The sequence below is a fragment of the Bifidobacterium aerophilum genome, from assembly GCF_010667685.1.
Taxonomy (GTDB): Bacteria; Actinomycetota; Actinomycetes; order Actinomycetales; family Bifidobacteriaceae; genus Bifidobacterium; species Bifidobacterium aerophilum.
This window is the reverse complement of the sequence record NZ_WHZW01000021.1, coordinates 1-56614: the sequence shown is the minus strand read 5'-3', so window position 1 is coordinate 56614 and position 56614 is coordinate 1. Positions and strand designations below refer to the sequence as shown.

Annotated in this window: 53 protein-coding genes (1 of these 53 cut by a window edge); 24 read left to right on the top strand and 29 right to left on the bottom strand. The window is 63.0% G+C overall.

Annotated features, from left to right (window positions below; translation table 11 throughout):
• The 4 genes from GFD25_RS09920 to GFD25_RS09905 all read left to right on the top strand — a co-directional run.
• On the top strand, positions 1–85 hold the 3' portion of the coding sequence (locus GFD25_RS09920) for a hypothetical protein (RefSeq protein WP_163232391.1). 299 nt of this gene lie to the left of the window's left edge; the window shows 85 of its 384 coding nt (coding positions 300–384); its start codon lies off the left edge, out of view; the stop codon is at positions 83–85.
• A gap of 71 nt (positions 86–156) precedes the next feature.
• Positions 157–528, top strand: a complete 372-nt coding sequence (locus tag GFD25_RS09915; protein ID WP_163232389.1) for a hypothetical protein — start codon at positions 157–159, stop codon at positions 526–528.
• Positions 525–1403 carry an FtsK/SpoIIIE domain-containing protein gene (locus tag GFD25_RS09910; RefSeq protein WP_163232387.1) on the top strand — a complete coding sequence of 293 codons (879 nt, stop codon included), beginning with the start codon at positions 525–527 and terminating at the stop codon, positions 1401–1403. The genes GFD25_RS09915 and GFD25_RS09910 overlap by 4 nt, the downstream gene beginning before the upstream one ends.
• Positions 1336–2484, top strand: a complete 1149-nt coding sequence (locus tag GFD25_RS09905) for a protein rep (RefSeq protein WP_163232385.1) — start codon at positions 1336–1338, stop codon at positions 2482–2484. Before GFD25_RS09910 ends, GFD25_RS09905 begins: the two co-directional genes overlap by 68 nt.
• Positions 2485–2743: 259 nt before the next feature.
• On the opposite strand, the gene GFD25_RS09900 is transcribed toward GFD25_RS09905, so the two are convergent.
• The 5 genes from GFD25_RS09900 to gltB form a co-directional block, all read right to left on the bottom strand.
• Complete coding sequence (locus tag GFD25_RS09900) at positions 2744–3208, bottom strand: tripartite tricarboxylate transporter TctB family protein (protein WP_163232383.1); 465 nt, start codon at positions 3206–3208, stop codon at positions 2744–2746.
• Between the two features lie 100 nt (positions 3209–3308).
• Positions 3309–3692, bottom strand: coding sequence for a hypothetical protein (locus GFD25_RS09895; protein ID WP_163232381.1), 384 nt, complete (start codon positions 3690–3692; stop codon positions 3309–3311).
• 92 nt (positions 3693–3784) lie between these two features.
• Complete coding sequence (locus tag GFD25_RS09890; protein WP_163232379.1) at positions 3785–4720, bottom strand: C39 family peptidase; 936 nt, start codon at positions 4718–4720, stop codon at positions 3785–3787.
• A 158-nt stretch (positions 4721–4878) separates the two neighbouring features.
• A complete protein-coding gene (locus GFD25_RS09885; RefSeq protein WP_163232377.1) occupies positions 4879–6411 on the bottom strand; it encodes a glutamate synthase subunit beta in 1533 nt (510 codons plus the stop codon).
• 1 nt (position 6412) lies between these two features.
• Positions 6413–10984: a glutamate synthase large subunit gene (gene gltB, locus GFD25_RS09880; protein ID WP_163232375.1), complete on the bottom strand. Its 4572-nt coding sequence runs from the start codon at positions 10982–10984 to the stop codon at positions 6413–6415.
• 237 nt (positions 10985–11221) lie between these two features.
• Here gltB and lepB point away from each other — a divergent pair, with 237 nt between their 5' ends.
• A complete protein-coding gene (gene lepB, locus GFD25_RS09875) occupies positions 11222–11866 on the top strand; it encodes a signal peptidase I (protein ID WP_163232373.1) in 645 nt (214 codons plus the stop codon).
• Between the two features lie 99 nt (positions 11867–11965).
• Here the strand turns inward: lepB and GFD25_RS09870 are convergent, their stop codons facing one another.
• Together GFD25_RS09870 and GFD25_RS09865 are read right to left on the bottom strand one after the other, a co-directional pair.
• Positions 11966–13504, bottom strand: coding sequence for an aminotransferase class I/II-fold pyridoxal phosphate-dependent enzyme (locus GFD25_RS09870; RefSeq protein ID WP_204314868.1), 1539 nt, complete (start codon positions 13502–13504; stop codon positions 11966–11968).
• Positions 13505–13612: 108 nt separating this feature from the next.
• Positions 13613–14560 carry a LysR family transcriptional regulator gene (locus GFD25_RS09865; RefSeq protein WP_163232371.1) on the bottom strand — a complete coding sequence of 316 codons (948 nt, stop codon included), beginning with the start codon at positions 14558–14560 and terminating at the stop codon, positions 13613–13615.
• Positions 14561–14652: 92 nt separating this feature from the next.
• Between GFD25_RS09865 and GFD25_RS09860 the strand changes: the two genes are divergently transcribed.
• From GFD25_RS09860 to GFD25_RS09850, 3 genes are all read left to right on the top strand, one after another.
• A complete protein-coding gene (locus tag GFD25_RS09860; RefSeq protein ID WP_163232369.1) occupies positions 14653–15306 on the top strand; it encodes a sugar O-acetyltransferase in 654 nt (217 codons plus the stop codon).
• Between the two features lie 218 nt (positions 15307–15524).
• Positions 15525–16376 carry an aldo/keto reductase gene (locus GFD25_RS09855; RefSeq protein WP_163232367.1) on the top strand — a complete coding sequence of 284 codons (852 nt, stop codon included), beginning with the start codon at positions 15525–15527 and terminating at the stop codon, positions 16374–16376.
• A gap of 133 nt (positions 16377–16509) precedes the next feature.
• The gene (locus GFD25_RS09850) at positions 16510–17568 is read left to right on the top strand and encodes an aldo/keto reductase (RefSeq protein ID WP_163232365.1); all 1059 of its coding nucleotides are present in this window, start codon (positions 16510–16512) and stop codon (positions 17566–17568) included.
• A 114-nt stretch (positions 17569–17682) separates the two neighbouring features.
• Here GFD25_RS09850 and GFD25_RS09845 read toward each other — a convergent pair whose 3' ends face one another.
• Entirely contained in the window at positions 17683–18018 is a 336-nt protein-coding gene (locus tag GFD25_RS09845) for a DMT family transporter (protein ID WP_163232363.1), read from the bottom strand.
• 253 nt (positions 18019–18271) lie between these two features.
• The gene (locus GFD25_RS09840; RefSeq protein ID WP_163232361.1) at positions 18272–18751 is read right to left on the bottom strand and encodes a flavodoxin; all 480 of its coding nucleotides are present in this window, start codon (positions 18749–18751) and stop codon (positions 18272–18274) included.
• A gap of 224 nt (positions 18752–18975) precedes the next feature.
• Here GFD25_RS09840 and GFD25_RS09835 point away from each other — a divergent pair, with 224 nt between their 5' ends.
• The gene (locus GFD25_RS09835) at positions 18976–19416 is read left to right on the top strand and encodes a GNAT family N-acetyltransferase (RefSeq protein WP_163232359.1); all 441 of its coding nucleotides are present in this window, start codon (positions 18976–18978) and stop codon (positions 19414–19416) included.
• 32 nt (positions 19417–19448) lie between these two features.
• On the opposite strand, the gene GFD25_RS09830 is transcribed toward GFD25_RS09835, so the two are convergent.
• On the bottom strand, positions 19449–20366 hold the full coding sequence (locus GFD25_RS09830) for an AraC family transcriptional regulator (RefSeq protein ID WP_163232357.1): 918 nt from the start codon (positions 20364–20366) through the stop codon (positions 19449–19451).
• 246 nt (positions 20367–20612) lie between these two features.
• Here GFD25_RS09830 and GFD25_RS09825 point away from each other — a divergent pair, with 246 nt between their 5' ends.
• The 3 genes from GFD25_RS09825 to GFD25_RS09815 all read left to right on the top strand — a co-directional run bounded on the left by GFD25_RS09825 (position 20613) and on the right by GFD25_RS09815 (position 23647).
• Positions 20613–21182: a DUF1349 domain-containing protein gene (locus GFD25_RS09825; protein ID WP_163232355.1), complete on the top strand. Its 570-nt coding sequence runs from the start codon at positions 20613–20615 to the stop codon at positions 21180–21182.
• 109 nt (positions 21183–21291) lie between these two features.
• Complete coding sequence (locus GFD25_RS09820; RefSeq protein ID WP_204314867.1) at positions 21292–21948, top strand: sugar O-acetyltransferase; 657 nt, start codon at positions 21292–21294, stop codon at positions 21946–21948.
• A gap of 619 nt (positions 21949–22567) precedes the next feature.
• Positions 22568–23647: a CTP synthase gene (locus GFD25_RS09815; RefSeq protein ID WP_239512533.1), complete on the top strand. Its 1080-nt coding sequence runs from the start codon at positions 22568–22570 to the stop codon at positions 23645–23647.
• Between the two features lie 484 nt (positions 23648–24131).
• On the opposite strand, the gene GFD25_RS09810 is transcribed toward GFD25_RS09815, so the two are convergent.
• A complete protein-coding gene (locus tag GFD25_RS09810) occupies positions 24132–24536 on the bottom strand; it encodes a winged helix-turn-helix transcriptional regulator (protein WP_163232353.1) in 405 nt (134 codons plus the stop codon).
• A 163-nt stretch (positions 24537–24699) separates the two neighbouring features.
• Between GFD25_RS09810 and GFD25_RS09805 the strand changes: the two genes are divergently transcribed.
• The 3 genes from GFD25_RS09805 (at position 24700) to GFD25_RS09795 (ending at position 26598) form a co-directional block, all read left to right on the top strand.
• Positions 24700–25215 carry a flavodoxin family protein gene (locus tag GFD25_RS09805; RefSeq protein ID WP_163232351.1) on the top strand — a complete coding sequence of 172 codons (516 nt, stop codon included), beginning with the start codon at positions 24700–24702 and terminating at the stop codon, positions 25213–25215.
• A gap of 31 nt (positions 25216–25246) precedes the next feature.
• Complete coding sequence (locus tag GFD25_RS09800; RefSeq protein WP_163232349.1) at positions 25247–25969, top strand: SDR family NAD(P)-dependent oxidoreductase; 723 nt, start codon at positions 25247–25249, stop codon at positions 25967–25969.
• Positions 25970–26073: 104 nt separating this feature from the next.
• Complete coding sequence (locus tag GFD25_RS09795; protein ID WP_163232347.1) at positions 26074–26598, top strand: NAD(P)H-dependent oxidoreductase; 525 nt, start codon at positions 26074–26076, stop codon at positions 26596–26598.
• A 70-nt stretch (positions 26599–26668) separates the two neighbouring features.
• Here GFD25_RS09795 and GFD25_RS09790 read toward each other — a convergent pair whose 3' ends face one another.
• Entirely contained in the window at positions 26669–27571 is a 903-nt protein-coding gene (locus tag GFD25_RS09790) for a LysR family transcriptional regulator (protein ID WP_163232345.1), read from the bottom strand.
• Between the two features lie 248 nt (positions 27572–27819).
• On the opposite strand from GFD25_RS09790, the gene GFD25_RS09785 reads away from it, so the two are divergent.
• On the top strand, positions 27820–29001 hold the full coding sequence (locus GFD25_RS09785; protein ID WP_163232343.1) for an MFS transporter: 1182 nt from the start codon (positions 27820–27822) through the stop codon (positions 28999–29001).
• Here GFD25_RS09785 and GFD25_RS09780 read toward each other — a convergent pair.
• The 4 genes from GFD25_RS09780 to GFD25_RS09765 form a co-directional block, all read right to left on the bottom strand.
• Entirely contained in the window at positions 28958–29770 is an 813-nt protein-coding gene (locus tag GFD25_RS09780) for a methyltransferase domain-containing protein (protein WP_163232341.1), read from the bottom strand. The two genes, GFD25_RS09785 and GFD25_RS09780, sit on opposite strands and share 44 nt — an antisense overlap.
• 196 nt (positions 29771–29966) lie before the next feature.
• The gene (locus tag GFD25_RS09775) at positions 29967–30275 is read right to left on the bottom strand and encodes a cupin domain-containing protein (RefSeq protein ID WP_420837556.1); all 309 of its coding nucleotides are present in this window, start codon (positions 30273–30275) and stop codon (positions 29967–29969) included.
• Positions 30276–30469: 194 nt separating this feature from the next.
• Positions 30470–31279 carry a class I SAM-dependent methyltransferase gene (locus GFD25_RS09770; RefSeq protein ID WP_338024650.1) on the bottom strand — a complete coding sequence of 270 codons (810 nt, stop codon included), beginning with the start codon at positions 31277–31279 and terminating at the stop codon, positions 30470–30472.
• 111 nt (positions 31280–31390) lie between these two features.
• Positions 31391–32299, bottom strand: a complete 909-nt coding sequence (locus tag GFD25_RS09765; protein ID WP_163232335.1) for an SDR family NAD(P)-dependent oxidoreductase — start codon at positions 32297–32299, stop codon at positions 31391–31393.
• Between the two features lie 120 nt (positions 32300–32419).
• On the opposite strand from GFD25_RS09765, the gene GFD25_RS09760 reads away from it, so the two are divergent.
• Positions 32420–33100 carry a TetR/AcrR family transcriptional regulator gene (locus GFD25_RS09760; RefSeq protein ID WP_163232333.1) on the top strand — a complete coding sequence of 227 codons (681 nt, stop codon included), beginning with the start codon at positions 32420–32422 and terminating at the stop codon, positions 33098–33100.
• A gap of 228 nt (positions 33101–33328) precedes the next feature.
• On the opposite strand, the gene GFD25_RS09755 is transcribed toward GFD25_RS09760, so the two are convergent.
• Positions 33329–34624: an NADH:flavin oxidoreductase/NADH oxidase family protein gene (locus tag GFD25_RS09755; RefSeq protein WP_239512532.1), complete on the bottom strand. Its 1296-nt coding sequence runs from the start codon at positions 34622–34624 to the stop codon at positions 33329–33331.
• Positions 34625–34773: 149 nt separating this feature from the next.
• On the opposite strand from GFD25_RS09755, the gene GFD25_RS09750 reads away from it, so the two are divergent.
• Positions 34774–35346, top strand: a complete 573-nt coding sequence (locus GFD25_RS09750; RefSeq protein ID WP_163232332.1) for a TetR/AcrR family transcriptional regulator — start codon at positions 34774–34776, stop codon at positions 35344–35346.
• A 13-nt stretch (positions 35347–35359) separates the two neighbouring features.
• On the opposite strand, the gene GFD25_RS09745 is transcribed toward GFD25_RS09750, so the two are convergent.
• From GFD25_RS09745 to GFD25_RS09720, 6 genes are all read right to left on the bottom strand, one after another.
• On the bottom strand, positions 35360–36016 hold the full coding sequence (locus GFD25_RS09745) for an NUDIX hydrolase N-terminal domain-containing protein (protein WP_163232330.1): 657 nt from the start codon (positions 36014–36016) through the stop codon (positions 35360–35362).
• Positions 36017–36076: 60 nt separating this feature from the next.
• Positions 36077–36859, bottom strand: coding sequence for a class I SAM-dependent methyltransferase (locus tag GFD25_RS09740; RefSeq protein WP_163232328.1), 783 nt, complete (start codon positions 36857–36859; stop codon positions 36077–36079).
• Positions 36860–36985: 126 nt separating this feature from the next.
• Complete coding sequence (locus GFD25_RS09735; protein WP_204314865.1) at positions 36986–38392, bottom strand: DHA2 family efflux MFS transporter permease subunit; 1407 nt, start codon at positions 38390–38392, stop codon at positions 36986–36988.
• Between the two features lie 49 nt (positions 38393–38441).
• Positions 38442–38885: a MarR family winged helix-turn-helix transcriptional regulator gene (locus GFD25_RS09730; RefSeq protein WP_239512531.1), complete on the bottom strand. Its 444-nt coding sequence runs from the start codon at positions 38883–38885 to the stop codon at positions 38442–38444.
• Between the two features lie 295 nt (positions 38886–39180).
• A complete protein-coding gene (locus tag GFD25_RS09725; protein WP_239512530.1) occupies positions 39181–42597 on the bottom strand; it encodes an FtsX-like permease family protein in 3417 nt (1138 codons plus the stop codon).
• A 2-nt stretch (positions 42598–42599) separates the two neighbouring features.
• Positions 42600–43301, bottom strand: coding sequence for an ABC transporter ATP-binding protein (locus GFD25_RS09720; protein WP_163232326.1), 702 nt, complete (start codon positions 43299–43301; stop codon positions 42600–42602).
• A 313-nt stretch (positions 43302–43614) separates the two neighbouring features.
• Between GFD25_RS09720 and GFD25_RS09715 the strand changes: the two genes are divergently transcribed.
• Positions 43615–44256, top strand: a complete 642-nt coding sequence (locus GFD25_RS09715; protein WP_163232323.1) for a TetR/AcrR family transcriptional regulator — start codon at positions 43615–43617, stop codon at positions 44254–44256.
• A 63-nt stretch (positions 44257–44319) separates the two neighbouring features.
• Here GFD25_RS09715 and GFD25_RS09710 read toward each other — a convergent pair whose 3' ends face one another.
• The 3 genes from GFD25_RS09710 to lepA form a co-directional block, all read right to left on the bottom strand.
• Complete coding sequence (locus tag GFD25_RS09710) at positions 44320–44706, bottom strand: hypothetical protein (RefSeq protein WP_163232321.1); 387 nt, start codon at positions 44704–44706, stop codon at positions 44320–44322.
• 140 nt (positions 44707–44846) lie between these two features.
• Positions 44847–46118, bottom strand: a complete 1272-nt coding sequence (gene hemW, locus GFD25_RS09705) for a radical SAM family heme chaperone HemW (protein WP_163232319.1) — start codon at positions 46116–46118, stop codon at positions 44847–44849.
• Complete coding sequence (gene lepA / locus GFD25_RS09700; protein ID WP_163232393.1) at positions 46118–47998, bottom strand: translation elongation factor 4; 1881 nt, start codon at positions 47996–47998, stop codon at positions 46118–46120. Before lepA ends, hemW begins: the two co-directional genes overlap by 1 nt.
• 173 nt (positions 47999–48171) lie before the next feature.
• Between lepA and rpsT the strand changes: the two genes are divergently transcribed.
• Entirely contained in the window at positions 48172–48432 is a 261-nt protein-coding gene (gene rpsT, locus GFD25_RS09695) for a 30S ribosomal protein S20 (protein ID WP_163232317.1), read from the top strand.
• A gap of 111 nt (positions 48433–48543) precedes the next feature.
• Here rpsT and GFD25_RS09690 read toward each other — a convergent pair whose 3' ends face one another.
• The gene (locus tag GFD25_RS09690) at positions 48544–49302 is read right to left on the bottom strand and encodes a trimeric intracellular cation channel family protein (RefSeq protein ID WP_163232315.1); all 759 of its coding nucleotides are present in this window, start codon (positions 49300–49302) and stop codon (positions 48544–48546) included.
• 163 nt (positions 49303–49465) lie between these two features.
• On the opposite strand from GFD25_RS09690, the gene GFD25_RS09685 reads away from it, so the two are divergent.
• Positions 49466–50419: an SDR family NAD(P)-dependent oxidoreductase gene (locus GFD25_RS09685; protein ID WP_163232313.1), complete on the top strand. Its 954-nt coding sequence runs from the start codon at positions 49466–49468 to the stop codon at positions 50417–50419.
• Between the two features lie 483 nt (positions 50420–50902).
• On the opposite strand, the gene GFD25_RS09675 is transcribed toward GFD25_RS09685, so the two are convergent.
• Together GFD25_RS09675 and GFD25_RS09670 are read right to left on the bottom strand one after the other, a co-directional pair.
• Positions 50903–51922 (bottom strand): carotenoid 1,2-hydratase, encoded by a 1020-nt coding sequence (locus GFD25_RS09675; protein ID WP_163232311.1) that lies wholly within the window; start codon positions 51920–51922, stop codon positions 50903–50905.
• 48 nt (positions 51923–51970) lie between these two features.
• Complete coding sequence (locus GFD25_RS09670) at positions 51971–53383, bottom strand: DHA2 family efflux MFS transporter permease subunit (protein WP_163232309.1); 1413 nt, start codon at positions 53381–53383, stop codon at positions 51971–51973.
• A gap of 184 nt (positions 53384–53567) precedes the next feature.
• Between GFD25_RS09670 and GFD25_RS09665 the strand changes: the two genes are divergently transcribed.
• The 3 genes from GFD25_RS09665 (at position 53568) to GFD25_RS09655 (ending at position 56310) form a co-directional block, all read left to right on the top strand.
• Positions 53568–54113 (top strand): hypothetical protein, encoded by a 546-nt coding sequence (locus tag GFD25_RS09665; protein WP_163232306.1) that lies wholly within the window; start codon positions 53568–53570, stop codon positions 54111–54113.
• A gap of 65 nt (positions 54114–54178) precedes the next feature.
• On the top strand, positions 54179–55426 hold the full coding sequence (locus GFD25_RS09660) for a CynX/NimT family MFS transporter (protein WP_163232304.1): 1248 nt from the start codon (positions 54179–54181) through the stop codon (positions 55424–55426).
• Positions 55423–56310, top strand: a complete 888-nt coding sequence (locus GFD25_RS09655; protein WP_163232302.1) for an ABC transporter ATP-binding protein — start codon at positions 55423–55425, stop codon at positions 56308–56310. Before GFD25_RS09660 ends, GFD25_RS09655 begins: the two co-directional genes overlap by 4 nt.
• Positions 56311–56614 lie beyond the last annotated feature (304 nt).

Here is a 56614-nt window from a genome sequence, read left to right as displayed (position 1 = left end):
CGGCAAGACCGACACGAAACCCGGAGAACCGGCCAAGGACAAGCCCATTGACAACGGCCTGAACAAGCCGTTCGGTCTCAAGTAGCCCAAATAAAGGGCGGCCTCTGCTCAGCCATGATCAGACCGCCCCTTCCATCCATTTTTGAAAGGAACATCATGCCCGACTGGCTACTCACACCACCGACCGTCACGCTGCTCGCCGCATTCGTGACACTGGCCGCACTGGCTGCGATCATAGGGTATCTCGCCGTAACGGCCGACGGGATGCGCTGCACGGTTCAGGCGGTTCTGCGCTCGTACGGCGACCACCTGCCCGAACACGTAAGGGTCCGCTACCTGTGGCACATGCCGTTCACATGGGGTTATCCCCGTATCATGCACATCCGTGTGCCGGTAAGCGAAGTGCCGCGCATCCGCGACGAGGAACAAGCCAACCGGATCGGCCAACAGATCCGTGATACTTACGAGATGGGCGGCGCCAGGACATGGCTGCGCCGTGGATACCGGTACTGGACGATCACGCGATGAACGGATGGCTGCAACGGCTACTGCATAGGGGTGACCCCGAATCACCCCTATGCTTTTACGACACCATCAGCCACGACTGGATCCGACTGACTCCCGGACAACACATCGCCCTGATCGGGGTCAGCGGCAGCGGCAAATCGAACCTGATCGCCGACCTGCTCGTCAACCTCAGCCCCCATATCGACGACGGCACCGCGCTCGTCTACGGCATCGACCTCAAAGGAGGAATCGAACTCGACCGTTTCGGCGGCTGCCTGGCCGATCTCGCCACTACGTTGGATGAGACGGTCACGCTGCTCGAACGTCTCAATCAACAGCTCGACCAACGCATGCGGATATTACGCGCGGCACACAAGACCAGCATCCGGGTAAGCCGCGACACGCCGATGATCCTGGTCGTCGTGGACGAGGCCGCCGAACTCACCGGAGGCATCGACAAACAGACCAAGCAGCAACAGGAACGAATACGCGTCCTGCTCGACCGTCTCCTCCGTCTCGGCCGGGCCTGCAAATTCACGATACAGCTCGCTAGTCAGGACCCACGCAAGGAAAGCATGCCACTACGCGACCGGTGCCCGACCCGCATCGCCCTACGACTCAACAGCATCGAGGAAACCAAAATGCTGCTCGGAGACAGCGCCGTACAGGCCGGAGCCGCACCCTGGCTCATCGGACCCCGACAGCCCGGTACCGGCTACATCTACGACGCGGAACGCAACAGGGCGATCCGATTCCACGGACAACAAGTGCCCGACGACGTGATCAAGAACCTGCGCGACACGCATCCCACGCGCATAGGCACCACGCATGACGGACAATGCGGCACCACAGACGACACCGACGACAAGGACAAGAACGCCACTTCAACGGCTTGAGGACAGGCGAGACTGGCGGCAACGCCAGTGGGAACGCCGTAACCGGTCATCCGCATGGCTCATCGACGAAGCTGTCAAACAAGCCGACGACGCCCTAGGCTTCGTCAAACCCAGCAGGATTGCCCGCTGCGGATGGCCGATCGGCAAACCCACCATACAACTCATCGGTCACACGGCCTCGATTACCGGACTCGAACACTGTGCCTCGCCGTGGGCGTGCCCGATCTGTTCGACGATCATCCGCGCCGCACGAGCCAAAGACCTCCAGCAAGCCGCGGACGCATGGACGCAGGCGGGTCACGGGCTAGTGTTCGCGACGCTCACCCGGCCGCACACGAAGGCCGAGCCGCTTGTCACCGGCATGGACATGATCGGCGGCGCATGGATGGCCATCACCGCCAGCCACCAATGGCGCACCATCAAACAGGCATATGGCATCCGGCACTGGGCGCGCAGTCTCGAGATCACATGGAATCCCCGGTCCGGCTGGCACGTCCACATCCACATGCTCGTATTCACCGACAACCCCCATACGGACTGCAAGGCCATGCAAGTCGATATGCTCGACCTGTGGAACCGGCAACTCGAACGGCAAGGCAGCCGACAGGCCGGCAAACGACATGGAGTGATCGTCCTACCCGTCACCACCACGCCCGCACAGGTCGGCGGATACATGAGCAAGCCACCGGACTCCATCGGCAGCGAGATCACCCGCATGGACAACAAAACCAGCCGCAAACAGTCATTCGCACCGTTCCAGCTCCTCGATCCCGACGCTATCGACGAACTGGGAGCCGGCACGGCGCGACGGCTCTGGCTCGAGTACGTGAACGCGACGCGCGGTCAACGATCAATCACATGGAGCCGCAAACTCCGATCCGAACTCATCGGTATGCCAGAACGGACCGACCAGCAGATCATCGACGACACCACGCACGGCACCGACGTCATCGACATCCCCACCGGCCAATACCGGCAGCTCAAACGATCCCCCAGCCTCATGGCCTACATCATGAGCCGCATCGAAACCGGGGAAATCCCACTCGCCGAAGACATCATCAACGACATTGACAACAAGTGACGAGCAGCAATGTCCCCCAATGTCCCACGAGACTCGCCTACCGGGAAGGTCCTCACCCTGTGATTGGCTATATTTCAACGAAGAGCGGGATCGATTCTTTAACGGGTGAGAATATCGACCTTCATTGGTACACCTCTCCAATCTGTTGATAACTGATTGCTACCACTGCTAACTCTAGGCCATCGGACACGAAAAAACGCACAATCTCCGCGTTCGTGTTGCGTCTGATCGTGCGTTTTGTCGAAAGTTCGGCCATCGGTCAGATGGCGGTGCCGTTCTGGTCGAGGTTCGGATTGTTCTTGGAGTTGCCGGCCGTGAAGAACAGGCTGAGCACTCCGACGATGAACACGCCGGCCACGACGGCGATCAGCCACACCGGATGGCTCGGCAGCCACATGACCACGCAGAACGCGACGGCGGCGAGCACGATCAGCACCCAGCTGACCACGCGGAACCACTGGTGCACGGAATGCGGCGCCTTGAACGCCTTCGGATCACGGTAGTTCGGATCGGATTCGAACGTGGAGTCGATTTCGTCGGAGTCGAAGTGCGCGGTCGGCTTCCACGGGCCGTCGGTGCCTTCCTGGATACGGCGGGACTTCTCCTGCAACGCGTATTCGTCGATCATGTGCGCACGGCCACGGCCCCGCGTCTGATCATACTGCTGCGGGATTCCCCTGCGCTGGTCCTTCGCGGCCTTGCGACGTTCTGCACGGTTCGGCATTCCACTACTCCTCTACTGCGAGACGGATAACACTGTGTGCCAGTGTACCGCGCTCCCCCGCCGTACGTCGTGCATGTCCCATCGGAACGTCCGCGTCATATCACCATCCCAAAACGAGCATGACGGTAAGGACCATGACGCCGACGACCGGCAGCGTGACGACCGGCATGCCGATGGTGACAAGAACGACGACGATGCGCAGGAGCAACGGCTTTGCCGTATCACCTTGCATATCTTGCGCACCCGACCAGACGATGCGCAGCACGGCGACGGCGATCCAGACCGCGTATCCGACGACGGTGAGCAGCAACAGTCGCCAAATACCGGACATGGTGTCGCAATTGGGCTGGGTGAGATCGCATGACAACGGCAGTCCGGAGAACACGTTCGAAACGGTCCGGTCGTCGATCCAGCACCATGCGGTCGGCAGCTGACAAATAAGACCGATCCACCACAGTATGCGCAGGATCGTTCGTTTCGTCATCGCCATTTCCGATCACCCTCGTTCCGTTCATTTCCAATATAGGTCAGTATCCCTCGGGAATAAGCGCCGGAAGCCGGAAATGCGGGCAAGGTTCACCAGATATAGGCCGGTTCCTCGTTGGATCTGATCGCATCGATCATCTCGCTCGCGGCGACGATCTTCAGGCCGCCGTAGGTCTCGTCCTGCACGCGGTACCACGGGTCGCGGTATGTCCAGTGCGTGACGGTACCGTCGGCGTCCGCGTCGTATCCGGTGATGACGATCATGTGGTTGAACCGACCGAACGACGGGTACATCGATTGGACGTCGATGGCGGCGAACACCGGGTATCCGTCGTCGAGATCCGTTTTCGCGCGTTCCATGAACGTGCGCGCGACGGCCGGATCCGTGTCCCCTATCGCGATGGTCTGCACGCGATAGCCGGCTCCGTTCGGGTTCGGGTCCTCGACGCCGAACAGGTACCGGTTGGCGACGCGGGCTAGGTCGACGTATTCGGTGCCAGTGTCGGGCTTTGTGCTCATGGCCGCGGCGAGCGTGGCCTGGTCAACGTCAATGCCTTTGTACCGCAACGCCATTTGCAGCGTGGCCGGCACGCACCAGTATCCGGTTTCCTGCACGCTCTGGGGAACGTCGAGACGGACGCGCGTCGCCGTCGGAACATTCGGCCGATCGTCCGGTTCCGATGGCTGATCGTTCCGGTCCACCGTTTCCGTGGTCTTGCCGCCTCCGGCTTCGCGGAACCATGCGTCGCCGGGATAGGAATCGTCCACGCCCATGTTCAGTCCGGCGAGCACGCTCGGATCGATCAGTTCCGATTCGTTCGGAATGGGTCGGCCCGTGGACCGCGGTACGATGCCTCTGTCAAGATCGTCATGATCGGGTTCGATCATGTTATGCGAAGACGAACCCGGCTGAGACTGATGACGGACCGATTCTCCCGTCCGCGCATGCCATGCCACGCCGCACACCGTCAGCATCGCGATTGCGGATATCGTGCCGACCGTCGCGGCAATACTGCGTCGCCTCATCGCGCACCGCCTTCCCTATGGTTCCATGGTATCCGCAGTGCGCATGCGCCACACGAATCAACCCGTGTCCGATACGTGAAAAGCCCTTCCGCCGTGACAACGGAAGGGCTTTTACGGGCATATGATCGGCCCCTGCGGGACCGGTCACGACACGATCGTCAGCGAGGCAGCATCATCGGACGCTGGGAGGCGACGATCGGCGCGGGCAGCTCGGTGGAGCCGGTCAGGTATTCGTCCACGGCGGCGGCGCAGGAGCGTCCCTCGGAGATCGCCCACACGACGAGGCTCTGACCGCGGCCGGCGTCGCCGGCGACGAACACGCCGTCCTGCGAGGTAGCGAACTTGTCGTTGCGAGCCACGTTGCCGCGCTTGTCGAGCTCGACCGGCAGCTGGTCGACCAGCGTGGTGGTGTCCGGATGCAGGAAGCCGACGGAGATGAGCACGAGGTCGGCGGGCAGCACACGTTCGGTGCCGGGCTGGCGGGTGAACGGACCGTTCTCGCCCGGAGCCACGTCGACGACCTTCAGACCGGTCACGTGACCGGTCTCATCGGCCACGAAACCTTCGGTGGCGGTCGAGTTCTCGACGTGCACCTTGGCCTGTTCCTCTTCGGAGCCGACGAAGTTGACCGAATCGGTGCTGTACACGTAGGTGCCGCCTTCCTCCATCGAGGAGGTCTTCTGGTACAGGCGGGCGAAGGTCGGCCACGGCTGGCTGTCGGGACGCTGGCTCGGTTCCTTCGGCATGATCTGCAGCACGGTCACGTCCTTCGCGCCCTGGCGGATGGACGTGCCGAGGCAGTCGGAACCGGTGTCGCCGCCGCCGATGATGACGACGTGCTTGTCCTTCGCGGTGATGTCGTGCACCGGCTTGACACCGTACACGCGGCGGGTCGCGTCGGGCAGGAACTCCATCGCGAAGTGGATGCCCTTGAGCTCGCGGCCGGGGATCTTCATGTCACGCGGCACGGTCGAACCGATGGCGACGACGACCGCGTCGTAGCGGGAGCGCAGGTCGTCCCAGCTGATGTCCTTGCCGATCTCCACGCCGGTGCGGAAGCGCGTGCCTTCGGCTTCCATCTGCTTGACGCGGCGGTCGAGCAGTCGCTTGTCGAGCTTGAAGTTCGGGATGCCGTAACGCATCAGGCCGCCGATCGCGTCGTCGCGCTCGTACACGACGACCGTGTGGCCCGCGCGCGTCAGCTGCTGGGCGCAGGCGAGGCCGGCGGGGCCGGAGCCGACGACCGCGACGGTCTGATCGGTCAGGCGCTGCGGAGGCAGGGGCTTGACGTAGTCGAGATCCCACGCCTGATCGATGATCGTGCACTCGTCGTTCTTGATCATCGTCGGCGGCTGGTGGATGCCGAGCACGCACGCGGCCTCGCACAGGGCCGGGCAGATGCGGCCGGTGACTTCGGGGAAGTTGTTGGTGGTGGACAGGCGGTTGTACGCGTCCTCCCACTTCTCCTGGCGCACAAGGTCGTTGAACTCGGGAATGATGTTGCCGAGCGGGCAGCCGGTCATACAGAACGGGGTGCCGCAGTCCATGCAACGGGCCGCCTGTTCGGTGGTCCACGGCTGCAGGCCGGATTCGGCGTGCACGTCGAGCCAGTCCTTGATGCGCTCGGCGACCGGGCGTTCGGCGAGCTCTCGGCGGGTACGGACCTTCAGGAATCCACGAGGATCTCCCATGTCAGCGCGCTCCTTCCATCACATGCTCGTACACCTGTTCCCAGGCGCCGGGCGCATTGAAATCGATGTTGTCCTCTTCGGCCTGCTTCATGGCCGCGGTCATGGCGAGGAAGTGTTCGGGCACCACGCGGGTGAAGCGCAGCACGTTCTCGTCCCAGTTGGCAAGCAGTTCCTTGGCGAACGCGGAGCCGGTCTCCTTGGCGTGCTGCTCGACCAGGTCGCGCACGATCGGCGCGGTCGTCTCGTCGAGCGGTTCGAACAGCAGCGAGCCGTTCTTGCGGCCTTCGGGGTTGACCTGGTTCATGTCGAGGTCGAGCACGTACGCATTGCCGCCCGAGAAGCCGGCGCCGAAGTTGCGGCCGGTGGAGCCGAGCACGACGACGGTGCCGCCGGTCATGTACTCGCAGCCGTGGTCGCCCACGCCCTCGACGACGAACGTCGCGCCGGAGTTGCGCACGGCGAAGCGCTCGCCCGCGCGGCCCGCGACGAACATCTGGCCGGAGGTCGCGCCGAAGCCGGTCACGTTGCCCGCGATGACGTTCTCGTGCGGGTCGAAGGTCACGTCATCGTTCGGACGCACGATCAGGCGGCCGCCCGACAGGCCCTTGCCGGCGTAGTCGTTGACCTCGCCGATCACGCGGATCGTCTCGCCGCTCGGGATGAACGCGCCGATGGACTGGCCGCCGGCGCCGTGGAACGTCATGTCGATCGTGTTGTCCGGCAGACCGGCCGCGCCGTAACGGCGGGTGATCTCGTAGCCGACCATCGTGCCGAGCGTACGGTTCACGTTGCGGATCGGCAGGTCGATCGTCACCGGCTCCTTGTTCTCGAGCGCCGGCTGGGCGAGCTCGATGAGCTTGTTGTCGAGCGCCTTGTCGAGCTCGTGGTTCTGCGGCTCGGTGTTGTGCAGGATGGTGCCGGGGACCGGGCCGGGCTGCATGAGCACGTTGGTCAGGTCGATGCCGTCGGCCTTCCAGCGCTTGATGGCCTCGTTCTGGTCGAGGCATTCGACGTGGCCGACGGCCTCCTTGAGCGTGCGGAAGCCAAGCTCGGCGAGGATCTCGCGCACCTCCTCGGCGATGTACATGAAGAAGTTGATGACCGACTCGGGCTTGCCGCGGAAGCGGGCGCGAAGCTCCGGATCCTGGGTGGCGATGCCCTGCGGGCAGGTGTTCTTCTGGCAGGCGCGCATCATGACGCAGCCTTCGACGATCAGCGCGGCGGTCGCGAAGCCGAATTCCTCGGCGCCGAGCAGCGCGGCGATGACCACGTCGCGGCCGGTCTTCAGCTCGCCGTCGCACTGCACGACGATGCGGGAGCGCAGACCGTTCAGGATCAGCGTCTGCTGGGTCTCGGACAGGCCGATCTCCCACGGGGTGCCCGCGTGTCGGATCGCGTTGAGCGGGGCCGCGCCGGTGCCGCCGTCGTAGCCGGAGATCAGCACCACGTCGGCATGGCACTTGGCCACGCCGGCCGCGATGGTGCCGACGCCGAACTCGGAGACGAGCTTGACGTGGATGCGCGCCTTCGGGTTCGCCATCTTCGCGTCGTTGATGAGCTGCTTCAGATCCTCGATCGAGTAGATGTCGTGGTGCGGCGGCGGGGAGATGAGCTCCACGCCCGGGGTCGCGTGACGGACCTTGGCGATCCACGGCGGGACCTTCGCGCCGGGCAGGTGGCCGCCCTCGCCGGGCTTGGCGCCCTGCGCGAGCTTGATCTGCAGGTCGGTGGCGTGCACGAGGTAGTCGGAGGTCACGCCGAAGCGGGCGGACGCGATCTGCTTGATGCGGCTGTAGCGCAGCGGGTCCTCGATGCGATCGTCGGATTCGCCGCCCTCGCCGGAGTTGGAGCGCGCGCCGAGCGTGTTCATGGCGATGGCGAGCGTCTCGTGCGCCTCCTGCGAGATGGAGCCGTAGCTCATCGCGCCGGTGGAGAAGCGCTTGACGATCTCGCTGGCCGGCTCGACCTCGGAGATGTCGATCGGCTTGCGGTCGTGCTTGAACTTCATCAGGCCGCGCAGGGTCATGATGCGGTTCGACGTGTCGTTGATGTGGTGCGAGTACTTCTTGAACATCTGGTAGTCGCCGCGCGCGGTGGACTGCTGGAGCAGGAAGATCGCCTCGGGGTCGTTGAGGTGGCCCTCGCCGGTGCGACGCCACTTGTATTCGCCGCCGGTCTCGAGGTTCATGTGCGGGGTGGCCGTCCACTGGTTCGGGTAGGCGACGCGGTGGCGGATGGCGACCTCCTCGGCGATCTCGTCGAGGCCGACGCCGCCGACCTGGGAGACGGTGCCGGTGAAGTACTTGTCGACCGTTTCCTTGCTCAGGCCAACGGCCTCGAACAGCTGCGCGCCACGGTAGCTCATGATCGTGGAGACGCCCATCTTGGCCATGATCTTGAGCACGCCGATGGACAGCGCCTTGGTGAGGTTCTTCACGGCGGTGGGCGCATCGACCTTGAGGTAGCCGGTGCGGGCGAGGTTCTCGACGGATTCGAACGCGAGGTACGGGTTCACGCAGGCCGCGCCGTAGGCGATGAGCAGGGCGACATGGTGAATCTCGCGCACGTCGCCGGCCTCGACGGCCATCGAGATCTGCGTGCGGGTGTGGCGGCGCAGCAGGTGGTGCTGCACGGCCGCGGTGAGCAGCAGCGACGGGATCGGGCCCCACGTGTGGTTCGATTCGCGGTCGGACAGCACGATGAAGTTGCAGCCGTTCGCGATCGCGTCGTCGACTTCGGAGAAGATCTCCTCGAGCCGCTCCTCGAGCGCCTTGCCGCCGCCGGCGACCTGGTAGAGGCCCTTGACGACGAACGGACGGTAGTAGCCGCCGAGCACCTTGGCCTTGTCGAGGCGCTTGAGCTGGGCCATTTCGTCGGAGTTGATGACCGGCAGCGGAATGAGGATCTTCTTGGCGTGCAGTTCGGAATCCTCAAGCAGGTTCGGCTCCGGGCCGATAGCGGACTCGAGCGAGGTGACGATCTCCTCGCGCTCCCAGTCCAGCGGCGGGTTGGTGACCTGCGCGAACTTCTGATGGAAGTAGTCGAACAGCATGCGGCTGCGCTTGGAGAGCACCGGCAGCGGGTTGTCGTTGCCCATCGAGCCGAGCGGCTCCTTGCCGGTGTTGGCCATCGGGGCGAGCAGGAGCTTCAGGTCCTCCTCGGTGTAGCCGAACGCGCGCTGGCGGCGCTGCACGGACTGGCCGGAGTGGCTCACGTGCTCGCGCTGCGGCAGGTCGCTCATCTCGACCGAGTTGCCTTCGACCCACTGGCGGTACGGATGCTGCGAGGCGAGGCTCTTCTTGATCTCCTCGTCTGGGATGATGCGGCCTTCGTCGGTATCGACGAGGAACATCTTGCCCGGCTCCAGACGGCCCTTCTCGACCACGTGCGCGTCGTCGATCTCGGGCAGCACGCCCGCCTCGGAGGCGAGCACGAGGTAGCCGTCGTCGGTGAGCTGCCAACGGCCGGGGCGGAAGCCGTTGCGGTCAAGCAGCGCGCCGACCTGCGTGCCGTCGGTGAAGATGATGTCGGCCGGTCCGTCCCACGGCTCGATCAGCGTGTTGTTGTACTCGTAGAACGCCTTGACGTCCGGGTCGAGCTGGTCGTTGTTCTCCCAGGCCGGCGGCAGCATCATCGAGATCGCGTGCGGCAGGGAGCGGCCGGCGAGGTGCAGCAGCTCAAGGCATTCGTCGAACGTGCCGGAATCCGAGTAGCCGGGCGTGGTGATCGGCAGCAGCGGCTTGAACTCGCCGAGCAGTTCGGAGCTCAGGCGGCCTTCGCGCGCGGACAGCCAGTTGCGGTTGCCCTGGATGGTGTTGATCTCGCCGTTGTGGGCGAGCAGACGGAACGGCTGGGCGAGCGGCCAGCTCGGGAACGTGTTCGTGGAGAAGCGCGAGTGCACGATCGCGATCTTCGCCTTCATGAGCGGGCTGCTCAGGTCGGGGAAGAACGGGGTGAGCTGCATCGTGGTGAGCATGCCCTTGTACGTGATGGTGCGGGCGGACAGCGACGCGAAGTAGATGCCCACCTCATGCTCGACGCGCTTGCGGATGCGGAACGTCTTGCGGTCGAGGTCGATGCCGGCGAGCTTGCCGTCCGGGTCGGCCACGACGAGCGTCTTGAAGCTCGGCATGGAGGCGAGGGCCTGCAGGCCGAGGCCGTCCGGGTTGGTCGGCACGACGCGCCATGCGAGCACGTCGAGGCCCTCCTCGCGCACGATGGCGGCGATGGCCTGCTCCTGCTGGCCGGAAGTGGCGATGTCGCGGTCGAGGAACGCGATACCGGCCGCGTAATGGCCTTCCTCGGGCAGTTCGACTCCGACGGTGGCGCGCATGAACTCGTCGGGCATGCTCATAAGGATGCCCGCGCCGTCGCCTGTGTTCTCCTCGGCGCCTACCGCGCCGCGGTGGTTGAGGTTGACGAGCACCTCGATGGCGTCGTCGACGATCTTGCGTTCGGGTCGCTTGTTGAGGGTGGTGACCATACCCACGCCGCATGCGTCATGCTCGGCGCCGGGGTCGTACAGACCTTGTGATTTATGTATGCTCAGATCGAGCGGGGCGTGGAAAGTCACCGAAACCACCTTCATATCGTTTTGGCAGAGCCACCGGGATTCTGCGGTTCTTTGGTCAATGCGTAGACAGAGTACCGCTCAGTCATGTCAAACAGGTTTCACCGTCCATATACCGAGTCGGGAAATTTGTCAATACCCAATTTTAACGGAAAACCTTCCTCCGGCGAAAACCGGTCGGGGGCAGACCGGTGTTATATGATGTGCCAGTCATCGCCGAATCAGGAACAGGGGCATCACATGGCAACAGGCAAGCACGTGGCACCGCGCCGGACGAATCCGGCCGACGAATCCGGCACGGACACGGTGGGTGAACTGCTGAGCTGGGTGCCGTGGATCGTGGTGCCGGTCGTCGTGGTGGCGCTGGTGCGCGTGTTCCTGCTCGGCACGTATGTGATTCCGTCCGGCAGCATGCTCGACACAATCCAGTTGGAGGACCGCGTGGCGGCGATCAAGGTGATGAAGCCCGAGCGCGGCGACATCGTCGTGTTCAGGGATCCGGACAACTGGCTGACCGCCGGCAAGGGCGAGTATCTGATCAAACGCGTGATCGGCATGCCCGGGGACACGGTCAGCTGCGACGGGGGCGGCGCTCCTCTCAAGATCAACGGCGTGGCGATCGACGAATCGTCGTATCTGCGCTCGGGGGTGAATCCGTCCGACCAGGCGTTCAGCGTCACGGTCGGCGAGGGCATGATGTGGGTGATGGGCGACAACCGTTCGGGCAGCGCCGACAGCCGCGCCCACCAGAACGACGCGAACGGAGGCCAGGTGCCGTTGGACAACGTGGTGGGCGTGGCGGTGTTCACGTTCTGGCCGCTGACCCGCATGCATGTGCTCGACTCGCATCATGACGTGTTCGCGTCGGTGCCGGAAGCGCAGTGATTCTTCGTGCGGCCGATGCCGCGACAACGAACGGGCGGGGGCGATCCTATCCGAGAAGGATCGCCCCCGCCCGCATTGTCGGCCGATAACGGCGTCGGCTTACTGGCGGTAGTACGACAGGAAGTCGGTGAGCTTGTCGACCGCGTCCTTGAGCACTTCGATGCGCGGCAGGTAGACGATGCGGAAGTGGTCCGGCTCCTGCCAGTTGAAGCCGCCGCCACGCGTGATGAGGATGCGCTTGTCGTGCAGCAGGTCGAGCGCGAACTCTTCGTCGTCGGTAATGTTGAACTTCTTCACGTCGAGTTTCGGGAAGATGTAGAACGCGGCTTTCGGCTTGACCGCGGTGACGCCGTCGATCGAGTTGAGCGCGTTGTAGATGTAGTCGCGCTGGTCGTGGATGCGGCCGCCGGGCACGATGTAGTCGTTGACGGACTGGTGGCCGCCGAGCGCGGTCTGCACGATCGACTGGGCGGGCACGTTCGAGCAGATGCGCATGTTGGCGAGCATGTTGAGGCCTTCGATGTAGTCCTTGGCGATGCGCTTGTTGCCGGAGAGCACCATCCAGCCGACGCGGTAGCCGGCGATCATGTGCGACTTCGACAGGCCGGAGAACGTGACGCAAAACAGGTCTGGCGCCATCGAGGCGATCGAGACGTGCTTCAGACCGTCCATGACGAGTCGGTCGTAGATCTCGTCGGAGAAGATCATGAGCTGGTGTTCGCGGGCGAGGTCGACGATCTGCTGGAGTACTTCGGGCGGGTAGAGCGCGCCGGTCGGGTTGTTCGGGTTGATCAGGACGATCGCGACGGTGCGGTCGGTGATCTTGGATCGCATATCGTCGATGTCCGGATACCATTCGGACTGCTCGTCGCACACGTAGTGCACGGCGGTGCCGCCGGCGAGGTTCACGCAGGCGGTCCACAACGGGTAATCGGGGCTGGGCACGAGCACCTCGTCGCCGTCGTCGAGCAGCGCGGACATCGACAGGTTGATGAGCTCGCTCACGCCGTTGCCGGTGTAGATGTCCTCGATGCCGACATTGGGGATGTTCTTGAGCTGCGCGTACTGCATGATGGCCTTGCGGGCGGAGAACAGTCCCTTGGACGCGGAGTAGCCTTCGGTGTCGGTCAGCTGGCGGGACATGTCGTAGACGACCTCGTCGGGCGTGCGGAAGCCGAACGGCGCTGGGTTGCCGATGTTGAGCTTGAGCACGTGCATGCCCGCCTCCTCCATGCGGGCGGCCTCGTCGACGACCGGGCCGCGCACGTCGTAGAGGACATTGTCGAGTTTGGTGGATTTGTGGAACTGACGCATGGGGATTCCTTCTTCCGACAGGATGATTGGGTGGTCTGACGTTGCGTGTTGTTGTGATGATGCCGGCGAGATGGAGGCTGCGACCGGCTGCGACCGGCTCGCCGGCGGCGTATCATGGCCGAGCAGCCACTCCTCGTCGACGCCGAGCGTGTCGGCGAGGAACCGCAGCGTTTCCGTGCGCGGTATGGTCTTGCCGCCGACATACTGGCTGATGTGGCTTTTGCCGAGTTTGACCCCGGCCCGTTCGGCGGCATGTACGATGTCGACCTGTTTGAGATGGCGTGCGCCCATCGCCGTCTTCAGCCGCGTCGCAAAACTTTCCATGCCGCTCCCCCAATCCCGGAAAGTTCAAAGTTCAAAATCATTGGTTCAAACCATAGCACCGCATCATGTAACAAAACGCCGCAAGTTCAATTCTTGGCTTATCGATAGCTAAATTGAACCTCCAGATCTCAGGAACTCGACGAACGCCGCAGCCGAGGGATTGAGCGTACGGTTCCGCTTCCACACGACAACGGACGGCACGTCAAGATGCGGCGTCAATGGCACGAACCGCAGGCCTTCGCCGACCTGTCCAACGTCGATGCACAGCGCGACGCCGAGACCGTGCCGCACCGCGATCGCCGCATTCAACGGCAGGTTGTACGTGCCGGAAACCGTGATCTCGTCACGTACGCCACCAAACCAGTTGTCCAACATGCCGCGCACCTGCGGGCGGTACTGCATCAGCACCTCCCGTCCCCCGAGATCGTCAGGAGTGATCCCGTCGAGACCGGACAGCGGATCGTCGTCGCGCATCATCACGCCCCATCGGTCCGCCTGCGGCAAATTCAGGAAGCCGAACCGTTCCGCGTCGATCGCCCCGCCCATCACGGCGACATCGGACAGACCCTGTTCCAGTCGTTCCTGCATCACATCGGCCGTCGCGGAGAACAACGCGAACCGCACACGCGGATGCCGAGCGCGGAACACGGCCATGCGTTCGGCGATCCAGTCGACGCCGCGCAGTTCGCCGCAACATATCGCGATCTCGCCATCCAGTTCCCCGGCCGAACGGTTCGACACATCGCTTATCGTCTTGTCGGCGAGTTCGACGAGCGCCCGCGCCCGGTCACGCAGCAGCATGCCTTCCGGGGTCAGCGTAATGGATCGTTGGCCTCGTTCGAACAGCGTCACGCCCAACTCGCGTTCGAGCTGCTGTAGCTGCCGCGACATCGTGGGCTGGGATATCCGCAGCAGTTCGGCGCCGCCGGTGACGCTGCCTTCCTCGGCAGCCGCCAGAAAATACCGTAACACACGCAGCTCCATGCCTCGCTCCGTTCCGCCGTCGCCCGCATCGCCATGGCGCATCCGACCGGATGCCGCTACGACATTAGCCATACATTTTAAGCATAGACGACCATATGCTCATGCTATTGGACAATGCGTGATCGAGGCGGTTCAATGATGGCGATCGTCGAAAGGAACGCATCATGACCTCCACCGCAACCCTTTCCGTCGCAAACGACACATCCGCAGTCCGCGACGGCATTCCCGATACGGAATCGCCGGAGTCGTCCTTCCGGGCGACGGACCTGCTCGCCCGAGACCGCGGCGGCAAACCCGTCGACCCGCACGAGCCCGGCTACGACGCCGTCATCGGCACCATCATCCGCGCCACGAAACGGCTGTGCGCCGAACTGAACACCGGCTTGCATGAACCCAAGGAAATCCATGAGATTTTCGAGCAAATCGTCGGCCACAGCGTGGACCCGTCGTTCCGACTCAACCCACCGTTCTACACGGATTTCGGGCGCAACATCACGCTCGGACGCAACGTGTTCATCAACTGGGGATGCACGCTCATGGACCGCGGCGGCATCAGCATCGGCGACGACTCGTTTCTGGGGCCAAACGTACAGCTCATCACCATCAACCACATGAAGGACCCGGCGCATCGCGCGACCACCGTGAGCCAGCCGATCACGATCGGCAGACGCGTGTGGATCGGCGCGGGCGCGATCATCCTGCAGCACGTGACGGTCGGCGACGGCGCGATCGTCGGCGCGGGCGCGATCGTCACGCACGACGTGCCGGCCGGCGCGATCGTCGCCGGCAATCCCGCTCACGTCATCGGCCACGTCTGATCGCGACGCCACGCGACATCCGGTCTGGCAGACGCGTGTTCGGCCGCGATCGCACCGATCGGACTCGCATAAACATATGGTTCACGCGACGGCAACCAGAAGCAATCGCTGAAGTCATGTGTGCCGAAGCCGAACGCCATACCATAATCATGGACACGCCGCCCAGTCATGAACCTGGACGACACGCAACCATCCATTCGACGATATAAGGACAACCCATGGAAACCATCACGCTGAACAACGGGGTCACGATGCCGATGCTGGGATTCGGCGTCTACCAGATCACCGACGCCGCTCAATGCGAACAGGCCGTATCCGATGCGATCGACGTCGGATACCGGCTCATCGACACGGCCGCCGCCTACACCAACGAGGAGGCGGTCGGCCGCGCGATCGCACGATCCGGCGTTGCGCGCAGTGAACTGTTCGTCACCACAAAACTGTGGGTGCAGGATCAGGGCTACGATGCGGCACGCCGCGCGTTCGACCGGTCGATGGCGAGACTGGGACTCGACTATCTCGACCTGTACCTGATCCACCAGCCATTTGGCGACTACTACGGCTCATGGCGCGCAATGGAGGAGCTGCTGCGCGAAGGACGCGTCCGGGCGATCGGCGTATGCAACTTCCCCAATGACCGTCTGGTGGATCTGTGCCTGCACGTCGAAGTGACGCCGGCGTTGAACCAGATCGAAACGCATCCGCTGTGCCAGCGCATCACGGAGCACAAGGTCATGGAGGAGTACGGCGTCGCGCATGAATCGTGGGGATCGTTCGCGGAGGGACGCGGAGGCATGTTCCACAACGAGACGATCGCCGGCATCGGCGCGCGATATGGCAAGTCGGTGGCGCAGGTGATCCTGCGCTGGCTGCTCCAGCGCGGCATCGTGTGCATCCCGAAGTCCGTGCATCGCAACCGCATCGAAGAGAACTTCGACGTGTTCGACTTCACGCTCTCCGACGACGACATGACCCGCATCGCCGCGCTCGACACCGGCAGGAGCCTGTTCCGCGGCGATGACGACGCCGAGACGGCGCGCTTCCTCAGCACCATCCGGTTCCCCATCTGATTTTCGGAACCGCGCGTGGTGCGCCAATGGCAGTCAGGCATGTCAGGCGGGGCATTCCCGTCGGCCGTTGGCGCACGCGACCGGCGTCACATCATCGTTGGCATTGGACGACATATCAGGCAAGGAGTTGATTATGGCACAGGATGGTCAGTTGCCGACTCGCACACTGGGCACAGGGAAGGCCGCGCTGAAGGTGTCGGCGACCGGTTTGGGCTGCATGGGGTTCACGATGAGCTGGCCGCCGTTCCTGCCGCACGACGAGTCGATCCGCGTGATCCGCGCGGCGTACGAGATGGGCGAACGGTTCTTCGACACGGCCGAAGTGTACGGGCCGTTCACGAACGAGGAGCTGGTCGGCGAGGCGTTGGAACCGTTCCGCGACGACGTGGTGATCGCCACCAAGTTCGGGTTCGCCCTGCACGGCGGCCCGAACGGCGACGGCTCGGACAGCGACGCCACGTTGGACGCGTCCGGCCGCGTGCAGCAGACCGATTCGCGCCCCGCGACGATCCGCAAGGCGGTCGAGGGGTCGCTCAAACGGCTGCGCACCGATCACATCGACCTGTACTACCAGCATCGCGTGGACACGGCCGTGCCGATCGAGGATGTGGCCGGAGTCATGGGCGAACTCATGGCCGAAGGCAAGATCCTGCACTGGGGGCTGTCGGAGGCCGCGCCCGCCACCGTGCGCCGCGCGCATGCGGTCACGCCGGTCACGGCCGTGCAGAACGAGTATTCGATGTGGTGGCGCAAACCCGAACAGGAGCTGATGCCGATGCTCGAGGAATTCGGCATCGGGCTCGTGCCGTTCAGCCCGCTCGGCAAGGCGATGCTGGCAGGCCGGTTCACCGCGGCCACACGCTTCGCCACCGACGACTATCGCAGCAGGATCCCGCGCTTCTCCCCCGACAACATGGCACACAACATCCGCATGAGCGAATACGTGCAGTCGCTGGCGGACGAGCGCGGCGTCGCGCCCACACAGATCGCGCTCGGCTGGCTGCTCGCGCAGCGCCCGTGGATCGTACCGATCCCCGGCACCAAGCACGTCGACCGCCTGCGGCAGAACCTCGGCGGCACAGCCGTCACGTTCACGCCGGACGAACTGGCCGAGATCAACCGCACGCTCGACTCGATCACCATCGAAGGCGCCCGCTACGCGCCCACGCAGGAGGCGCTCACCAACCGGTGACGGACGCACCGTGGTCAACTCGGACGACTCGACCACGCAACGCATAAGGGCGGGGCGCATACGGACCATATCCGTATGCGCCCCGCCCCGCATTCGTCATGCGTGCCCATGCCGTCATGCCACGGCGTGCGTGCCCCACTGCATGACGGCAATGCCGACGATCATGATGGCCATGCCCGCGAGCATCTTCCAGTTCAGCGGGTCATGGAACAGCACGCGTGCGGCGAATGCGGTCAGGATGATGCCCACGCACGACCACACGCCGTAGGCGAGCGCGGTCGGCATGCCGCGTTCCAGCACCACGGACAGCAGGTAGAAGCACGTCACGTAGCCGATAATGACCGGGATCGCCCACATGGGTTTGGAGAACCCTTCGGACGCGCGCAACGACAATGTCGCCACCACTTCGCAGCAGATGGTCACGAACAGCAGCAGCCAGGTGACCGCCATATTCCCTCCTCCATGTTGCTTTGTGCTCATGACGCCCCATCGTAGCCGCGCGCCCGGAGCGGTGTTCTTTCGTCATACGGTTCACGCATGGTTGGGTGTCTATGCAGTCGCGCATCGCAGATGCCGGCTTCGCCGTGCGCGACTGATCCGATCGGTTCATCAGCCCGCGCAACAATCATTGACGCAACGCGGAGACGGCCATTATCGGCCTGTGCGCGAATCTGCCGGACACAGGCGTCACCACGATGCCGAACTATAGGTTCAGACCGTCGACCCACTGGGCGAGCTTGGCCTCGCTTTCGGAGGCGGCGACGCGGCGGCCCGGCACCCACCGGGCGGCGGGTGCGGAGTCGTGCAGCTGCACGCCGTCGGCGCCGCGCGTGCTGGAACCGGACGTGGCGAACGTCACGACGGTCTTGCCGGCCCAGTCCGCGCTTTCGAGGAAGGTGCGCACCACGCGCGGCGCGGTCTCCCACCACAGCGGGTAGCCGACGAACACCACGTCGTAAGGCTCCACATCGATCGGTTCGGCGAGCGCCGGGCGCATGTCGCGGTGCGCGTGCTCCACGCTGGAACGGCTGGCGGTGTCGCGCCAGTTGATGTCGGCGGCCGTGTAGGGCTGCGCCGGCACGATTTCCTTCAGGTCCGCGCCGATGGCGTGCGCGAGGCGTTCGGCCACGCCGCGCGTGGTGCCGGTGGCGGAGAAATACGTGACGAGCGTGCGTTTGTTCATGATGGTTCCTTTCCATGAGGGTCATGGCTGCATGCCACGGGTCTTGAACCGCATGCAGCTTCCGTTCCGTATTACACCGCATCCACATAGTATCGACCAATAGTGTCGTCCGATGCCCGCTCATGCCTTGAAGACATACGTCATTCCGTCTTTCTCGCGTCGTCGTTCGATGGTGGATCATACGGTTCGGGCATGGAATCGTCGGCATTCTTTACAATGACCTCATGCAGTTGACGGTGAAACGATTTGAAGAGCTGAGCGCGGCGGAACTGTACGAGATTTATCGCGTGCGTGTGGCGGTGTTCGTGGTGGAGCAGCGGTGCGCCTATCAGGAGGTCGACGATGCGGACCGGCATTGCTGGCATGCGTTCCTGCACGACGAGAACGGCATCGCCGCCTATTGCCGCGTGATCGATCCGGGCGTCACGTTCCCGGAAGTTTCGATCGGCCGCGTGCTGGCGACCCGCCGCCGACAGGGGCTCGGCACGCGGATCGTACGCGAGGGACTGCGTGTGGCACAGGAACATGCGCACGCCGACGTCGTGCACATCGAGGCGCAGACCTACGCGCGGGGCCTGTACGAGCAGCTCGGCTTCACACAGGTCTCCGACGAGTTCCTCGAAGACGGCATCCCGCACATCGGCATGATCTGGAGGGCGCAATAGTACGTGCAAGTTTCGCAATCACGCTCCAATCTTCACTCCGGCAACACAGGACGCCGCGAAACCCGTCCGGCAATGGCACGATATTCTCTTGGCGTACATCCGTAGCGCTGCCGGAACCGTTTGGCGAAATAGCTGGCGTCATTGAACCCGCAGACACGGGCGACGTGCGCGACGGAATCGTCGTCGGAGCCGAGCATCGCCGCGGCCCGACGCAGACGGTAGGAGATCAGGTACTCCCCCGGGCTGACTGCGGCGAGGCGCGTGAACAGTCGGAAACATTCGGTGCGGCCGATGCCGGCGCTGGCCGCGATGTCGGCCACATCGATGCCGTCGCCGAAATGTCGTTGAACGAACGTCATCATGGTGCGCAGGCGCCGTTCACGAAGCAGTTCCGTCTCGTCAGGCCGCTCGTCCGGCACCTTGTCGAGCGCCGACAACGTCAGTCGCCACAGTTTCGCCACGTGTTCGACGTATTCCAGCGGCGCAGTTGTCCCGCGTTTGCCGATTGACGTAACCGTCAGTATTTCCGCAAGTATGTCACGGTCGCGGATCGCACTGAGATGCAGTCCGGCGAGCGGCCGATTCGTGACCGGCAGGACGTGCCGGCTGTAGATCGTGCCGGATGGCTGCCCGGTGAAGAACAGCGGCGAGAACGTGACGCAGCTCATGATCGCGCCCGAGGTGGGATTGTCGGCCGAGTGCAGCGCTTCGGAGTTGATGAAGATGCCGTCGCCCTGTTCGAGTCGTATCGCGTCGCCGCCGGCGAGATGATAGTCGCAGGCGCCACGCAGCATGATCGCGAATTCGAAGTCGCGATGCCAGTGCACGTTGATCTCGTGACCGGCGAGCGTGTCGAAGTAGTCCATGCAGAAGTGGATCGGCAGGGTGGGGTCGTCGTACCGCACGTCCTCCAGATAGTCGGAGTTCACCTGGACCGCGATGTTTGCCATATCATCTCATCTCCATGCATCTTCGCGTATCGAATCCACCGGTATGGAACGATTCTCCTATATTCAGGAATCATCATACCAATATTTCGCCACAATAAACGCTCTTTGGAAGAGTTTACGGAATTATCATCATAATCAATCACCTCGGTCAAACCGGGATACGCAGCGCCGGGCACCGATCCCGAATACGCCGGCACAAGCCGGAGCAAGACCCGCCCCGGACCACCGATCGAAAGGAATTCCATCATGCTGTGCGCGAACTCGGACAACGTCACATTCAACATCAGCGGCAACGTACTGACCATCGAATCCATACCGGGCAAGGACTTCTTCGTCAATCCCGTGGACGACAGCGTGGTAGCCGACGCGGCATTCGTCTATCGGCCGGTCGTGGGCGACTTTGTCTGCCGCGCCAAGATCTCGCTCGAGCACAAGGCGAAGTTTGACGGCGGCGCGCTGTTCGCCTATCAGGACGACACGCATTGGGTGAAGGCATGCTTCGAGCAGGGCGACTACGGGTTCAAGTCGGTCGTCACCGTGGCGACCGACGGCGTTTCGGACGACTGCTATGGCGTCACCGTCCATGGCGATTTCGTCTGGCTGCAGCTCGCCCGCACCGACGACGTGTTCTCGATCCACTACTCCTTCGACGGCATGCAGTGGTTCATGTCACGCCTGTGCTCCTCCATACCGTTCGACCGGCTGCTCAAGGTCGGGTTCGAGGCCCAGTCCCCCACCGGCGAAGGCGGCACGCGCACCTTCACCGACTTTGAGATCCTCGACCATCGCCTGTCCGATCCGCGTGCCGGACAGTGACCGCGCAACTCCCGGGTCATGTTCGGCTTATCCGATTCGATCCGGGTACATCGAGCATGTCACCTATAATGTACGACCGTACACAACTTCGGCGAAGGAGCGAACAATCATGACCACGAACACCTACGACGTCACCGCGGATCTCACGCCCGAGGGACGCGTCGAATGGGATCTTATGGTGGCCGGCGAGGTCTATCAGGACTCGCATCCGGAGATCGAACGCAAGCGCGTGGAGGCCAAGAAGCTGTTCCGTGCCTACAACGTGCTCGACTATGATCAGGAGGCAGAACGGCGCGCGATCATGGAACAGCTGTTCGCCGCGGTGGGCGACGACGTGTTCATCGAACCGAACTTCCGCTGCGAGATGGGCCGCAACATCTCGATCGGCTCGCACGCGTACATCAACTTCGATTGCGTGATGCTCGACAACGCGCCGATCACGATCGGCGACTACGTGTGGATCGCGCCGATGGTCGGTCTGTTCGCCACCAACCATGCGCTCGACTTCGAGGAGCGCAAGGCAGGCGCATGCCAAGCCAAGCCGATCGTGATCGAGGACGGCGTGTGGCTGGGCGGCCATGTGACCGTGCTCGGCGGCGTGACCATCGGCCGTGGCTCGGTGATCGGTGCGGGTTCGGTCGTCACGCACGACATCCCGGCCGGCGTGGTCGCCGTGGGCAATCCGGCCCGCGTGCTGCGCCCGATCACCGAAGCGGACAAGACCGGTTTCTGCGAGCGCATCGCAGCCCGCGACGCGGCCCGCTGACAGCGAGGATGGACGACCGATTATCAGCGAACGATTACTTCCTGTCTCCGCCGTCGATCCGATCATCATGTCGGCGGCGGAGACGGCCACCAGCCCGTTCACGCCGACGTTCGTGATTCACATCGCCACGACCGTCATCGCCGCAACGTTCGTTCGGCCCACTGACACCGGGTCTTCCCACGTTTCGCCACGACAATCAATCCAGAACCATTCCGCACCCCGTCCATCGGTGGAGCCGTGCGGAATGGTCTTGTTCCGTTCGCGGCAAGCATGCCGGCGAGGCCGTTCGCATTCCCGGACACCATTCCGCATATCCGGATCGCACACGATCTAGTCATAACGGCATAGTTCAAGTCCGACGCCGATCCCGCCGCACCGAGTCGGCACCATAATCCGTTCTCGCAAAGTCCGCATGATTTCACAGGTCGCGCGAACTTTATGAAGTTTGGGCGGTCTTTTTCTTCGCAAAGTCCGCAAGGTCGTCACAATCATGCGAACCTTGCGAAGTCGGAGCCGAGCCGAACGCTACGACACGCCGAAGCATACCTTTCGACCACATACCCCTGTTTTCATTGCACGGGTAACCGCATGCGCCCATCATATCCGTATGCGCAAGAATATGGACATCGACAACCTATGCGACGAAGCCGAAACCTTCCGCCGCTGCTTCTCCCCTGTGACCAGTGCCCAACGCCACGCCGTGATTACACGGCTGCGATCGGGACTGCTGGCCCGCCCCCATCGCGGCATCTACGCGCGAACCGAGTACTGGAACGGCCTGAATGCCAGCGAACAGGCACGTCATGTCATCCGCTCACTGGCGTACCGGCAGCCATCCCGCATATTCGCCGGGCTCAGCGCCGCCGCCATACTGCAACTCGAATACAGTTGGCGGCTCCACGATGACGATACGGTGTTCATCGCATCGTCCACCGGCGGCAATTCCCGCTGTCACGCGAATATCCGCCGCATCTTCATGCGGCATATGCCGGTGGTCCGGGTAGCGCATAGTCCATGCCCCGGAGGCCTCGTGATCTCCGTTGCGCCGGAGCATGCGTTGTCCGCCGCGACGCCCGATCCGGGGACGGAGATTGTACGAATCACTTCGCCGGCAAGGACGCTGGTCGATTGCGGTTTGCGATATCCGTTTGCGCAGGCGATGCCTATGTTCAATTCGGCGTTGCGCAAGGGGCTCGTCACATTGGACGAGGTAATGGAGACGTGCGACGGATTGCAGGCGAACCACGGTCCCGTGCTGCGCCTGCTGCATTATGCGAACCCGTTGTGCGAGAACGGCGGCGAATCGTGGTGTTACGCGACGATCCTCGATCTGGGGTTCGCGGTGCCGCAATTGCAGCATGTGTTCGTCGACCCCGACGCCCCGTGGAAACGATACCGTGTCGATTTCGTATGGCATACGCAGGATGGGCGCATCATCGTGCTGGAATATGACGGCACCGGCAAGTATGTCGATCCGAAGATGACGGGACGACGCGGCGTACAGTCCGTGGTACATGACGAACGCGAACGCGAGGACGCATTGCGCCGCGCCAAGGTGACCACGATTATCCGGACGACGTTCGACGAGGTTGCGCAACGCTCGCCGCTGATGCATAAATTGTTGGACGCCGACGTGCCTATGACCGGCATGCATCCGTTCTACGAACGGCGGACAGACATCAGGGGACGTGAATATTGATCTGGAAGACCGGTAGGTACGGGCTCGAGCACGCCGCTCCTCGCAAAGTTCGCATGATTTCGTGAGGTGTACGAACCTTGCGAAGTTTGAACCACTTGTTTCCTCGTATAGTTCGCACGGTCGACGAAATCATGCGAACTTTGCGAGGAGAAGCTACGGAGATTACTACGAAAGCGGACTTCGGACAAAATCAGGACCAGGAACCGCACAACAAATCATTCCGAACGAGCGCCGATGTTTAGCTCCGCAGGTCATCAATGAGCTCCATCACATCGGACGGACGGCTGCGGAACATTCGCCCGTTCGCCCCTCATCGGACTCTCTATTCATCGCCGCAACGGCGCTCCGAACGACCGGCCAACTCTACGATCACGCATCACACGACGACCGATCCGTCGCCGGACGCATCTTCCAAGCGTATTCGCCCCCGGCAGGGCATTATTTAGGCACGCCATGAACGCCGATTCGGTATCGCTTTGGTTCGTTATTCCACCGGACCGTCGGCCGGCGCGTCGAGCAGGCGTTGGCCCCATTTCTCGAATTCCTTGAGGGCGGGGATGATGGCGTAGCCGTTGTCGGTGAGCGCGTATTCGACGCGCGGCGGCACCTCGTTGTATTGGGTGCGGCTGACGAGTCCGTATTCCTCAAGGTCGCGCAGCGTGTTGGTGAGCATCATGTTGGTGATGCCGAGCTCGCGTTTGATCTCGTTGTACCGGGCGGCGCCGCGCACGGACAGCACATACATGACCGGCAGCTTCCACTTGCCCTCAATGGCCTTGAACGCGTAGCCGATGGCGCAGGTCGGCGCGGTGAGACTTACGTCGGCTTCCGCGGCGACATATACGCCAGGCAGCGCGGCCGTTTCGTTTGATTCGACTTGCTCGTTCATGGTTTCCCATCCTAACATCGTTGCCATATTCCAAAGATCAGTTTTTTATTCTAAGAACGAAAAGTATATGTACTCATGCATACTGTCCTTATCGGAACACCGCGGAACACGCATGTGCATCGCATCCGCGGCAAGACAACCAAACCGACCGAAAGGACCGATCATGGCCAAGCACATTCTCGTCATCCAGGGCAGCCCGACCAAGGGCGGCAACGCCGACATGCTCGCCGACGCGTTCATCGAAGGCGTCGAGTCCGCCGGCAACACCGCGACCAAACTCACGCTCGCCGACATGAACATCGCGCCGTTCACCGGCTACGACCAGCCGGCCGACGACATGACGACCGTGATGGAGCAGATGAAGGCAGCGGACGGCATCGTGATCGCCACGCCGACCTATTGGATGCAGTTCTCCGCGCAGATCAAGGCGATGATGGACCGTCTGCCGTTCGACGCGCATGACGATCTCGCCGGCAAGGAGTCGGCGCTGCTGGTCGCCGGAGCCAGCCCCGAGGATGTGCTCGCCAAAAACGTGCTCGGCTACTACGAGATGTGCTTCGGCGAAAGCCTCGGCTGGAGGATCAAGGGTTCCGTGCTTGCGGCCGGCGTGTTCGCACCCGGCCAGGTCGCCGGAACCCCGTATCTCGACAAGGCACGCGAGCTCGGCCGCGAGTTCTAAGTCGCGCAGCCCGCGAAGGAAGGAGATCGCCATGCAGCAGATCGCACTCATCACCGGCTCGGGCCGCAAGGGCGGCCTCGGCTACGAGACCGCCCGTCAGCTCGGCGAGGCCGGCTATCACGTCATCCTCGCCGCGCGCAGGCCGGAACTCGCGCAGCTCACGCAGGAACTCATCGGCCAGGGCATTTCCGCAAGTTATGTGCGTCTCGACACCACCGACGAGGCAAGCGTCGCCGCGGCAGCAGCGGAAGTCGACCGCCGCTTCGGCCGGCTCGACGTGCTCGTCAACAACGCGGCGTCCATGCGCGCCGGCGCATCCGTCGAGCAACAGGACATCGCCGAGATGCGCGCCGTGCTCGACACGAACGTAATCGGCACGTGGATCGTCACGCAGAAGTTCATTCCGCTGCTGCGCAGGTCGGAGCACGGCCGCATCGTCAACGTGTCCAGCGGCGCCGGCTCGTACGGCGACCCGCAGTACGGGTTCCTGCACGGCGCGATGGGCATCCCCGCGTCCGGATACGGCATCTCCAAGCTCGCGATCAACGGCCTGACGATAAAGACCGCGAAGGAGCTCGCCGCCGACCATATCCTCGTCAACGCGGTCTGCCCGGACATCACCGACACGTTCGGCTCGGGCATGTTCGGCCGTCCGGTCGAGGTGAGCGCGAAAAGCGTGACCTGGGCGGCGACGCTGCCCGACGACGGTCCGACCGGCGGCTTCTTCCGCGACGGCAAGCCGCTGCCGTGGTGACGGCCCACCGAGCGTCAGTCTCCCGAATCGATCGTCCCATACGGTACAGTAGTGGCAATACGCACAAATCGTATGATCGCCACAACGCAGTCGAAGGAGACATCATGAAAACGCTGGTCCTCGTCTTTCACCCCGATCTGAGCCGCTCCCGCGCGAACGCCGCGCTCATGGCCGCCGCGCAACAGGACACCGATGGCAACGTCACCGTGCGTGACGAATACGCGCTCTACCCGAACGGCAAGATCGACGTGGCCGCCGAACAGCAGCTCGTCGAGCAGCATGATCGCATCGTGCTGCAGTTCCCGCTCTACTGGTATTCCGCGCCCGCGCTGCTCAAGGAGTGGGAGGACAAGGTGCTCGAATACGGCTGGGCGTACGGCACGGACGGCGAGGCGCTTACGGCCAAGCAGATCATGGTCGCCACGACCGCCGGCGGGCCGGAATCCGAATACCAGCCGGTCGACGACGGTGCGACGATCGACGAAGTGCTCTCGCCGTACCGCATGATGGCCCGATACACGCACGCCATGTGGTTGAAGCCGTTCGTCGTGTTCGAGTCGATGGAACTGGACGACGCGGCGCTCGCCGACGCCGGACGGCGGTATCGCGAGGCGCTGCTGGCCGAATAGCACAGCCGGCGATACCTTCGTCACATATGATTCCGCGCGCCCAGTGCCCTCATACGCATTGGGCGCGTTTCTATTGCAGCACGGCGCCGATCGCGTCCACGAACGCCTGGACGGCGGCAGACGGTTCCTTGGGATAGAACAGCCCATAGGCGATGGTCAGATCCCAGTCCACCGGCATCGGGCGAATCATGGGATGGATGCCGGTGCCGAAGGTGCGGGCGAGGATCAGATCGCCGCTGGCCGCGCACGCGTTGAAATCGTCGAACGTATACGACCGCATGTCGATCAGCGTGACGCCCGGCACCGCGGACAGCACGGCCCGCGCCCGATCCATGGCATCGTTGACGCCGGGCGCGGGGATATGGATGCGCTGGCCTTCCAGATCGCTCAAGTGCAGCGTCGAGCCGGAGCGGACCGACAGCTGATTCGACAGGGGCACGCCCATGCGCAGCGGATACTCGCCCAGTTTGAGCACGTTGCAGTCATGTTCCCGACGTCCCGGAGAGAAGCCGTTGGCCGTCATGTCCACGTCCTCGCCGAGATGGTCGAGCGCGGTCATGAATCCGTCGGGGCCGTCCGCCAGTGAGACCAGCTCCAGACTCACGTGACGTCCTTGGTTCGCAAGCCAGACCGATGCGCGCGGCCACAGTTCGAGCAGCGGGGTCGCCGGACGCAGCATGGATACGGCGAGCCGGACCGTCTCCCCTGCCGTTCGTCCCAGTTGCCGCGCATGCTGCAGCGACCGTTCGCTTTGCCGGATCAGGCCGCGCGCGTCCTCGATCAACGCGCGTCCGGACGCCGTGGGGGTCACGCCGTTGTTGGTCCGGGCGAACAACGTCAATCCGTATTCGTGTTCGAACCCGGCGATCTGTTTGATCACCGCGGTCGCCGACAGATGCAGCCGTTGCGCCGCCCGGCTGAAACTGCCGCATTCCTCCGCCGCGATGATGGCGTCCAATCGCCTGTCGTACATGCCGCCTCCGTCCCGCGCGCGCCTGTCACATTATTCCCAACATCAGTTATAACCAAAAGAACGCACTCGAGCACCACAAGGCGTCACGATACAGACCGGACGCATAACCGGCGACCATACAATGCGATATCGGAAGCATCCGTCGATCATCGCGTCCGACGCGACGGACGATATCGTGAAGGGAAGTCGTTATGCCGGCAATGGCAAGGAGACAGCGCATAACCGAACGTGCGAACGAACGCGGATTCATGACCGTCGACATCGCGCTCATCATGGCCGCGGCATTCTTCTACATGGCCGGCACCATGATGGGCACCACATTGATCGTCGGATACTCGCACTCTCTGGGTGCGAGCGCAACGTTGGCGGGCACGATAGCCGGCACGATGAACATCGTCTCGCTGCTGTGCCGGCCGTGGGCGGGGCGGCTCAGCGACCACGCCCCGCTGCGCCGGTTCGCGATGGTCGCGATCATGCTGCTGATCGTCGCCAACGCCGGCTACGCGGCTTCGCCCGATGCGACGTCGATCCTGGTGGCCCGCATCGTCAACGGCATCGGTTTCTCCGGCCTGTCCGTATGCCTTGCGGCCTGGCTGACCGCATTGATCCCGTTGGATCACATCGGCAAGGGCATGGGGTACTACGGCATGGTCAACGCTCTGGCCATGGCGCTCGGCCCCGCCGCCGGCATCCGTCTGCGTTCGCAGTTCGGATATCATGTGACGTTCGCTGTCGTCGTCGCCGCGATGATCGTCGCTCTTGTGCTGGTGTCGTTCGCGCACGACGACATGGCGCGGCGCAACGCGGCAACGGCATCGACGGCGGGGGCTGCGATGCCGCAGGCCGATACCGGTCTTCGGGGATTTGTCGAACGGACGATTTCGGTGCGCGTGATCCCGGTGGCGTTCGTGTTCATGCTGTTCGCCATCCCCTACTGCGCCACGCAGTCGTACATCGTCACCTATGTGGAGGCACGGCGGCTGCCGGTGGACGTCGGCCTGTTCTTCCCGCTGTACGCGGTCGCGTTGCTGGCGTTGCGCGTGGCCATGCGCAACCTGTTCGACCGGCGTTCGTTCCGATGGTTCCTATGGTTGTGCGCGGCGTGCATGATGGTTTCGCTCGGTGCGCTCACGGTCATGCGCGGCAACGGGGTCATGCTGGTCGCCGCCGTGTTCATGGCGGCGTCCTACGGCATCATGAGTTCGGTCAGCCAGTCCGCCGCCGTACGTCTGGCCGGGGCCGGTCATGGCGGGCGCGGCAACGGCACGTACTACATCGGGCTGGATCTGGGCATGGCGTTGGGGCCGATCATCGGCGGCGTCCTGTATGAGCGAGTCGATCCGGCGTGGTTCTATCCGATGCTGATGATCGCCGTGCCGGCGGCGGTCATCGTGTATCTTGTTGCGGGGCGTGCCTGCGGACGGCGGTGAAGAAGAACCTCGGGAACGGGAAGATGATGCTGCCGTCCGACTGCGTCGGATAGGCGTCGCGGACCAGGTCGAACACCGCGCGCTCGAATGCCTTACGCTCGCCGTCGTCCGCCAGCGCCTGCAGGTACGGGCGCAGTCCGGTGCCTCGATACCAGTCCATGATGGCTTCGTGCGAGGGCAGCGTGTGCATGTACGTGATCTTCCAGATGCGGAAGGACGCGGCGTTCGCGTGCAGCAGCTCCCAGTATTCGGGTGGCGTGAGGTTGTAGAACTCGCGGCTCTGCGGCAGCCGTTCCGCGTATGCCGGAGAATGCACGAGTTCGGCGATGATGCGGTGGATCGGCTCCTCGTAGTTCATCGGCGTCTGCACGGCCAGCGCGCCGCCTTCGCGCAGGAGGCCGAGCATCGCGGGGATGAGACGCGCATGGTCGGGCACCCATTGGATGCATGCGTTGGAGAACACCACGTCGAAGTCGTGCGGCAGCGCGGCCAGTTCGTCCGGTTTCGACACGTCGCACAGCGCGAAGTCGACGTCGGGATGGGCGGCGCGCGCCGCGGCGATCATGTCCGGCGAATTGTCAATGCCGAGGATCGTCGCGTGCGGGTAGCGTTCGCGCAGCACGGCGGTGCTGTTGCCTGGCCCGCAGCCGATGTCGAGCACGCGCACGACCGTCCCGTCGTCCGGCGGCAGCTGCGCGGCGAGATCGCGCGACGGTTGCGTGCGTTCCTTCTTGAATCGCAGATACTGTTCGGAATCCCATACGACCATGCGATTCACGCTAGTCCCGCACGCAGCTCGCGTCCATCATGCCGTCCGCATGTCGGTCATCGATCGTCGAACCGCTCCACGTCACGCTCCGAAAGTGTGTTGCAACACGTTGCGGAACGGATTAATCCGATCGGATGATCACCCGACGACAGTCGTTGTCCCGTCTGACGCAACGATGATTCCGACATGCGGACATTCAGTGTCGCATCATGATCAGCATCATCTTGGACGCCTCAGCGGCGTATACCGCGTGCGGCAGGCGGGTCGGGAAGTGCAGGATGCCGCCCGGCACGAGGTCCACGGTCCTTCCGCCGCCGGTGACCTTGAGATGGCCTTCGAGGCATTGCACCAGCACCGGCATGGCGGCGGTGTGCTCGCTCAGTTCCTGGCCCTTGTCGAAGGAGAAGAGCACCACGTTGGCGCCTTCCACCTGCATCACGGTGCGCGAGACGGTCGCTTCGGGCTGCACCTCGACCAGCGGCTTCAGGTCGTCGATGAACTCCATCACCTGGGACTGCTGCGTTTCGTTCTCATTGTTCGTCTGTTCGCTCATCATCGAACTCCTTCATGTTCGTTGTCTGTCTGCCGGTGCCGGCTCCGCGAAAAAGCCGGCATCGGCACGGTCATACGGTCAATCTTCGTGAGGCGACCGACCCGTCGCCGCGTGCGTTCTTCCAGCGTATCCTGTCGCGCGGAACGCTACCGTCGGCGCGCCACGAACGCGACGCCGGTCAGCTTGTCGCCGTACGTGTTGAATACGTGACGCATCTGCATGACGCGCGCCCGCAGATCGCGGTGGGTCAGCACGTTGCGCATGATGCGCAGTACTCCGGCCACGCCCTCGTCCGCCAGATTGCGGCGCATCTTGAGCAATGCCATCGGCTCGCTGCCGCTCCACAGCACGTCGAAGCCGGCGGATTCGAGCAGTTCGCGCCATTCGGCCTCGGTCAGCGGACGGGCGTTGACCTTGATCGCCCTGGCGAGATCCTTGCGGATCGCATCCTTGACGGATTCGTCGAGCCCGTCCGGCGCGAGGCCCATTTCGTGGATCGCGTATAGTCCGCCCGGGGCGAGTAGACGATGCGCCTCACCGATGATCGCCCGCTTGCCGCGTTCGGACTGCATGGTGAGCATCGCCTCGCCGATTACCACATCCGCGGACGCGTCGGGCAATCCGGTCTGCGCCGCGTCGGCCAGCACGCAGATGCCGTTCACCGGGGCCGCCAGCGGTCTGATGATGTCCACCACCTGCGCGTCCCGGTCGACGCCGGTGTATGCCGACGGTCCGGCTTCCATGATCAGCCGCGTGGTGCGGCCCAGTCCCGGCGCGAATTCCACCACACGACGGCCGGCGATCGCCACCTGCGCGAGCATGCGCTTGGTGAGCCGCTCACCGCCCGGCCTGAGCACTCGTTTGCCCAGTTGGGCCAGCACCCAGTGTCCCTGCATGTGCTCCGCATCGCGGTCGGCTTGGGGCAGACTCGCGGATGGGATATCTGAAGTTCCCACGGCGCGTTCGGTCTTCGTATGTTCATTCATTCGTCCCAGCTTACGGGATCGATTCGTTGCGCAACAGACTGGTGTCCCGCGCCGAATTGTGGTATATGGCGACCGCCGGCGTTATTGCGTCACGTCGGTCAGATACGAGGCACAGACCCGTTCGCAATAGTCCCAGATGCGGCGCTCGCCGTCGGCCGAGATCCATTTGCCATTGATGTGCTTGCGGCGCATGTTGCCCCAGAATTCGCCGCTGACGCCCTCGACGGTCGGCGACGAAGCCATGAGCACGCTCGTGCGCGCTCCGTGTCGGGCGGTGCGGATGAACGGCAGCCATAGGATGATCAGCGGCAGCATCCACGGCGACTTGCGGATCGACTCGCGTTGCAGCGCAGTCGCCGCCGATCCCGGTTCGACCGTGTTCACGGTGACGTTGCGCACGCCGGCCGCCTTGAGTCGCGCATCAAGCTGCCGCATGAGCCACCAGACGTACAGTTTGGAGAATCCGTAGGCGCGTGCCATTGAATAGTGGCCTTCCAGTTCGATGTCGTCGAGGATCGGTTGGCCGGCCTGACGGTAGGATTCGCTGGCGACGGTGACGATGCGCGCCGACGGGCTGCGTTGGAGTTTTGGCAGCAGCAGGTTGGTCAACAGGAACGGTGCGAGCGTGTTGATGGCGAATGTTTTCTCGTGGCCTTCGGCGGTGACCTCGCGGGTGGAGCCGAACTGTCCGCCGGCGTTGTTGACAAGTACGTCGAGATGGTCGTAGGCCGCATTGATGTCGGCAGCAAACCGCGCGACTTCGTTCATCAGCGACAGGTCGGCGACATGTGCGTGCACGTCGCGGTTGCCGGTGCGTTCGACGATCCAGTCGCGCACTTCCTGCGTTTTGCGCGTGTTGCGGCCGTGCATGATGATCGTATGACCCTGTGCGGCGAGCGCGAGTGCGGTCTGTTTGCCGATGCCGCTGGATGCGCCGGTGACGAGGATGGTTTTCTTGGGATGAGTTGCGTTGGATGATGCGCGGTGCATTACTGTCGGATGCCTTCCGGTTATGATGGTACAAGTGTGACACCACTGACGGTAATCGTCGCTCGACGACGAGCGCAAGCAACTCAGGCACGGCGATGACAGAACGGAAGGAAATGTGACATGGCATATGACCGACAAGCCGGCGACCGATTGACCGTCGCCGATCAGACCGCCGACAACCAGCCTGCGAATCATCGCACCATTGGAGATCAAACCGGCGACCGCCGACTGGCCACACTGCATCGCAACAACGAGGAGTCGAACGCATTCGTGCGCGACTGCATCGAGGGCGCGCTCATCCAGCTCATGAAGACGAAACCGTTCGAGTCGATCACCGTCACCGACATCGCACGCCGCGCCGGCGTCTCCCGCAACGCCTACTACCGCAACTACGCGTCGAAGGAGGCGATTCTCGACGGGTTCCTCAGTACCATCTTCGAGGAGATCAACCGCAGTCTCCTGCAGTACGATCCGATGACGCAGACCCGCGAGGCATGGCTGGCCATGCTCGCCGGCGTGCGCGCCATCGCGCCGCAGTATCGGTTGATCCTGCAGGCCGGCCAGGGCGATCGCATTCACGAGCACATGCGTGCGAGCATGAACCGCAGCGTCGACCGGCATGAGATCGGCCCGCGTTATGCCGCAGCCTTTTGGGCGGGCGCGATCTGCGAGACGGTCGACCAGTGGGTGCTGGCCGGCATGGACGCGCCCGACGAGGAGCTGGCCGACGTCATGACCGATCTCATGCTGCACGGCGTCGCCACCGCCGCCCGCTACCGCACCGGCTGCCGGGCCGGCTGAATCGACGGCGCCGCGATTACCTCACCATCATGACTCAGTTCTGGTCGCTTGCCGCCCAATTGCCGACCGCAATCGAATCACCATGCCGACACGGGGACTCAATTTCGGTCGTTTCGCACGCCCATACCGGCCGAGACCGAATCGCAACGCGCATCATGGACTCAGTCTCGGTCGCCGCTGTTTGCGCAACGGCCGACACTGAGTCCATATTCGACCGCGCACCATGGCTCACTGCCGGCCTTTGCGGCGGCGCGGGACAAGCGCGGCCGGTCCGTGCTGCTTGATGGCGAACAGGAGCGCGCGCATGCCGCCGATATGCGGGTTCGGCGTGCGGCCGCGTGCGATGCGGTGCATCTGCAGTTCGAACCAGCTGATGACGAGGATGCCGCCGAATGCCTTGTCGAGCGGCTTGATGCCGGTCGTGACGCGCGGCAGGTCGACGGAGTCCTGCCAGCCGTCGCGGATGATGCGGTTCGGCAGGTCGGGCATGAGCGCGAGCGGGCGCGCGATGCCGATCATCTGCGTGATGCCCGCGTCCAACGCACGGTTCATGTCGGCGGCGTTGCGGAAACCGCCGGTCAGGGCGACCGGCACGGTCAGTTCGCCTTTGGCACGGCGCGCGAAGTCGGTGAAGTACACGCCGCGGCGGCGGTCCTCGGCCGCGCCGTCATTGGTTTGGATGACCGGCTTGGAGTAGGTGCCGCCGGAGATGTCGATGAGGTCGACGCCGCGCGCCTCGAGCTGTTTCATGACCCAGATGGATTCCTCCTCGTTGAAGCCGCCAGGCGCGCCGTCGCGCTCGTTGACCTTGACGGCGATCGGCACGTCGGACGAGTTGAGTTTCACCGCGATCGGAAAGTCGGGGCCAACGGCCTTGCGTACCGCGTCGAATACGTCGAACAGGAAGCGCGCGCGGTTGGCGAGGCTGCCGCCGTATTCGTCGGTGCGCCGGTTGTCGAGCGGCGAAAGGAACTGGTTGATGAGATAGCCGTGAGCCGCGTGGATCTCAACGCCGGTGAATCCGGCTTTTCTGGCGATGCGCGCGGTGTTGGCGAACCGGCGGATGATGTCGCGGATCTGGTCTTGGGTCAGTTCGGTCGGCTCGGCGAAGAAGCGGCCATATTCGCCGTCGACTTTGCCGGCGCTCGGAGCGAGCGGATGCCGGTTGATGGTGATGGGCGACTGCCTGCCGGGATGGTTGATCTGCATCCAGCAGTGCGCGCCGTGTTCGGTGCCTGCCGCAGCCCAGCGACGCAGCATCACCAGATCGCGTTCATCCTCGACGGCGACGTTGCCCGGCTCCCCAAGCTGCGTATGGTCGACCATCACGTTGCCGGTGACGAGCACGCCCGCACCTCCTTGCGCCCACGCACGATACAGGCGCACATGCGCTTCGGTCGGCGCGCAGTCATGCCCGGCGAGGGCCTCGTTCATCGCGGATTTGTAGAACCGGTTCTTGACCGTCACGCCGCAGGGCAGGGTCAGTGGTTCGGCTATCGGCGTGTTCACGGTGTCTGTCGTCATCATCATCACCTTTTCATTAGTCCAGTTTTTTACAACTGTCCAAACAGTAACACAAAGTTGGACAACTGTAAAATTATGAACGATAGGCTATGATGCGGAAACGGACGCAAGTACGGGAACCACGAACAGACGCCGAAGGAGAGCGGACCATGAAGAAAGACTTCAACGGCAAGATCACACGCGGCACGCAACGCACGCTCGACGCGTTCTTCGACGCGACGATGGCACTGCTGCAAGTCAAGTCGTTCGCCGACATCAGCGTCAACGAACTGTGCGAGCACGCCGGCTATCCGCGCGCCACGTTCTACAACTATTTCGAGGATCGCGACGATCTGCTCACCTACTGTTGGACCGCACTGTCCAGACAGGCCGAGCTCGCCGACCTCGCATCAACCGAACCGGAACATCGCATAGACATTGCACTCGACGCCATGGCCGACCTGCTGGAATCCAACACGGAGCCACTGAGCGCAATCCTTAAGAACAACCCGCCCGAAAGCGCGATGTTCGCCAGCCTGCACATGTTCATCGAACGTCAGGCGCACGAGATCATCCGCACCTGTATCGACCGGGACCGTTTCGATCTGCCGGCCGACCTGATCGCCGACCATTACGCGAACACCGTGCTGCTCGTGCTCGACTGGACGTACCTGCGCGGCCACCCGCTCACCCGCGAACAGCTACACGACTACATGCACACGCTGCTTCGCGGAGTGGAATAGAGCAACTACTCGCCTATTCGAACAGCGTCGTCCAGCCGGGGTCGCGGTGGGCGGCGAAACACATGGCGATCTGCTCCGCGGTGTTTCTTGTCGTGGAGAGCCGGGGAAGCCGATCTTCGTCGAAGTAACGGATCTCCGTCGTCTCGATATTCGATTCGAAGCACCCGCCGACACGCGTGCAGAGCACGAAGAACTTGATCACCCCATATGGGAATGACAGACCGTTGTGGTTGGCGCAATCCTGCACTGCGACGAGCCGGTCGGCGGTCACGTCAAGCCCGGTCTCCTCCTTGACTTCCTTGATCACGTTGGAGCGTACGGATTGATTCTCATCGACCCAGCCACCGGGAAGCGACCATTCGCCGCTGTTTTCGTGAGTGAGCAGGATGCGTCCGTCAACGTCGAAGATCGCCGCCCTGGTGTCGAGTTTCGGCGTCGGGTATCCGGCGCTGATCAGGCCGCGGATGCGTTCGGCCGGCATATCGGCCTGCATGGCGAGCATGCCGAGCGCGATGTCGCGGATGCGTTCATATCGTTCCCGGTCGAACGGGTCCTTGTTGTACATCAATCCGGTTTGGGCCAGAGCCTGCAGTTCCTTGGTCCAGTCCAGCAGCATACGATTCGCCGCAGGAGCCGATGATGCCTGTGATACGGGTGCCGGTTCGCTCATGATGTCGCCGCCATTCGTTTCGGGTTGTCCATAACCGTTATCAACCATTATCGCCGCCGATCAGATACGCTCCAGTTCAGCCATTGCCGCATAATGCAGCACGTCGAACCGTTCCGGAGCGATGCGTTCGAGCAGCGTCTTATGCTCCTGCTCCCATGCCGCGACCTTGTTCGCGGGGAGAGAAGCACCAATGCCGCGACATGCCTTCACCCGCCCGTTCCAGCTTTCGCGCGTGAACGGTACCGCGAGCCTGCACTCCTCATGATGGACGAGCGCAAACCCGTCCGCATAGCAGGCGGGGATATCGATCGGCCGCATCCGCTCCCCGGCGCCGCTCCAGTTCGGATTGTATTTCAGGATCAGTCGCTCGCTTGCCCCCGCGATAGGATCCTCGAACGGCAGCCATGCCATGTACAGCACGAGAATGCGGCCGTTGGGTTTAAGTATGCGATGCAGGATGCCGCGAATCGCCTCATGGTCGAAATACCAGAAACACTGGCATGCGGCGATCACGTCGAACATAGCATCGGGAAAATCGATATGCTCCGCCGGCATCGCCTGATATTCGATGCCCATGCCTTCGGAGAGCCGCCGCGCTTGGGCGATCTGTTGTTCGGAGACGTCGACGCCGACCCATGCCGCGCCATATCGAGCCATAGCCCGTGGAATCACGCCTGTACCGGTGCCCAGGTCAAGAACATGCTGCCCGTCACGACGCAGGCCGCGGTCGAGGATTTTCTGGTAGAACTGCGCCGGATAAATGTCGCGATACCGCGCATAGTCGTCCGACACGCGTCCCCAATCAAACGGGGTGCCGCGGTCTATGCGCTCGTCGATTATCATTCGGTCGCCTCCTTTTGCGGACTCCTTGCGCCACCATCAACAGATATACCGACTGCGAGCGCTCGAAGTCAATCGCGATGACGCGCGGCACGTGCCATCATGGCCGGTTCCGTTATGGCCGAGTTATCACACGTTCCGGTCAGCGCGCAGGAAGACGAGCGGGATGATGATCAGCGGGACCGCACATGTGCCCATCGCCAGGAACGTCAGGTTCAGGCCACGCATGTCCGCTGCGGCCAAATCCATGCCGCCGGAGTGCGCAGAGGCCGCCAGCGCGGTCATCATCCCGACGAACACGGCTTGGCCGATCGCGCCGGCGATGGTGCGCAATGCGGTGAGCAGCGCGTTCGCGTCGGCAAGACGTCCCTCCCCCGCGCAGCTGGTGCCCCAGGTCACGAGCGGCATCATCAGGCAGCCGATCGCGAGCGAACGCGCCACGTTGATCGTGCCTGCCACCCAGATCGACGCCGCCAACGGCAGCAAGCCCATGCACAGGTTGCTGAGCGTTAGGCAGATGCCGCCGATGAGGAACAGCCGCTTTACGCCGAACCGATCGTACAGTCTGCCGGTCATCGGGCTGATGACCGCCATGGCGAGCGAGCCGGGCATGCTCACCAGGCCGGCCATCGACGCGGAACCGCCTTTGATGGTCTGCACGTAAAGCGGCAGCATCACCGACGAGCCCATCATCGCGAAGTACAGCAGCATGCTGCCGATCACGCTCAGCGCGAATCCACGATTGCGCAATATGCGCACGTCGAGGAACGGGCGTTCGCGCTTGAGCTGCAGCATCACGAACCACACGGACGCCGCGATGCCGAGCACCAACGGCAGCAGCACCGTCGTGCTGACGAACGGCATGGAACCGATGTTGCCGACGCCGAGCGTCACGCCGCCGAACGCGACGATGCTCACCGCGAAGGACAGCACGTCGAAGGATCGCCGCGAGGTCTTCAGCACGTTGTCGAACGCGAGGCAGGCCGCGATCAGCGACACCGCCATCACCGCGATCACCAGGTAGAAGATCGACCGCCAGCCGAATGCGTCGACCATCAAGCCGGACAAGGTCGGTGCGATCACCGGCGTGACTCCGACGGCGAGACCGTACCAGCCCATGATCGTGCCACGGTTGTCCGGGTAGATGGTCATGAGCACGACCTGCGCCATCGACATGAGCAGTCCGTTGCCGCACGCCTGGATCACGCGCCCGACCATGATGACGGCGAACGGCACCGGCGACACGCAGATCAGCGAGCCGACGATGAACAGCGCCGCGCCGGCGAGGTACAGCGGTTTGGTCGGGAACCGGGTGATGAGGAAGGCGGTCAGCGGCATGACGATGCCCATCGCGAGCGAGTAGCCGCTGGTGAGCCATTGGCCGGTCTGTATGGTGATGCCGAGGTCGGCGACGATGGGCGGCAGGGCCGTGGTGAGCGCCGTGGCCATGATGGTGGTGGCGATGCACGAGAGCATGATGTTGGCGAAGATGAGCGCACGGCGGCGGTTGCTTAATGAGATCCGTTCTGATTCCATGATGATGTTTCGTTTGGTTGATGTTGTGTGATGTGACGGTCGACTGCGCTCAGGCATCATGCCGATCAAGTTCCTGATAGTGGCGTTTGATCGCGGCGAGGATCTCGCCGAATTGTTCGCGTTGATCTTCGGTGAGCGCCGCAAGCAGTTCGCCGGAAGCGCCGTCGCCGGCCGACCGACGGCGCATCGCCTCGGCTTTCCCCTCTTCGGTGAGCGCGACCACGTACGTGCGCCCGTCCTCGGGATGCGGGGTGCGCGTGATCCAGCCGCGCGCCTCCATCTTGCCGAGCAGTTCGCTCAGCGACGCCGACCGGATACCCAGGATCGCAGCAAGCCGGCGCTGACTTACCGGACCGAGACCACTCAGGGTGAGCAGACAGCGCGTCTGCCCGCTGCCGTGCGAGAGCGCGTCGCTGCTGCGTACTTCCCGCTGGTGGCTGATACGCGCCACGTCATGGAATAGCTCCACCAGTTCCCGGTCGCTCATCGTCATGGTTCGCCGCCTTCCTCCCGATAACACGAAAATTGCTAGGCACCTCGCAAATAATACAAGGTACCTAGCAAAATGCAAATCGGCGTCGCAAACCACACGCCGACGAGCGCATGTCAATCGCGTTTAGCAACCCAACGTTTGCAGACCTCGCCGCACTGCCGATACGCAACGATGGCGGGCTGCCGCACATCGGTCAGATCCGAATGCGAAACACGTCGCGGCGTCAGGGAGATTCAATCTTCCTGATGCCGCGCCGTGCTCGCAAACAGCACGACAGGCCTTCCGCCGCCGGCCTTTATTCCACCGACTTGAGTGCGGCCAGCATGTCCACGTTCTTGAGCTGCCGGTAGACGACCACGCCGAGCGCGGCCAGCACCGCGGCGACGAGCAACGCGGGCACCACGAACGCGGGCCAGCCGAGCGCCGGATCGAACATGACCTCGTCCGGCGGTACCTCGTCGATGATGTACCGGTGGAGTCCGGCGCCGAACCCATAGCCGGCGAGGATGCCGATCGCGGACAATATGATGGTTTCGCGGTAGATGTACATGGTCGTCTCGTTCGAATGGAAGCCGAGCACCTTGATGGTCGAGAGCTCCCGGATGCGTTCGGACACGTTCAGGTTGGTGAGGTTGTACAGGATCACCACGGCGAGCAGTCCGGCCACGAGCACGAGCACCTCCATGATCTGGTTCAGGGAGTCGACGATCGTGGCGACCTGGTTCTTCATCGTGGTGTTCTGCACCACGCCGCGCACGCCGTCGTTCTTCATGAACCTCGCGCCCTGCTTCTCGGCGTTCTCGATCGAGTCGTCCTTGAGCCGCACCAGATATGCGTTCGACTGGTAGTCCTCGCCGAACACGTGTTCGTAACCACCGGACGTCATGACCATGAGATGCCCGATGTACATCTCGCTCACGCCGTCCACGCGCACGGAACGCTCAGTGCCGTCCTCGCCGGTGACGCGGATCATGTCGCCGGCCTTCGCGCCAAGCATCGAGGCCATGCGTTCGGAGATGACCGCGCCGCGATCGGTGAGGATCTGCGGCTGGTGACCGACTCGCGAGCGCAGGGTCACGTAGTCGTCGAAGTTGTATGCGTCGTCGGTGACGAGCAGCGTGATCGACTGCTTGTCGCCCTGCTTGCCGGCGGTTTTGGTGAGTTCCTCGTAGCGGATCGGCATGGCCTGGTCCACGGCCTTGTCGGTCATGTCCTTGGCGACGGCGTCGCGTTGTTCGTCGTTGTTGTCGGATTTTTCGGCGACGATCATGTCGTAGTGGATCACCTCGTCGAACTGGCGTTCGCTGATCTGGTTGATCGATCCCTGCACGCCGAGTCCGGCGACGAGCAGCGATACGGCGCCCATCACGCCGAAGATCGTCATGAAGCCGCGTGTCTTGTACCGGAAGAGATTCCTGGCTGTGACCTTGCGCGTGAAGCTGAGCCGGTTCCAGATGAAGCCGAGCCGTTCGAGGAAGATCTTCGACCCGTTCGCCGGCGGCTTGGGCAGCAGGAGCGCGGCCGGCTTGTCCTTGAGTTCGCGTGCGGCGGCGAGCATGGCCGGCACGACGGCGCTCACCCAGGCGAGCAGGAACGCGACCATGGTGACGACGGGATGGAACTTCAGTTCGATGACCGGCATGGTGAACCCGTCGCTGTACGCATGGTAGACGATGAGCGGCAGGATCGCGTGGCCGGCGGCGACGCCGAGGATCGTGCCGACGGTGGATGCGGCGAAGCCGTAGACCGTGAACTTCTTGAGGATGTCCGCATTGCCGTAGCCGAGCGCCTTCAAGGTGCCGGAGTTGACGCGTTCCTCGTCGACCATGCGGCCCATCGTGGAAAACGTGACGAGCGCGGCGACGAAGTAGAGGAACACGGGGAAGATCATGGCGAGCTTGCCGACGATGTTTGCGATGATCTCGTACACGCGGTAGCCGTTGGAGGTGAGCCCTTCGCGCCGCCCGTCGATCGAATAGGCGGGAACTTCGAGCGTGTCGATCTTTTCGCGGGCGAGCGCGATGTCGTGTTCGGCCGCGGCGATCTTCGCTTCGGCGGCGGGTTTCGCTTCGTTGAATTCCTGGAGTTTCTGCGCGTACTGGTCTTCGGCCTTCTCGATGTCGCGCTGGCCTTGGATGAGCTGCGTGGCGCCGGACGAGATGCCGTTGCCGGTCGATGTGCCGTCCGGCGCGGTGGAGACGGCCTGGCCGAGTTCGGTCTGCTTGTCGGCGAGTTGCCTGGATGCGTCGGAGAGCGCGGCCGCGTTCTTGCGGTATTCCTCGGTGCCTTCCTTGAGTTGCGTCGCTGCGTCGTTCCACTGCTGGAGTGCGGCGTTGTAGGCGTTCAGCTGGGTGTTGTATTGCGCGGCGGCGTCGTTGTAGGCGGCGAGCGCCTTGTCGTATTGCGCCTTGACGGTGTCGTATACGCCGCCGGTCAGGCCGCTGTTGGCCCAGTCGGTCAGCATCGCGCCGGTTTTGTCGAGGACGGGTTTGACCGATTCGAGGACGGTGCGGGCCGCGTCGAGTTGGGTTTTGGCCTGCGAGAGCTGCTGCCATGACGAGTCGAGCTGGTCTTGGCCCTGCGTGAGCTGTTGGGCGCCGGCGGCGAGCTGGGTCTGTCCGGAGGTGATCTGCGAGCCGGCCGCGGCGATCTGCGCGAGTGCTCCGGACAGTTCGGCGGCTGCGGCGGAGCCTTGGTCGACGGCGGTGATCTCGCCTTGGGTCATCTGGTCCTTGGCCGATTCGATCTGCGTCTTCGCGTCCGTGAGCTGCTGTTCGGCGTCCTCAAGCTGTTGTTTCGCGTCGTCGACCTTGTCTTGCGCCTTGTCGATCTGCTTGCGTCGGTCTTCGCGGATTGAGGCGGCCCGCGCCTTGGGCTGGCCGGCGAGGCGCTTGGTGAGCGTGTTCTTGTGCGTCTGCACGCGGTCGCGGTATTCACCGGTCCAGTAGTCGACGTGCTGCGTGTCGTCGAAGGTGACGCGGCCGATCATCGTCACGTCAGAGTCGAACGTATCGCGTACGACCACGCCGTAGCCGTCGAGTTCGCCGGTGCCGGCCGTGGATTGTCCCATGTTGAGGTCGGAGACGATTTCGCTGGCGTCGACGAAGCCGACCACGGTGTACCTGGTCTGCTTGAGGATGGTGTCGCCGGCAATGTCGGGCAGTTCGGTGACCTGTACGGTGCTGTCGATCGCGTACCGGTCGCGTTCGGCCGAGTCGAGCGCGATTTCGCCGGTCTTGTTCGGCATGCGTCCTTCGACGACGCGGTATCCGGAGACGGCGTCGGGTTTGGAGTAGACGCGCAGGCTGTGGTTGCTGCCCTTGATGGTCACGTCCTTGAAGTAGCCGAATTCGGCCTGGCGTACGCCGTCGGTGTCGCGGATGATCGTCTCGTCCGACTGGCTCAAGCCGTAGTCGCTGATGACGGTCACGTCGGCGAGGTTGTGCTCGCCGTAGAAGGAGGTGCCGGTCGCCTGCATGTCGGGCCCGGTGACGAACAGGCCGACGAGCGCGAACGAGCCGAGCATCATGAGGCTGACGATCGAGACGAATCGGCCCTTCGACTTGGCGAGGGTGACGCGGATGTCCTTCCACAGCATGCGTTTGCGCGGAACGTTGTTGCGGCGGCGTTTGCGTTTGGCGACGCGGCGACGCGCGGCGTCGTTCGGACGCCGGGCACCGTCCGGTTCGATGAAGTCGGTGAATTCGGTCATGGTTACCACTCCAGATCCTTGATGTCCATCGGATGTTCGTTGATGTCGATCGATTTGACGCGTGCGTCGTGCATGTGGATGACGCGGTCGGCGATCGGCGCGATGGCCGAGTTGTGGGTGACGATGACGACGGTCGCGCCCTTCTTGCGGCTCTGGTCCTGCAAAATCTGGAGCACCTGCTTGCCGGTGTTGTAGTCGAGCGCGCCGGTCGGCTCGTCGCACAGCAGGATCTTCGGGTTCTTGGCGACGGCGCGCGCGATGGCGACGCGCTGCTGTTCGCCGCCGGACAGCTGCGCGGGGAAGTTGTTGATGCGATCCTTCAGCCCGACGTCGATGAGCGTCTGGACCGGATCCTGCGCGTCCTTCACGATTTCGGAGGCGAGTTCGACGTTCTCCTTGGCGGTGAGGTTGGCGACGAGGTTGTAGAACTGGAACACGAAGCCGATGTCGTGGCGACGGTAGTCGGTGAGCTGGTGGGCGGTGTAGTTCGAGATGTCCTTGCCGTCGATGATGACCTGGCCCTCGGAATTCGTGTCCATGCCGCCGAGGATGTTGAGCACGGTCGACTTGCCGGCGCCGGACGAGCCGAGGATGATCGCAAGCTCGCCTTTCTCGATGCCGAAGCTCACGTCGTTGTTGGCGGTGATGGTCGTGTCTCCCATGTGGTACCGCTTGAAGCTGTGCACCATCTCGATATAGACCATGTCTTATGTTCCTTTCACCCTTACCTTGGCTCCCCTTGCCAGGGGAGCTGTCGGCGTAGCCGACTGAGGGGTAGTCATACGTTTGCGCAGTCATTCATCAACATCTTGTTTGAACAACATGTTGATTTAACTGCCGCAATGGTAAGAACAGCCGTAAATCCAAGTCAATCAACGGTTTTTCTCGATCTGTTCAGATTGAACACAACGGAAAACATTGTTGATTCAGCCACTAAACAGACAACGTGTTGATAGAATATCGGTCAGCATCATCCATCCTCGGATCATCCCGACACGTCAGTCAAGGAGGCACATCATGGCAACCGCAACGGCGAACGCGACCGCGGCACCGGTCAAACGCAACACGAAAACCGAAGCCAAGATCAAGGCCGCATTCACCACGCTCGTCAAGGCGAAGGGCTTCGACGCGATGACCGTGAGCGACATCGCCCGCACGGCCGGCATCAACCGAGGCACGTTCTACATGCATTACGTCGACAAGTTCGATCTGAGGCAACAGCTCATCGACGACACCATCGCCGACCTGACGGACATCCTCATCGCCAACGCCGAAACGGACACGCACATCACGACGCGTACAGGCAAGGCGATCTGCGACGCGTTCCAGACCCGAGCCATCGCCGAGGCATTGCGGTACATCAAGAACGATTTCGCGTTCTTCGACGCGGTATCGCAGTCCGGCAACGACTTCCAACTCTATGACCGGGTCAAGGCAGTGCTTAAAAAGCTCATCGTCGCGCAAGCCAAACGGTTCGGCGCCCAGCCGCAACCGTCATACAACGGCATCCCCGCCGATTACGCGATGGAGATCCTCGTCTCCGCCGTCGCCTCGATCATCTGGCTGTGGCTGCGTCGCGGTTGCAAGGAGTCTCCGGACGAGATATGCCTCATCATCGAGAAAAACAAAACCACGGCACCGATCGACGTGCTGTGGTGAGAATTGCTGGAGCCGTCGGCGAATTTCCCGTTTCGCCAACCCTTCTTCGGGCGCTCCCCGATATCAGGTAAGCGCCACTACGAGGATCGAAGCGATGCACAACAGGGCCGCGACAACGACCATGCCGATCCACACCGGCGTACGGTTGCGGTCGTTGAACAGGCTGCACGCCGCGATCGCATCCAACGCAAGACCGACCACACCGAACACGCTCACCTTGTCCCACAACGGCATGAGCGCGCACACTGCGGCGATTACCGCAAGCACCAGTCCGGCGACTGCGAACCCGCGCGATATCTCATTTGGTTTTTGCGCAGGCACGGCCGGTATCGGGCCGGGAACCTGTTGCATCGGGGCGGGAGGCGTGAACGGCTGCCCCTGCGCAGGACCCGTCGGCGGCTGTGCCGGCGGTTGCTCCTGGAACGGCTGAGGATACGGATTCGGATTCATGATGTGCCCCTTCCACGGATCGTACAGTTTCATTATCCCGCCGATCCGGCGGAAAAACAATTCCGAAAGGCATCTCTCCCTACGACCGGTATTGCGCGGCTCGCAGTGATGTCCTCCGCGCCGGCATGACCGTCAATGTCTCATACGCCAGCCAGATCGAAGAAGCGTTCGATGACGGCGTCGTTGAGCAGACGGCCCTTTCGAGTGGGTATCACGCGCTCGGTTGCGGGGTCGACGACGATGAGACCGTCGTCGACCATGGGCCGCAGTTCGGCGGGATCGATATGGCGGAATGGCGCAGTCCCCCCACCGGCTTCGGATTCGTCGACGGACTGGTTGATGCGGTTTAGGTCGAGACCTTCGCGCAGTCGCAGGCCGAGCATGATGAGCTCCTCAAGGTTCTCACCCGACGTGATGGTCTCGCTGCCGCCCCATGGGATGCGGTCTTCGTTGATGGCGGTGCCCCATAGACGCGGGTGGGCGATGTCCCAGCTGCGCAGGCCGTGCGCGTCATGCTGCGAATCGGTGGTAGCGGCATTGTCCGCACCGTCGTCCATATCGCCGTTGCCGGCCACATGATTGTAGTGCGAGTGCGCGCCCGGGCCGAGTCCGGCCCAGTCGACGTTGCGCCAGTAGCCGAGGTTGTGTCGGCTTTCATAGCCGGGTCGCGCCCAGTTGGACACCTCGTACCATTCGAGTCCGGCGGCCGTGAACAGGTCGTCGGCGATCTCGTATTTTGCGGCCTCGTCGTCGTCATCCGGCTTGGGCAGGGTGCCGGCGGCGATCTGACGGCCCATTTTCGTGGTCGGTTCGACGGTGAGCGCGTACGCGGAAATGTGGTTGGCACCGAGGTCGATGGCCGTGCGCACCGACGTGCACCAATCGTCGAGGCTCTCCCCCGGCGCACCGTAGATCAGGTCGACGCTGGAACGCAGTCCGGCCTTGTTCGCCGCTTTGACGCCAGCTGCCACGTTCGCGGGGGTATGCGTTCGGTCGAGCGTGCGCAGCACGTGCGGCACGGAGGACTGCATGCCGAAGGAGATGCGGGTGAAGCCGCCTTCGGCGAGCCGGTTGATGTAGTACTCGTTGACGGTGTCCGGGTTGGCTTCGGTGGTGATCTCCGCGCCCGGTTCGATGCCCCATGTCTCGCGGATCGCATCCAGCATGGAGACAAGATCGTCCGCCGAGAGGATCGTGGGCGTGCCGCCGCCGAAGAACACGGTGGAGGCCGGCGGTTCTTCAATGCCGCGATCGAGCTGCCATTGCCGGACCAATGCCATCTCGCGGATGACCATGTTGGCGTAGTTGCCGCGCGAGGCCCCCGCACCGAGATCGGCCGCCGTGTATGTATTGAAATCACAATACCCACAGCGACGCATGCAGAACGGCACATGGATGTAGACTTCGAACACTAGTTTTCCGTCTTCTGGGCGGCGCGGATCTTGTCCTTGGTGTCGCGGTCGTTGCCGCCGTCGCCGGTGGACAGTGCGGCGATGAACGCCTCCTGCGGCACTTCGACGTGGCCGAGCATCTTCATGCGCTTCTTGCCGGCCTTCTGCTTTTCGAGCAGCTTGCGCTTGCGGGAGATGTCGCCGCCGTAGCACTTGGCGAGCACGTCCTTGCGCAGCGCGCGGATGTTCTCGCGGGCGATGATGCGCGAGCCGATCGCCGCCTGGATCGGAATCTCGAACTGCTGGCGCGGGATCAGCTCGCGCAGCTTCTTCGTCATCATCACGCCGTAAGAGTACGCCTTGTCGCGGTGCACGATCGCGCTGAACGCGTCGACCTTCTCGCCTTGGATGAGGATGTCGACCTTGACCAGATCGGCGGCCTGTTCGCCGTCCTCGTGGTAGTCGAGCGACGCGTAGCCCTTGGTGCGCGACTTCAGCTGGTCGAAGAAGTCGAACACGATCTCGGCAAGCGGGATGCGGTAGTGCATCTCCACGCGGTCGGCGGAGATGTATTCCATCGTGCCCATGATGCCACGGTGGTCCTGGCACAGGTCCATGACCGCGCCGATGAACTCCTTCGGCGTGATGATGTCGGCCGCGACCATCGGCTCGACGATCTTCTTGATCTTGCCGTCCGGGAATTCGCTCGGGTTGGTCACATGGTGTTCGCTGCCGTCCTCGGCGGTCACGTCGTACGGCACGTTCGGCGCGGTGGAGATCAGGTCGAGACCAAACTCGCGGTCGAGTCGCTCGGAGACGATCTCCATGTGCAGCAGTCCCAGGAAGCCGCAGCGGAAGCCGAAGCCCAGCGCGACGGACGTTTCCGGCTCGTAGATGAGCGCGGCGTCGTTGAGCTTGAGCTTGTCGAGCGCGTCGCGCAGTTCGGGGAACTGGGCGTTGTCGATCGGGAACAGGCCGGCATAGACCATCGGCTGCGGGTCGCGGTAGCCGGGCAGCGGCTCGGTGGCGGGGCGCACGGCGGAGGTCAGCGTGTCGCCGACCTTCGACTGGCTCACGTCCTTCGCGCCGGTGATGATGTAGCCGACCTCGCCCGCGCCGAGCGCCTTGGTGGGCATCATGTCGGGGCTGATCACGCCGATCTCGATCGGGTCGTGCGTCATGCCGATGCCCATCATGTGCACCTTCTCGCGGGAGTGCAGTTCGCCGTCCTCCATGCGGATATAGGTGACGATGCCGCGGTACGAGTCGTACACGGAGTCGAAGATGAGCGCGCGTGCCGGGGCCTTCGGATCGCCGTGCGGCGCGGGGATCTCCATGACGATGCGGTCGAGCAGTTCGGCCACGCCCTCGCCGGTCTTGCCGGACACGCGCAGCACGTCGCTCGGCTCGCAGCCGATCAGGCCGGCGATCTCCTCGGCGTGCTTGTCCGGTTCGGCGGAAGGCAGGTCGATCTTGTTGAGCACGGGGATGATGGTCAGGTCATGGTCGATGGCCATGTACAGGTTCGACAGGGTCTGCGCCTCGATGCCCTGCGTGGCGTCGACGAGCAGCACGGCGCCCTCGCATGCGGCGAGCGCGCGGGAGACCTCGTACGTGAAGTCGACGTGGCCGGGGGTGTCGATCATGCCGAGCGTGTATTCGGTGCCGTCGAACGTCCACGGCACGCGCACGGCCTGCGATTTGATGGTGATGCCGCGCTCCTGCTCGATGTCCATGCGGTCGAGGAAGCGGTCGCGCATCTCGCGTTCGGGCACGATGCCGGACAGCTGGAGGATGCGGTCGGCCACGGTGGACTTGCCGTGGTCGATGTGCGCGATGATGCAGAAGTTGCGGATCAGCGACTGGTCGGTATATCCGGGCTTGTTTTTCGGTTCGATCACCTGATCCGTCTCCTTACGGTCGTCGTTCGCGGTTGTGTTCGCCAAATACTCTAGTCTACCGGCCCCCATCGGCATTCGGCCGCGACACTCCCGGCGCGACGTCCGTTTTATCCGCACGGGGTGTTATCATGACCGTTTGTATGTCCTTATAGCAAACGTCGTTTGGAGTAAATGTGGCAAACATTAAGTCGCAGAAGAAGCGCGTGCTGACCAACGAGAAGTCGCACATCCGCAACGTGGCCGTCAAGTCGGCCCTGAAGACCGCCATCCGCGCCACCCGCGAGGCCATCGCCTCCGGTGACAAGGCCGCTGCGGAAGCCGCCTACAAGGTCGCCGCCCAGAAGCTCGACAAGGCTGCCGGCGCTGGCGTGATCCACAAGAACCAGGCCGCGAACCGCAAGTCCGGTCTGGCCGTCGCGATCAACGCGATGTGATCATAACCCGTCAGGGTTCGTAAAAGTCCCCGTGAGCCGTCATGGTTCGCGGGGACTTTTTTCATCCGTTTCACACGCATCCGAGATCCGCCGGACCATGCGCCGGACCACTCACCGCCGACCGTCACGCTCCTCACGTGCCGTGTCGCGCTCCCCCGCGTCCGGGTGAATGACCGGCCGCGGCAGATACTTCGGCTGTGACGGCAGGAACGCTTCGCTGCGTTTCATCGCGCCCGGGAACGTGATGTCGAACTTGACCGACAACAGCCGCAGCGCCACCACGATCACCACGATCGCACTGTCGAGTATGACTTCGCCGGTGAAGTCGACGACCCCGGCCTGCGCGCCCTTCATGACAAGCACGGTCAGAATGCATCCGACCGCGGAGGGAATCGCGTACCAGTGCTTGTCGCGGATGACGAGCGGAACGTCGTTGAGCAGCATGTCACGCACCAGACCGCCGCCGAGCGCGGTGAACATGCCCATGAACGCGGCGGTCATGCCGGACGTGCCCATGAGTATCGCCTTGGACGTGCCGTTGACGGCGAACAGTCCGACCGAAAGCGCGTCAAGGGTGAGCATGGACCATTTGAGCTTGTCGACCTCGGGGTGGAAGACGGCCACGGCCAGGCCGGAGACCAGCGCGGTGAGCACGAATCCTTTGTCCGCGATGCCGACCGGAGGCAACGAGCCGAGCATCACGTCGCGGATGATGCCGCCGCCGAGCGCGGTCAGCCATGCGGTGATCACCATCGCGAACACATCGTAGTTTTTCTTGACCGCACACAGGCCGCCCATTAGTCCGGAGCAGAAGATCGCCAGATATTCGATCCCCATGAAGAACGCATTGCTCTCCAACGCCACTTCCATGAACCGCTCCCCTCGTCACGTCATGCGTCGCGCGCAACCGACCGTTGCCGTAACGAGGGTACACCACGGGTTTGTCGCGGGATGTTTCGTTTCAGCGAAGGAGACGTCGAACACATGGCCAGGTCAGCGCGGATGCGTGACGACGATTCCTATAATGGTGGGCATGGATGCGATCAAGGATGATGGGCGGGCCGTGGCGCTGGTGACCGGCGGCACGAGCGGCATCGGCAGGGCGACGGCGGAACTGCTGGCACGGCGCGGTTGGCGCGTGGTCGCGGTCGGATTGGATGCGGAGAAGATCACGCATGTACAGCGGTTCGATGACGTTGGCGGAGCTGATGGAGGACGCAACGGCGACGGAAGCCGCGGCAAACGTGATATATCCGGCGAGCGTGGTGCGATCCGTCCGCGAGGCGGGGAGCTCATCACCAAAGAGATGGACGTCACCGAACCGGACGATATTCGCGCGGTCGTGGATGCGCTGCCCCGACTGGATGCGATCGTGCATTGCGCCGGTTTCGGCATCGCCGGGTCGGCGGAATGTACGCCGATGGATTTGGTACGTCGACAGTTCGACGTCAATTATTTCGGCGTACTGCAGGTCAACGAAATCGCGTTGCCGTTGCTGAGACGAACCGCGTCACGCAATCGCAGCCGCGGCCGGGTAATCGTCGTCGGGTCAATAGGCGGCCGGATCGGACTGCCGTTCCAGTCACATTATTCGTCGACCAAGGCCGCGTTGGAGATGTACGTGGAGGCGTTGCGCTTGGAGGGACGCCGGCATGGCATCGTCGCCACGATCATCGAACCGGGCGATCTGGCGACCGGATTCACCGGCGCCCGCGTGACCGCCGAACCGACGACTTCGCCCTATCTGACCGAATGTCGCCGTTCGGTCGGCCGGATGGCGCATGACGAGCAGACCGGCGCCGGCCCGGACACCGTCGCAAAAGTCATCGCCGCCACGCTCGCCCGCCGCAATCCCCCGGTCCGCGTCGCCGTCGGCGGCACGTACAAGGCGCTCATGCAGCTCAAGCGCCTCTTCCCCGATCGCGCGGTCGAGTTCGTTATGCGATGCATTTATATGCGGCGATACCCTGCAACAACATTCGTCTAGGATCGGCACCCCACGGATATTTCCGCAGCGACCACCCTCGCCGCCGGCATCGTCGCCCTCGTCGCGCCCGCACTCGTGCAGGCGTTCAAGAAGTACATTCCCGCCGACTACGTGGGCCTGACCAGTCTCGGCGTGAGCATTCTGCTCGGCGTCATCGTCATCGCCGCCACCAACGGCTTCCACGGCTACGGTTGGGGCATCGTCCTCACCGGCGTCATCGGCGTCGCACAAGCCGTCTACACCTTGGTGAACCAAGCGTTCAACGGCAAGCTCAGCAAAGACAGCGAAGCTAAACAAAAACAAAGAGCTAAGCCCGTCTCGTGTTGTGCGCGAGACGGGCTTAACTTGTGCGAGAGCCCCCGAAAAGCTATTCAGTGCCCATTCCAAATCCCTTGTTCACCGGTTCGTCGGGTTGTGGCTTTCTTCGGCGGGTTGGCGGAACTGGACCGATGCCGGTGTTTTTCGGAAAATGGGCCGGTGTTGTTAGTTCCATCCTCCGACGAGTTCGAGGCAGCAGTGGCCCGTTACCGAGTGCCCTCGGTAGGTGCCGACCACTTGGCTTGCGCCTTCGTATTTGCGCCCTGAGGGGTTCGGCGAAGCGATTTCCTGTTCGTCCATGATGGATGTGACGGTGAGTTTCGCTTCCCATTCAGGGATGGAGATGATCCATCCGGTTGGATATTTCATGCCGGTCACAGGACTTTCCCACACGTTGAAGGAGTCGCCGACCATCGGATCCACGCCGGCGGAAGATTGGGTACCGTCCTCATGCAGGACGCTGGCCCAGCAATGTTCGCTGCCCGTGGCCAGTTCGGTTACACCCCATAGGCTGATCACGTCGGGATCGTTATCGAAGCAGAGGTTCATCCACAGCCATTTGCAGTTGTAGCCGTCCTTGAGGCTTCTGCCTTTGGGCATGCCGGCGAACTGACGGTCCATCCATACCATTCCCTCCACCTCGTGGCGCTGGCCGTCGAGAGTGATGACGCCTTTGGCAGCCATGTGCGGGAACGAGTATTGGTAGTTGGCCACTCCGGCGATCTGGAAGTAGCCGGTACCGAGACTGTAGAGTGGGTATCCGGTGCCGTGCAGGTCGAGGTAGATGGATCCGTCCGGCATGGCCGATGCGATGCGCATGTTGTCGAGGTCGCCTTCGATGACGTCCTTGTCGGTGTGGATGTGCAGTCCCTGGCCTGCGACCTGTCCTTGCCTGACCCTGTAAAAGCGGTCTTCGTGACGGTAGATGCGTCCGGTCTCATCGGTGATGGACAGCACGCTGTTGATCATGCGCACCGGCAGGTATTTGGAGAACTGCAGGACGCTGACATGGTACATGAAGTCAAGGGTGTGGCCGCCCGTCTCGAAATGACCGACCCAGAACCATGAATTGCCGACTTTGTCGGTGCGTATGAATGTGTCTTGGATGGGATCCACCAGCGGTTCGGTGCCGTGGTGGAAGGTACGGATGTTGTGGGTCAGCGAGTTGTTCGTGGCGTTCATCATGTCTCGTTTCGTTTTGGTTCCGTGTCTGTTGATACGTTGTCGTTTCGGTCACTGTCCGACGAGAGTCTGTTTCGTCGTGCCTCGGTGCGTTCGAGTCGCCAGAAGCGCTGTGACGAGGGCGGCCGCGAGGATGACCGCGATGGCGGCGAATGCCAGCGTCGAGCCGAGTATGGATTGCGCGTGTCCGGTGGCGGTGGGCGCGAGGGTGGTGGACAGCGCGGAGATGGATACGATGAGGGCTGTGCCCATCGAGGAGGCGATCTGTCCGACGGTGTTGGTCACGCTTTGCGCGTGCCCGATGTTTTCGTTGTCGAGTGCGTTGATGCCCCAGGTGTTCACCGGGGTCATGGCGAACATGAGTCCCGCGTAGAGCACGGTATAGGCGCATGCCGTGAGGACGACCGAGGCGTCCGCGCCGAGCAGAGCCATGAGCACGCCGCCGATGGTCATGACCGTCAGGCCGGGCAGGGCGACCTTGCGGATGCCGTATTTGTCGAACATGCGGCCTGAGACGATACCGCAGCATGCGCCGATGAGGGCGCCGGGAAGCATGGCGAGACCGCTGGCGGTGGCGGATGCGCCGAGCACGGTCTGGATGAACATCGGCACCATGACGTTGCAACCCATGAGGGCCGCCTGCATGCATGCCACGATGATCACCGAATGCGCGTAGGTGCGGTTGGCGAGGATTCCGACGCGCAGCATCGGTTCCTTCGCCTTGAGCTGTCGGCGCACGAACACGGCCACGAGCAGCACGCCGACGACGATCAGCGAGACGGTGAGCACCATGTTGCCGGTGGACGTGAACGTGGACAGCCCGTACAACAGGCATGCCAGACCGACCGAGGAGAGCAGCACGGAGACAAGGTCGAACGCACCCGGTTGGAAGCCGTCGAAGTTACGCAGGTAGACGGCGGCCAACGCGATGACGATCAGCGAGACTGCCGCCATGATGACGAACAGCGTGCGCCAGCCGAACGAGTCGATGATCACGCCGGAGACGGACGGGCCGAGCGCCGGGGCGAAACCGACGACGAGTCCTGTGATGCCCATTGCCGTACCGCGACTTTCCTTGGGGAACACGAGCAGGATCACCGCGGTGACCATCGGCATGATCGCGCCGGTGCACAGGGCCTGCAGCACCCGGCCGACCATGAGCAGGGGGAAGGTCGGCGCGAATGCGGCGACGAGACTGCCGGCCGCGAACAATGAGATGCATCCAATGAACAGTCTGCGGGTGGAGAAGCGCCCCATGAGGAACGCTGCGAGCGGGATGACCATCGCCTCGACCAGAGAATAGCCGCTGGACAGCCACTGAACGGTGGTGGAATCCACCCCGAGGTCCTTCATGATGGACGGCAGCGCCGGCGTGACCACCGACATGTTGAGCACGGCCAGCAATGTGCCCATGAGCAGCACGATGACCATGATCCATTGTTTTCTGTTGATGCCAAGTTTCACGATAACACTCCGATAAACAATAGTTATTGATTATTCAACGAGCATCAATTATTATCGAAACGCAACGGATGACAACCACCGATATGCGACATTTCTCGCTTATTCAACGATTCGCCTGAATCGTCGAACAACACGCGGCTTATGGACGGAGCAGGAATGACGCTACCGGCAGAACGAAAGGAGCATGGTGACCGATCTGCGCATCGTCAAAACCCGCAAGGCAATCCGCGAGGCGTTTCTGCGCCTACGGGCATCAGGGGTTCCGGTCTCGAAGGTCAAGGTCAAGGACATCTGCGACCTTGCGCTCGTCAACCCGAGCACGTTCTACAAGCATTACCTCGACGTATACGACCTCAACGACAAGCTTGAGGACGAGACCATCGACGCGATGCTGGAGCATTACCCCGACAAGGACAAGATCCTGTCCGACCCACCCGCATTCCTCAATGGCTGGAGACCGGCCATCGACAGCCAGATCGACGATCTGCGCGTCCTGTTCGCAGGCCGCCCCGAAGCCATGTTCCGCAAAATCGAATCGATGCTCGTCGAACGTTACTCCGCCCGAGCGGCGAACGAGCGCGAGCGCATCGCCGCCGTCTTCTCCATCGCCGGGGCCCTCCACTCGCTTGGCCTGCTCAAGCTGGAAGGCGGACAAAGCGACGACGAGATCATCGCGGCGGTCGTCGAAAACCTCAACGCCATCGCCGCTCGGATCCCCGACGGACGATAACGAACACCCCCATACGAATCAACGGCATCATCACACGGATACTCTCAATCATCTGGTCAATCATCATGGAACAGATAACAGAACATCATCCCATCCCATCGTCGGCATCTCGATTCGCCGCATCGATACTGACCGCGCTGGTCTTCGTCGTCGCGCTGAATCTGCGAGCCCCGCTCACATCCGTCGGCCCGCTGCTGCCACGGATAGGGGCGTCCGAACATCTCAACGCGACGATGCAGGGTCTGCTCGGCTCGTTGCCCATCCTCGCGTTCGCCGTTGTCTCCCCGATGGTGCACCGGGCCGCCGAACGCCTCGGCATCGAACGCACCGTGCTGGCCGCAATGGCGTTCCTGACGCTCGGCATCGTGATCCGTTCGGCATGTGGCACCATCGGATTGTGGGCCGGCACGCTCGTCATCGGTTGCTCGATCGCGGTGGGCAACGTTCTGGTGCCGGCCATAGTCAAACGCGATTACCCCGGTCACACATCACTTGCCACCGGCATATACTCCGCATGCATGACCGGCATGGCCGCGTTCGCCTCGGCCGCGACATTGCCCCTGTCCGATGCAATCGGGTGGCAGGGCACGCTCGGCATCTGGGCCATTCCCGCCGGAATCGTCACGCTGCTGTGGTTATGGCGTTCACGGGCGAATGCGCAAAGGACGACCCCGGCTGCGAAGACCGCCGCCGATGCGCAGCCCCGCAGCCGACAGAGTACGGCATCGGAGACCCGACTCCGCGTCTCCATGTGGAAAAGGCCGGAGGCATGGGCCGTCACCCTGTTCATGGGGCTGCAATCCGTGAACTATTACATGTGCGTCACCTGGCTGCCCACCATCGAGGTCTCCTTCGGCGTGCCCGCCGACCGGACCGGCTGGCATCTGGCGGTCTTCCAGCTCGTCGGTATCGTCATGGGACTGCTCATCCCCGTGCTGCTGAAGGGTGACAGCCAGGTCGCCGCCGTTGTCGTCGCCAGCGTGCCATTGGCCATCGGTGCGCTCGGACTGGCATTCGCACCGCGGCTCGATCTGCTGTGGATCATCGTCGCCAGCATCGGCTCGGGATGCTCTCTGGTCGTGGCACTCTCATTGATCGGATTGAAGACCTCGACCACCGAGGAGACGACGCAACTGTCGGGCATGGCTCAATGCGTCGGATACCTGCTCGCCGCAGTCGGTCCCACATTGGCCGGAACGATCTACGACATCACCTCGGGATGGCGGACGGTGCTCATCATGCTGGCCATACTAGCCGTCGCACAGACCGCCATCGGCATCATCATCGGACGGAATAAGGAAGCGGGGCGATGACCATGCTCGATGAAACAACCTATGATGCGGCAGTACGAGCACGGTCGGTGGGCTATTACCGCAATCGGCGGCTGATCCTTGCCGACGTGAACCTCACCATTACCGCCGGCGGACGGTGGGTGCTGTTCGGGCCGAACGGGGTGGGGAAATCCACGCTGCTGGAAATGATCGCGATGCGCACCTATCCCAACGTCGGCGAACTGCACGTCCTCGGGGGCCGGACCGTCGCGGGCTCGGACCCGGAACGCCGTCGCGCCCGTGTGGCCACCGTCTCGGCGGCGTTCGGGCACAACATCGGGTCGGAAATGAACCCGCTCACGGTCGTCGCCTCGGGGATTCCACGAGGAACAAAGGATTCGGCTGACGAGGCATACGAGAAGGCGTACGCAATGATGCGCCGGCTCGGCATCGCATATCTGACCGGCAAACAGTGGCGCAACCTGTCCGAAGGCGAACGCACGAGGGTGATGATCTCCCGCGCGCTCGTCTCGCCGGCGGATCTCCTAATCTTCGATGAACCGACCACCGGCCTTGACCTGGGTGGCCGTGAAACGGTATTGCGAGAACTGTCGGCGCTGGCCTCGCGAGAGGACAAGCGCACGATGCTGCTCGTCACGCATCAGGTGGAGGACATCCCCGCCGGATTCGACCATATCGCGATGATGGGCCGAATGACGGAACATGAGTGCATGACATACCTCGACACGCATCCGCGCATCTACGCCACACTTGACGGCAACACGACACCGGGAACCATCACATTCACCGGACCACTTGACGAAGGACTTACCGACGAACGTCTCGAATCGATGTTCGGCGTCCCGCTACACGTAGAGCGAACCGGGCAGCGATGGAGAGCCTCGCACCGGCTGCGTTTCGCATGAGCGGTCCGAATGAACGCCTCGTCGCCGGCTCCAGTGCTCCTCAGTCATTATGCCGCATTCGACCGGGGAGCACTGGAACCGATACGGGCACAACCGGGACACAGCGACCGCGGAAAACAACGAAATCAGCAGCAATCAGCGAAATCTCACGAAAGTCGTCAAAACGGCGTCATTGCAACGAAAACGCACCTAATGAAGCTCGCGAAAACCGGCGAAGCAACCCTTCAAACTAGGGTGTGTTTACTCTATGGTGCTTTGGTGACATGATGGTGGTATGTGTACGCCGAGGTATGACATCACGAGG

Excerpts from the sequence above, each read along its gene's own strand:
- GFD25_RS09915 (WP_163232389.1), top strand. The coding sequence starts at position 157 with ATGCCCGACTGGCTACTCACACCACCGACCGTCACGCTGCTCGCCGCA.
- GFD25_RS09910 (WP_163232387.1), top strand. The coding sequence starts at position 525 with ATGAACGGATGGCTGCAACGGCTACTGCATAGGGGTGACCCCGAATCA.
- GFD25_RS09905 (WP_163232385.1), top strand. The coding sequence starts at position 1,336 with ATGACGGACAATGCGGCACCACAGACGACACCGACGACAAGGACAAGA.
- GFD25_RS09900 (WP_163232383.1), bottom strand. The coding sequence starts at position 3,208 with ATGCCGAACCGTGCAGAACGTCGCAAGGCCGCGAAGGACCAGCGCAGG.
- GFD25_RS09895 (WP_163232381.1), bottom strand. The coding sequence starts at position 3,692 with ATGACGAAACGAACGATCCTGCGCATACTGTGGTGGATCGGTCTTATT.
- GFD25_RS09890 (WP_163232379.1), bottom strand. The coding sequence starts at position 4,720 with ATGAGGCGACGCAGTATTGCCGCGACGGTCGGCACGATATCCGCAATC.
- GFD25_RS09885 (WP_163232377.1), bottom strand. The coding sequence starts at position 6,411 with ATGGGAGATCCTCGTGGATTCCTGAAGGTCCGTACCCGCCGAGAGCTC.
- lepB (WP_163232373.1), top strand. The coding sequence starts at position 11,222 with ATGGCAACAGGCAAGCACGTGGCACCGCGCCGGACGAATCCGGCCGAC.
- GFD25_RS09870 (WP_204314868.1), bottom strand. The coding sequence starts at position 13,504 with ATGGAAAGTTTTGCGACGCGGCTGAAGACGGCGATGGGCGCACGCCAT.
- GFD25_RS09865 (WP_163232371.1), bottom strand. The coding sequence starts at position 14,560 with ATGGCTAATGTCGTAGCGGCATCCGGTCGGATGCGCCATGGCGATGCG.
- GFD25_RS09860 (WP_163232369.1), top strand. The coding sequence starts at position 14,653 with ATGACCTCCACCGCAACCCTTTCCGTCGCAAACGACACATCCGCAGTC.
- GFD25_RS09855 (WP_163232367.1), top strand. The coding sequence starts at position 15,525 with ATGGAAACCATCACGCTGAACAACGGGGTCACGATGCCGATGCTGGGA.
- GFD25_RS09850 (WP_163232365.1), top strand. The coding sequence starts at position 16,510 with ATGGCACAGGATGGTCAGTTGCCGACTCGCACACTGGGCACAGGGAAG.
- GFD25_RS09845 (WP_163232363.1), bottom strand. The coding sequence starts at position 18,018 with ATGGCGGTCACCTGGCTGCTGCTGTTCGTGACCATCTGCTGCGAAGTG.
- GFD25_RS09840 (WP_163232361.1), bottom strand. The coding sequence starts at position 18,751 with ATGAACAAACGCACGCTCGTCACGTATTTCTCCGCCACCGGCACCACG.
- GFD25_RS09835 (WP_163232359.1), top strand. The coding sequence starts at position 18,976 with ATGCAGTTGACGGTGAAACGATTTGAAGAGCTGAGCGCGGCGGAACTG.
- GFD25_RS09830 (WP_163232357.1), bottom strand. The coding sequence starts at position 20,366 with ATGGCAAACATCGCGGTCCAGGTGAACTCCGACTATCTGGAGGACGTG.
- GFD25_RS09825 (WP_163232355.1), top strand. The coding sequence starts at position 20,613 with ATGCTGTGCGCGAACTCGGACAACGTCACATTCAACATCAGCGGCAAC.
- GFD25_RS09820 (WP_204314867.1), top strand. The coding sequence starts at position 21,292 with ATGACCACGAACACCTACGACGTCACCGCGGATCTCACGCCCGAGGGA.
- GFD25_RS09815 (WP_239512533.1), top strand. The coding sequence starts at position 22,568 with ATGGACATCGACAACCTATGCGACGAAGCCGAAACCTTCCGCCGCTGC.
- GFD25_RS09810 (WP_163232353.1), bottom strand. The coding sequence starts at position 24,536 with ATGAACGAGCAAGTCGAATCAAACGAAACGGCCGCGCTGCCTGGCGTA.
- GFD25_RS09805 (WP_163232351.1), top strand. The coding sequence starts at position 24,700 with ATGGCCAAGCACATTCTCGTCATCCAGGGCAGCCCGACCAAGGGCGGC.
- GFD25_RS09800 (WP_163232349.1), top strand. The coding sequence starts at position 25,247 with ATGCAGCAGATCGCACTCATCACCGGCTCGGGCCGCAAGGGCGGCCTC.
- GFD25_RS09795 (WP_163232347.1), top strand. The coding sequence starts at position 26,074 with ATGAAAACGCTGGTCCTCGTCTTTCACCCCGATCTGAGCCGCTCCCGC.
- GFD25_RS09790 (WP_163232345.1), bottom strand. The coding sequence starts at position 27,571 with ATGTACGACAGGCGATTGGACGCCATCATCGCGGCGGAGGAATGCGGC.
- GFD25_RS09785 (WP_163232343.1), top strand. The coding sequence starts at position 27,820 with ATGACCGTCGACATCGCGCTCATCATGGCCGCGGCATTCTTCTACATG.
- GFD25_RS09780 (WP_163232341.1), bottom strand. The coding sequence starts at position 29,770 with ATGGTCGTATGGGATTCCGAACAGTATCTGCGATTCAAGAAGGAACGC.
- GFD25_RS09775 (WP_420837556.1), bottom strand. The coding sequence starts at position 30,275 with ATGGAGTTCATCGACGACCTGAAGCCGCTGGTCGAGGTGCAGCCCGAA.
- GFD25_RS09765 (WP_163232335.1), bottom strand. The coding sequence starts at position 32,299 with ATGCACCGCGCATCATCCAACGCAACTCATCCCAAGAAAACCATCCTC.
- GFD25_RS09760 (WP_163232333.1), top strand. The coding sequence starts at position 32,420 with ATGGCATATGACCGACAAGCCGGCGACCGATTGACCGTCGCCGATCAG.
- GFD25_RS09755 (WP_239512532.1), bottom strand. The coding sequence starts at position 34,624 with ATGACGACAGACACCGTGAACACGCCGATAGCCGAACCACTGACCCTG.
- GFD25_RS09750 (WP_163232332.1), top strand. The coding sequence starts at position 34,774 with ATGAAGAAAGACTTCAACGGCAAGATCACACGCGGCACGCAACGCACG.
- GFD25_RS09745 (WP_163232330.1), bottom strand. The coding sequence starts at position 36,016 with ATGAGCGAACCGGCACCCGTATCACAGGCATCATCGGCTCCTGCGGCG.
- GFD25_RS09740 (WP_163232328.1), bottom strand. The coding sequence starts at position 36,859 with ATGATAATCGACGAGCGCATAGACCGCGGCACCCCGTTTGATTGGGGA.
- GFD25_RS09735 (WP_204314865.1), bottom strand. The coding sequence starts at position 38,392 with ATGGAATCAGAACGGATCTCATTAAGCAACCGCCGCCGTGCGCTCATC.
- GFD25_RS09730 (WP_239512531.1), bottom strand. The coding sequence starts at position 38,885 with ATGACGATGAGCGACCGGGAACTGGTGGAGCTATTCCATGACGTGGCG.
- GFD25_RS09725 (WP_239512530.1), bottom strand. The coding sequence starts at position 42,597 with ATGACCGAATTCACCGACTTCATCGAACCGGACGGTGCCCGGCGTCCG.
- GFD25_RS09720 (WP_163232326.1), bottom strand. The coding sequence starts at position 43,301 with ATGGTCTATATCGAGATGGTGCACAGCTTCAAGCGGTACCACATGGGA.
- GFD25_RS09715 (WP_163232323.1), top strand. The coding sequence starts at position 43,615 with ATGGCAACCGCAACGGCGAACGCGACCGCGGCACCGGTCAAACGCAAC.
- GFD25_RS09710 (WP_163232321.1), bottom strand. The coding sequence starts at position 44,706 with ATGAATCCGAATCCGTATCCTCAGCCGTTCCAGGAGCAACCGCCGGCA.
- GFD25_RS09690 (WP_163232315.1), bottom strand. The coding sequence starts at position 49,302 with ATGGAAGTGGCGTTGGAGAGCAATGCGTTCTTCATGGGGATCGAATAT.
- GFD25_RS09685 (WP_163232313.1), top strand. The coding sequence starts at position 49,466 with ATGGATGCGATCAAGGATGATGGGCGGGCCGTGGCGCTGGTGACCGGC.
- GFD25_RS09675 (WP_163232311.1), bottom strand. The coding sequence starts at position 51,922 with ATGATGAACGCCACGAACAACTCGCTGACCCACAACATCCGTACCTTC.
- GFD25_RS09665 (WP_163232306.1), top strand. The coding sequence starts at position 53,568 with ATGGTGACCGATCTGCGCATCGTCAAAACCCGCAAGGCAATCCGCGAG.
- GFD25_RS09660 (WP_163232304.1), top strand. The coding sequence starts at position 54,179 with ATGGAACAGATAACAGAACATCATCCCATCCCATCGTCGGCATCTCGA.
- GFD25_RS09655 (WP_163232302.1), top strand. The coding sequence starts at position 55,423 with ATGACCATGCTCGATGAAACAACCTATGATGCGGCAGTACGAGCACGG.